Here is a 54,763-nt window from a genome sequence, read left to right as displayed (position 1 = left end):
GACCCTTCACGCGAAGGCGCAGGGCTGCCGCGGCGTGCTGCTGCTGCCGCCCTTCTACTACAAGGCGCCGTCGGATGACGGGCTCTTCGCCTATTTCTCGGAGGTCATCCAGCGGGTCGGCGGCGGCATCGCCCTGTACCTGTACAACTTCCCGCAGCAATCGGCGGTCCCGTTCAGCATCGACCTGATCGGCCGGCTGCTGAAGGCCTATCCTGGCGTGGTGAAGGGCTCGAAGGACAGCAGCGGCGACTACGCCAACATGAAGGCGATGGTCGACCACTTCGCCAAGGACGGGTTCGAGGTCTATTCGGGCTCCGACGAATACCTTCAGAAGATCCTGGCGGAGGGCGGCGCCGGCTGCATCACCGCGGCCTCCAACGGCAACAGCCATTGGGGCGGCATAGTTTATGCCAAGCGCACGGGCGCCGAGGCCGACGCGGCGCAGGCCATGCTGAGCGCCACCCGGAAGGCGGCGACCTCCGTCCCGCTGATCCCCGGCCTGCGCGAGATCATCGCCCGGTCCACCGGTGACGACAACTGGCGCACCATCCGCCCGCCGCACATGAAGCTGACCGCGGCGCAGGCCGAGGCGATCTGGGCCGCCTGGGGCGCCGCCGGCGCCCTGCCCCTGCCCGGCTTCGCCGCGGCGAAGGCGGCGGAATGAGCGAGCCACCCTTCGCCGAGCCGCTGCGCTGCCGCAAGCCCGCCACCGGCACCGTCCAGCTGGACAACGAGCATGTCCGCGTCACCCGCTGGGACTTCAATCCCGGCGCGGAGACCGGCTGGCACCGGCATGGCTGGTTGTACGTGGTGGTCCCGGTGACCGACGGCACCCTGCTGCTGGAACTGCCGGGCGGCCAGACCATGACCGCCAGCCTGGCCGCGGGGGTGGCCTATTCCCGGGATGCCGGGGTGGAGCACAACGTGGTCAACGCCGGGACGGCGCCGCTCAGCTTCGTCGAGACCGAGCTGAAGGCGCTGCCGGGCTAAGCGTGGGGTTGCCGGCCCGGCCCGCGACGTTCGCGAAAATGCGCACTTCGCGGGCAAATGGCGCCCGGCCGATCTTTTCCGGCCGCCGCTCCCGCCGCGGTTGCCCGGCTGTTCCGCAACGAGGCGTGTCAAGCCGTTGAACCCGACCCCTCCGCCGCCGCATGGTGGGGGTATGGACCAGACCGAAGCGGAGACCGTCGCGCTGGACGGTTGCCAACCAGCCGGAACGCCACCGGAGACTATGGCCTGCCCGGTGCGCTGGCGCCGGTCTGCCCGCGCCCGCCGGGTCAGCCTGCGGATTGATGCCCGGGCCGGGGCGGTGGTGGTGACCCTGCCACCGAGGGCCAACCGCCGAGCCGGGATGGCGCTGCTAAACACCCATGCCGCCTGGGTGCGGGAGAAGCTGGCGGCGCTCGCCCCGCACATCGCCTTTGAACCTGGGTCCAGATTGCGGCTCGGCGGCCTGCCGCATGTCATCCGGCACGACCCCGCAGCCAAGCCGGGCGTGCAGTTGGCGGCCGGCGCGATGATCGCCGGCGGCCCGGCCGCGGCGCTGCCGCGCCAGATCGCCGCCTTCCTGAAGGCCGAGGCGCAGCGCCGCATCCGAGTGCTGGCGACCGGCCATGCCACGCTGCTGGGCGTAACGCCGAAGGCGATCCGGCTGAAGGACACCCGCAGCCGCTGGGGCTCCTGCGCACCGGACGCGACGCTCGCCTTCTCCTGGCGGCTGGTAATGGCGCCCGACTGGGTGCTGGACTACGTCGTGGCGCATGAGGTCGCTCATCTGAAGGAGCTCAACCACTCCCCCGCTTCTGGGCGCAGGTGGAACGGCTGACGCCGCACCGCGACGCCGCGGTCGAATGGCTGCGGGTGAACGGGCCGGCGCTGCTGCGGGTGGGGTAGCGGCTCGCGGCAAAGCGAGTTCACCGTCGGGACTGAACAGGGACAGTTGCTCCTACTGCTGGTGCCGGGGCGTGGCCCCGCCGCCCTGCGCCGGAGGACGCCCTGCCCGTCGCGCCGCGCCGCCTCCCCGCCCTCGCCCTACTGTTCGCTCTGCCGGGCACCGCCTCGGCCGATCCGGCTTCCGGCACCGCCTGCGCGGCAAAGCTGCCGCCCGGTGCGGCGATGGTCTATCGCGCTACCGCGCCGGAGATCCGCCGCGACACTGTGATCCGCGACCTGCTGACCACCCGGGTCCGCACCATGGTCATGCACGGCAAGATCGACCGCGCCGCAACCCGGCCGACGGCGGAGGCGGCCGGGGCTTGCCTGCAGGCGCTGCGCTGATGGAGATCTTCCGCGAGCCAGGCGGAGTCCTGGCCCTTCTGCCGGCGCTGGTCCTGACGATCATCGCCGAGGCGATCCTCTGTCGACAGCGCCATGCCGGCTTCCCCTGGCGAGACGGGGCGGTGTCGCTGGCCATCGCCGCCGGGCACCTGTTGTCCGCTGTCATCACCGCCACCGTCATCACCGGCGGGCTGGCGGTGGTGGTGTGGCACTGGCGGCTAACCTCGATCGACATGAGCGATGGGAGGAACCTCCTGCTGCTCTTCCTCCTGATCGACTTCGCCTATTACTGGTACCACTGCATGGCGCATGAGGTGCGGCTGCTCTGGGGCTCGCACAGCGTGCACCACTCGCCCGAGGGGCTGACCCTGACGGCGGCCTTCCGGCTGAACTGGACGCCGATCCTGTCGCGCAGCTGGCTGTTCTTCCTGCCGCTGGTCTGAATCGGCTTTCCGCCTGCCTGGCCCTTCGGCATGGTCAGCGCCAGCCTGCTCCGCCAATTCTGGCTGCACACCACGATGGTCCCCCGCCTCGGCTGGGTCGAGGGCATTCTCAACACCCCCTCCGCACACCGGGTCCACCATGCCAGCAATGGGCCCGACCTCGACCGCAACTACGCCGGGGTGCTGATGCTCTGGGACCGGATCTTCGGCACCTACATGCCGGAGGACGCCGCGGTGCCGCTGCGCTGTGGCCTGGTCCACCCGCCGCCCTTGCACAATCCCTTCGTCATCGTCTTCCACGAATGCCGCGGGACGTGCTCGGCGCGCACGACTGGCGCGACCGGGTGGGCTATCTGTTCCGGCGGCCGGGCTGACCGCCGCCGCCTGGGCCGGGTTGGGACCTTTCCAGGACTGCCGGAACGCAACGACGCCTCATCGGTTGGAACGGCCTGCCGCCGCCACCGAAGGACGCCGCCTTGAGCACCGGCCTGATTGCCCTGTTGGACGACGTGGCCGCCCTGGCCAAGGTCGCCGCCGCCTCGCTCGACGACGTCGCTGCCCAGGCCGGACGGGCCGGGGTGAAGGCCGCGGGCGTGGTGATCGACGATGCCGCGGTCACGCCGCGCTACGTCGTGGGCTTCGCCGCCAGCCGCGAACTGCCCATCGTCTGGCGCATCGCCCTCGGCTCGCTGAGGAACAAGCTGGTCTTCCTGCTACCGGCGGCGCTTGCCCTGAGCCTTTTCGCGCCCTGGGCCATCACCCCGTTGCTGATGCTGGGTGGCGCCTTCCTCTGCTACGAGGGTGCGGAGAAGATCTACGAGGCGCTCTGGCCGCATGCCGCCCATGCGCATGAGGCGAAGACCGGCGCAGCGCGCCAGGACCCGGCCGCCTTCGAGCGGGCGCGCATCGCCTCGGCGATCCAGACCGACTTCATTCTCTCGGCCGAGATCATGGCGTTGATCCTCTCGACCGTGCCCGACGCATCCTTCTGGACCCAGGCCGCCGTGCTGGCGCTGGTCGGCACCGGGATCACCATCGGGGTCTATGGGGTAGTGGCGCTGCTGGTGAAGGCGGACGATGCCGGGGTGGCGCTGGCCGCCGGCGGCGGGCCGGCCCCGATCCGGGCGCTCGGCCGTGGGTTGGTGGTGGGGATGCCGGTGCTGCTCAGGCTGCTGGGCCTGGTCGGGACCGCGGCCATGCTCTGGGTCGGCGGCGGCATCCTGCTGCATGGGCTGGAGGAATACGGCATCACCGCGCCCGGGCATCTGCTGCACGAGGCAGCCGCGGCGGCGGGCCGGGCGGTGCCGGCGCTCGACCTGGCGGTGGCTTGGCTGGTCGGCGCCCTGGGATCGGCCGCGATGGGGCTGGTGGTCGGCGCGGCGCTGATCCCGGCGGTGGAACACCTGATCGCGCCGCTGGCGCGGCGGCTGCGGCCCGCAACGATGCAGCCGGCTTGAGGCCAGGCCGCGGGCAGTGCCCGTTCCGCAGGCCCGGCAGGTCGCCGCCGGCGCAGGTCAGGGAGTGTCGTTCAGGATAGACCCTGCTGCCGCCTTACCGTGGCGGCGATCGCCCCCGCCGTGATGCCGGAATGCCGCCAGAGATCATCCTCGGCGCCGAAGGCCCTGAAGCCCGACATGCCGATGCAGGCGCCCTCCGGCCCGATCCAGCGATCACAGCCGAGCCGCGCCGCGGCCTCTACCCCGATGCGCGACGCCGTGCCGAGCACCGCGTTGTGCGAGGCGCGGTCCTGCTGCTCGAACAGCGCCCAGCAGGGCATGGAGACGACGGCAACGGCGATCCTCTCGGCCGCAAGCATCGCACGCGCCTGCATCGCCAGCGCGACCTCGGTGCCGGTGGCCAGGATGGTGGCGGCGCGGGGCCCGCCCTCGGCCTCGGCGAGCACATAGGCGCCGCGGGCGCTGCGGTTCTCAGGCGCCTCCTGCCGCACCGCCGCCTGCGGCTGCCGCGCGAAGATCAGGCAGGAGGGACCCGTGCGGTGCGCAATCGCCAGTTCCCAGCACTCTGCCGCCTCCACCGCATCGGCCGGGCGGAAGACCAACTGGTTGGGGATGTCGCGCAGGGCCGCCAGGTACTCGACCGGCTAGTGGGTCGGCCGGTTGCGGCCGATGCCGATGCTGTCATGGGTGAAAGCGAACAGCACCGGCAAACCCATCATCGCCGCCATGCCGTTCAGCATCGAGCCCATGGCGTGTTCCCGCACGCCGTAATGCAGGTAGGGCCCGCCGCGCTGAAGGCCGGCAGGCGGCGTTTGTGCTGGGTCGCCGCCTCCGGGTCCGGGGCGCCGGCCAGCATCTCCGGGATCGCGGCCGCCGCAAGCTTGACGATCTCGCCGCAGGTCTTCCAGCCGTGCTGGGTCAGGCGCTGCTCGGCGCCCGCGCGCGCATAGGCGCGGAGGCCCTCCTGCCAGCCCTCGGGCAGGCGGCCCTCGCGCAGCCGGTCCACCCGGCGCCACTGCTCCGGCGGCAGGGCGGCGACCCGCGCCTGCCAAGCCCGGTATTTCAGCAGGCTGCAGCGCCCGGTCACGCGCCAGGCCGCGGCGAACTCCTTCGGCACCGTGAAAGCCGGGTGCGGGCAGTCGAGCGCCTCGCACGTCGCATCAGTCAGCGCGCGGGTCAGCCTGCCGCTATGCGCGGCGCGGGCGTCCTCGATCCCCGGGATACCCCGCCCGATCAAGGTGCGGCAGGCGATGAAGCTCGGCCGCGGGTCGTGCCGGGTCAGCGCCAGCGCGGCATCCACCACCTCGATATCATGGCGTCCTCCTTCAGCACCTGCCAGTTGGCGGCACGGAAGCGGGCCGGTGCTCACCTCGATCCCGTGCGACGGGCAGTATCCGGATGGCCCTCGCAAGCCGCGCCGAGCGCGCGGAAGCGCTGCAGCGCCTCGATCGACATCCCGGCATAGCCGGTGAGATTCAGCAAGGCGTAGAGCAGCATCGAGCCATGCCCGGCCTAGAGTACGAAGCGGTCGCGGTCGAACCAGGTCGGGTCGGCGGGATTGTGCTTCAGGTGCCGGGTAACAAGCGCAATGGCGCCTGCCGGTGAAGATCTGCTGCGCCCTGCCGGGCCTGACCACGGGCTATGGCCCGAGCCACCAAGCGACCGAGGACATCGCGATCTTCCGCGGCATGCCGGACCTAGTCATCGTCGATCTCTGCGACGCGCTCGACATCGATCAGGCGGTGCCGGCGATCGCCGCGCATGACGGCCCGGTCTACATGCGGCTCCTGCGCGGCAACGTGCCGATGGTGCTGGACGAGTACGACTACAGCTTCGACCTGGGCAAGGCGAAGCTGCTGCGCGACGGCGCAGATGCCCTGGTCATCTCCTCCGGCTTCATGACTATGCGGGCGCTGGAGACGGCGAAGCTGCTGCAGGCCGATAAGGTCGAGGTCGCCATCCTGCACGTCCCGACCATCAAGCCGCTGGACCGGGAGGCCATCCTGCGGGAGGCCGGCCGCACCGGCCGAATGGTCGTGGTGGCGGAGAACCACACCGAGATCGGAGGCCTGGGCGAGGCGGTGGCGACGCTGCTGCTGCGCGAGGGCGTGATCCCGCCCGCTTCCGCCAGATTGCGCTGCCGGACGCCTTCCTGAATGCCGGCGCGCTGCCGACGCTGCACGACCGCTACGGCATCTCGGCCGAGGCCATGGTCCGAAGCATCAAGGGTTGGCTGTAGCCGGCCCGGCACCGGTCGGGGAGGAGACAAACGAATGGTGACGATCGGCTTCGTCGGGCTCGGCGCCATGGGCCTGCCCATGGCCCGGAACCTCGTGGCGCGCGCACACCGGGTGCGCGGCTTCGACATGCGCCCGGCAGCAGGGCAAGCTCTCGCCGCCGCGGAGGCGGCGCAGGGCGCCAAGGTCCTGGTGCTGATGGTGGTGAACGCTGGCGGCGATGATCGGGCTGGACCCGCTGCAACTCGGCCCGATCACGGTGATTAATCCGGACATCGGACTCGACACCCCACCGGTCGGGACCACGCTGTTCATCTCCTCCACCATTGCCGGCAGCAGCATGGCCGAGACCACGAAGGCGCCCTGGCCATTCTTCTTCATCGCGCTCGCGCTTCGCGCCGCCGTCAGCTACGTCCCGGCACTCACCATCAGGTTCTGACCGCAGCGCGCAGCAGGGGAGCAGACGCAAGGTCAGGCGGTGGCAGGATGCGACAAGCCGCCACCACCGGGTTGGCCCGCCTCCCTCAGCCGATACTGTCTGCCGCAGCTATGTCGCGGAGAACTCTGGCTCCTCGAACACCTCCCTTGCGACACGGAAGGCTTCCCCGGCGGCAGGCACGCCGCAATAGACGCAGGCCTGCAGGAAGATCTCCTGGATCTCGTCCCTGGTCACGCCGTTGGTCAGCGCGCCCCGGACATGGATCTTGAGCTCATTCGGCTTGCCGAGCGCGATGAGCATGCCGAGGTTCACCATGCTGCGTGCCTTGCGGCTCAGGCCGGGACGCCCCCAGACCTCGCCCCAGCAATACCGCAGCGCCAGTTCCTGGAACGGCAGGTCGAACCCGGTGGCGCCGGCCATCGCCGCGTCGTGCCGCGCCTGGCCGATCACCTCCGCCCTGATCTGCTTGCCCTTGTCCAGGAGGTCTTCGCTCATGGTGGTGGTTCCGTGTCGTGGATTCGGTTGCGCGTCAGGGATCATGTCCAAGCGCCTGGTCAGCCGGGTCCGCGGTCGGGCCGGAACACAGCGGCTGCGGATCTTGCCGCAGGTCGATCCGCCGCCGAGGCACGCGGCGCTGGGTCGGTCGGCATCCCGGCCTCGGTGGCCAGCGGACAATGCCCTGGCCGGGCGCGCCTTCCGCGCATCGGCGATGGCAGGCTATGCCGTGCACCTCAGGTGGTTCGGTCCGTGCGGTGATCGGCCATCCGGGTGAAATCGTCGGTGTCGGCAATGCGGTCGCGCGTCGCCTGCCAGATGCGGGCGACCTCGGCGGAAAGCGGCAGGCGCGTTCCCGTCTCCTGCGCCAGGTCGGCGGCGAGACCCACGTCCTTTCGCATCAAGCCGGCGGAGAAGCCGCTGTCGAAGCTCCCAGGCAGGACCCAGCGAGGGTACATGGCCTCGCTGATCGCACTGCGGCCGGTGGCGGCATTGACCACCTTCAGGACGGCCTCGGCCGGCAGCCCCGCCGCCTCCGAGAGGCGCATAGCCTCGCCCGTGGTGATCAGATGCGCGGCGACCAGCATGTTGTTGACGAGCTTGGCGATGTTCCCGGCGCCCGACGGGCCGACATGGATTGCCGTACCCGAGAGTGCCGCGACCACCGGCTGCGCGAGGGCGAGGTCGGCCTCGCTGCCGCCGATCATCATCGTCAGGGTGCCGGCCGCCGCACCCGAGGGGCCGCCGCTGACCGGAGCATCGAGCAGCCCGTGCCCGGCTTCGCCGAGCCGGGCGGCCAGGCGGCGCGAGGTACCGGGGTCGGAGGTCGAGGTATCGATCACGATCACTTTGCGGTCGCGCCGGTCCAGCAGGCCGCCAGGCGCGGTCGCGGCCGCTTCCACGTCGCGTGCATAGGGCAGCGAGAAGACGAGCGCGTCGGCGCCGTGCAGGACCCCGGCCAGGCTGTCCATGAATCGCACGCCCGCCGCCGCGGCCGGCGCGCGCCGCGCTTCGTCCAGGTCCGTGCCGATGACCCCGAAGCCGGCCCGCACCAGGCTGGCCGCCATGCCGAGGCCCATATTGCCGAGCCCGACCACGCCGACCGTCCGGATATCCATGCCGCGCCCTTCTTGCGAAAGCGCCAGCATCGGGTCTGGATGTCATCGCCACAAGCCCGGGAGGCCCACTTTCCGGGCAAGGCTCCGTCGCCTGCCGACCGGTCGTCACGGACGGCATCCAACGCGACCGCGGCGCCGCGGCGGGAAGCCGCGTCACCTCTGGCCAGCGCCATCGAGCGGCGCGATCAGGTCGGCCAGCAGCGGATTCGGGAAGCGCCGGTCCAAGGTGACCGCAAGGAACATTTCACGGATTCCAGCGAGGGCATGCGCCTCGATCAGCCGGCCGCTCGCCAGCTCGTCCTGCACGACAATCGGCGGGATCACCGCCAGCCCCACATCCTCGCGCGCCAGCAAGCGAGATCATCGCCATGTCGTCCACCTCGGCGGCGATGGTGACCGTCAGGCCAAGCCGCGCGACAAGGCCGTCGAAGGCCGCGCGGATCGCGGTCTCGGCGGTCGGCAGGATCAACGGCTCCCGCGCCAGCAGCGTTGCGAGCGGCGCGCCCGCGCCGATCCGCGCGGCCGTCCCGATCAGGCCGACGGGCTGCTCGTCGAGATGCTGGACCAGGTAGCGCCGCCCGGCATCCTGCGCCGGCTGGAAATTGGTCAGCACCACGTCGAGGTCCAGTGTCTCGAGTCCGCGCAGCAGCTCGCCCTGCGGGCCGGAACGAAGCACCACCTCCACATCGGCCCGGCCGAGCAGCGGGCGGAGGAAGCGCATCTGGAAATTGCGCGACAACGTCGCCAGCGCGCCGACCCTGAGCGCGCGGCGTGGCCGCCCGGTCTCCCGCAGCGTCGCGGTGAGGTCGGCGGCGGCGCGGAAGATCGCATCGGCATGGTCGAGCGCGAGCCGCCCTGCTTCGGTCACCACCAGGCGCCGGCCGCGGCGCTCGAACAGATCCTGGCCGAGCGACTGCTCCAGCGTGCGGAGCTGCGCCGAGAGGGCGGAGGGCGAGAGGTTCAGCTGCCGCGCCGCCCCGGTGAGGCTGCCCTGATGCGCGACCGCATGGAACAGCCGTAGGTGGTGCAGGTTCAGCGAGGACATTGTTCCATTTTATCGAACATTATATCCGAAACAATGTGATTTTTGGAAGAAGGGTAAGCGGTAACCGGAGCGCGGCCATGCCGGTCCGGAGCCGCCCGATGACCCTGCCCCTGCCCGCCCTGTCGCCACCCCTGTTCCTGCTGCTGGCCCTGGTCGCCCTGGCCCGGCCGGGCCGGCGGCCCGGCGCGCTGCCGCGCTTGGCAGAACTCGCGGTGCTGGCCGGCCTCGCCCTAGCCCCTCGGCGGTGCGGCGCAGGTGACGGCCGACGCGCCGGTCACGCTCGCGCTCGGCGGCGGGCCCTTCGCGCTCGTGCTGCGGCTCGACGTGATCGGCGCGGTGATGAGCCTCCTGATCAGCTTCATCGGCTGGGTAGTGGTGCGCTATGCGCGCAGCTACCTGGATGGCGAGGCGCGCGAAGGCGCCTTCCACGGGATGCTGCTGGCGACGCTCGCGGCGGTGCAAATCCTGGTGCTGGCGGGCAGCCTGGCCATCCTGCTGCTCGCCTTCGCGGCCATCGGACTCGGCCTCCGCCGGTTGCTGATGTTCTACGCGGCGCGGCCCGAGGCCCGGCGTGCCGCAACCGAGCTCTCGCTCGTCTGGGGGGCGGGCGACGTGGCGCTGCTGCTCGCCGCGATCCTGCTGTGGCAAGCCTTCGGCACCGCCGACCTTGCCGCTATCAACGCCGCGGCCGCGGCCGGGTCGCCCCCTCGGCGCGCGGTTCGCCGCCGGGCTCCTCGTGCTCGCGGCGCTGCTCAAGACCGGCGGGCTGCCGCTGCATGGCTGGCTGACCGAGGTGATGGAGGCGCCGACCCCGGTCTCGGCGCTGCTGCATGCGGGCATCATCAATGCCGGCGGGCTGCTGCTGCTCCGCCTCGCCGAGCCGATGCAGGCGAGCCCGGGGGCCATGGCGGCGCTGGTCACGCTCGGCGGCGTCACCGCGCTGTTCGCCGGCCTCGTCATGCTGACGCAGGCGGCGGTGAAGACGGCGCTCGCCTGGTCCACCATCGCGCAGATGGGCTTCATGCTGCTGCAATGCGGCCTCGGCCTCTGGGCGCTCGCGCTGCTGCACATCGTCGCGCATGGGCTGTACAAGGCGCATGCCTTCCTGGCCTCGGGCAATGCCGTGCAGGCGGTGCTGGCGGCGCGGCGCGCGGGGCCGGTGGCGGTGCCGGGACTTGCCGCAGTCGGCCGCGCCTTCGCGGTGGCGCTCGCGATCTATGCGCTGGTCGCCGGCGGCTTCTGGGTCGCATTCGGGCCGAAGCCGGGCCAAGCGCTGGCGCTCGGGGCGATCCTGATCTTCGGCGTCGCCTATCTCGTGGCACAGGGGCTCGCGGATGCCGCGCCGCAGGCGCTGACCCGGCGCACCACCTTCGCCTCGGTGGCCGTCGCGGTCGCCTATTTCGCCTTCCACTGGCTGAGTGAGGCGCTGGTCGCCGGCGCGCTGCCGACGCCGCCGGCACTCGGGCCGCTCGAGACGGCGCTGCTCGTGCTGACGGTGCTTTCCTTCGGCGGCACCTCCCTGGCGCAGGCGCTGTTCCCGCACTGGGCGCATCACCCGGCCGCGGCGGGGCTGCGCGTGCACCTGACCAACGGCCTTTACCTCAACGCAGTGCTCGACCGGCTCATCGGCGGCTTCCGCAGCGTGAAACCCCTCTGACCGGACGGAGCACGACCATGCCGAACCAAAAGGAGATCGACATGCCGGCGGCATCGGCCATGCTGCACCGCGCAACCGAGGCCGCGATCCGCGCCGTGCCGCCCGCCTTTCCGCTGGCGGCAACGGTGGCGACGAACCCATTCCTCGGCCAAGCCGGGGAGGAACTGGCGATGGCCGCCGCGCGGCTGGCGCGGGTCGCGGGGCTGCGGCTGACGCCGACGCGGGCGGATTTCGCGGCGCGGATCGCGGCCGGGGAGATCGAGGTGGAGGACCTCGCGGCGGCGCTCGCGGCCTGCGACGCTCCCGGCCGGCCGGCGACCTTCGCCGCGCTGCAGGCCGCGCTGGCCGCCGAGCCACCGGCGCCGCAGGCGCTGCCGACGGTGGCAGACCTTGCCGCGCGGGCCACCGGCACGGACTGGCCGGGGGTGATCGGGCGCAGCATCGGCCTCTGGGCGGCGGGGCATTTCGACCGTGGCCAGGCGCTCTGGACACCAGCGCCCGGCCAGGACGCCTATGCCGCCTGGCGCGAATGGGCGACGCATGACCTGACGCCGGAACTCGCCGGGCTTGCCGGCTTCTGCACGCATGTCGCCACCGCCCCCGATGCCGCGGAGCGCGCGATCCTGCGCGCCGTGGGTCGGCTCCGCCTGACCGAGGCTGCGGCGGCGACCGCGTTCCACCGGCTGCTCGTCGAGCTCGGCGGCTGGGCGCAGCATGCCCGCTGGCTGCTCTGGCAGGCCGAGCAGGCCGGCGCGACGGATGCGACGCTGCTGCACCTGCTGGCGATCCGCCTGGTGTGGGAGGAAGCCCTGCTTGCGGCCCATCACGACGCAATCGGTGCGGCGTGGCGCGAGACTGTCGCGGCCCATGCCGCCGCTGGCGCCGACGCCTGACCAAGTGACGGATGCGGTCCTGCAGGATGCGGCGGAGCGCGCGTATCAGCGCCGGCTCGCCGCGACGCTCGCCGGCGCCGCGGTCCCGTGCGCTCCGGCGCGGCCCTGGCTCCAAGCCGCCTTCTGCATCGACGTGCGGTCCGAGGTGTTCCGCCGCAGGCTGGAAGGCCTCGACCGGGGAATCGAGACGCTCGGCTTCGCCGGATTCTTTGGCCCGCCGGTGGCGCACCGGCCGCTCGGCTCGACATTGGTGGACGCGCATCTGCCGGTGCTGCTCAACCCCACGCTCGCCTCGCATAGCGCCGCATCCAAGGCGGCGGAGGCGGCGGCGCAGGTCGGCGCCAGGGCGAAGCGCGCCTGGGGCCGTTTCCGCCAGGCGGCCGTCTCGTCCTTCGCCTTTGTCGAGGCGGCCGGGCCGCTCTATCTCGGCAAGCCGGTCTGCGACGCGATGGGCCTGGCCGGGGAGCCCGCCGCGCCCGGACCGCCGCCGGTGCCTGCCGTGCCGCTCGATGCCGCGGCCAAGGCGGCGAAGGCCGCGGCGATCCTGCACGCGATGTCGCTCACCACCCAGCATGCGCGGCTGGTGCTGCTCCTCGGCCACGGGGCACGGGTGGTGAACAACCCGCATGCCAGCGCCTATCACTGCGGCGCCTGCGGCGGCCATACGGGCGAGGTCTCGGCGCGGCTGCTCGCGGCGCTGCTGAACGACCCGGAGACGCGGGCGGCCTGCCGGCGCTGGGCATCACATTGCCTGCGGACACCCTTTTCCTCGCCGGGCTGCACGAGACGACGACCGACGCCGTGACGCTCTACGAGGACAGCCACGACCCGGACCATGCGGCGGACATTGCCGCGGCGCGGCAGTGGCTCGCCGAGGCGGCCGCGCTGACCCGGGCCGAACGGGCGCTGCGCCTGCCGGGCGGCTCGGCGGCCGGGCTGCCGGCCCGGGCACGCAGTTGGGCGGAGCCGCGACCGGAATGGGGCCTCGCCGGGTGTGCCGCCTTCATCGCGCGCGCCGCGCGCGCGCGACGCGACATGCGGATCTCGGCGGGCGCGTCTTCCTCCACTCCTACGACTGGCGCGAGGACAAGGCCTTCGCCACGCTCGAGCTGATCCTGACAGCGCCCGTCGTGGTGGCGAGCTGGATCAGCCTGCAATACTACGCTTCGGCCGTGGCGCCGGCGCTGTTCGGCGGCGGCAACAAGCTGATCCACAACGTGGTCGGCGGCATCGGCGTGCTGGAGGGCAATGGCGGCATGCTGCGGGCCGGGTTGCCCTGGCAGGCTGTGCATGACGGTGAGCGGCTGGCCCATGAGCCCTTGCGCCTGTCCGTGCTGGTCGAGGCGCCGCGCGAGGCGATCACCGCGATCCTCGAGCGTCACGCCGCGGTGCGCTCGCTGTTCGACCATGACTGGCTGCACCTGCTTGTGCTGGAGCGGGGCCGGATCGCCGCGCGCTACCGCCGGGGTGGCGGCTGGGAACCGACCCACGAACTGTCCGCCGCGGCCTGACGCGCGGTTGCGGGGTGAGCGGGCGCGGGCGGCCGGCACGAATCGGACGGCGCGGCACGCCTTCCGGCGCATCGCCGGAACCGCCCGACCCATAGGGCATCGGACCTGCTGGCGGCTGCCCGGACGCGGGCGAGCCACTGCGGTGTCCTGCGCCGCGGTGGATGCCATGCCGAGGTAATCGCGCCAGAACGCGCGCGAGCCGAAGCGGGGCTGGACGCCGCGCCAAGCGGCCTGGTGGCCGTCGTGCTCGCGCTGCCGCTGCTCATCCCGGTGCCGGGGCTCTCGCCGAGGCAGTATGGCGTGCTCGCCGGCCCGACGGTCTATGCCGTGCCGCAGGTCCTGGCTGCCACGGTAGCGTTGGACAGCCCGAACATGCAGACGGGAACACTGGTCAAGCTGCTGCGTGTGCTGATGCTGGGGTCGCTCGTCCTGCTGCTCTCGCTTGCGATGCGCCAGCGGCGACCCGGCGACGCCGGGACGGCCGCGGCTCGGGACGGTGCCTGCCGTGGTTCATCACCGGCCTCATGCCGCTGGTTGCGCTGAACTCGCTCGGGCTCCTGCCCGTCGGCGCGCTGGGCCCCTTGCGCCGGATCGCGACATGGCTGGCCGCGATCGCCATGGCGGCGTTCGGGCTCCGGGTCGAAATGCGGGCGCCTCGGGCGGGTGGGACCAAGGGCCAGCCTGGCGGTGGGCATCTCGCTGCTGATCCTGCTCGGCATCAGCCTCGGCCTGCTTTCCCTGCTCGGGGTATCATGAGGAAGCTGGCCATCAGGCCGCCGGAACCCTTGGCGGAAAACGCACCCGGAGCGCGACAGATCGGCGGCGGGATGGACCTCACCGCCGATCACTGCCGACGGCAAGGCCTGCCGGCCGCTCAGGCCCTTACCATCAGGTAGCCAGCCAGCAGCAGCAGGGCATAGACCGGCACAGCGGCGGCCATCACTGCGGCCGGCGGCCACAGCAGCCGTTGGTTGCTGGTGCCGCGGTAGGTGTCCCCCGTGCTGGAATAGGCCCAGACCTCCCAGGGATTGTTCGAGTAGCACCAGGCCTGCAGCTGCCGTGCCCGGTCCCACGCCGCTCGCCAGGCCGGCGATCACGCCAGGAAGCAGCCAGACCAGCATCCATCCGACGTAGGACAGGGTGAAGAACGGCCCGAAGATCCGATTCTCGCCAGGACATGCCAGCGCTCATGCGTGAACAGGTCGCTGCCGGGCACATCCGCCGGTTCGGTGTTGCTCATGACGCAGCCCTGGGTGAAGCGGAACCCGGGCTTGATGCCGAAGCCGCCGAGGTAGCGATGCGCCTCGTGCCGTGGCTCGTGTAGGCATGGCGGTCGGCGATCACCTGATTGACCAGATGCAGCAGAAGCCCGTTGACGTTGCCCGCCAGGCCCCAGGTCACATCCAGCGGGAACCCGATCCATCCGCCGCCCTTCCAGTCGGGATGCGCCACAGCCCGTTCATCATGCTGGTGAGGCGCGCCGACCAGCGTCGCCGCGAAGAGCAATCCGGGCATCGTCACCAGCCAATGCCCGGTGATGATGCGGGCAATCAGGTCGACCGGTCCGGCCCAGAGCAGGAAGGCCCAGGCCAGCGCGTGGGTGGCGCCCTCGGTGGCGCCCATCAGCCAGTGGAACAACAACACCACGAGCGGCGCCAGCACCCCACCAAGCAGGGCGAGGGCGGCCGCCTCGGCAGCGCAGGTCAGTGCCGGTGGCCGGTCCCCTTCGACCATGCGATGACGAGGGACACCAGGAACGCGACGACAGCCAGCCCTCGCGAGCAGCATGAGCCGGACAGGGTCGAGAAAGGCCGCGGCGAAGCTGAACGGCACTGCATGGGGAACCGGGTCATGGTCGGCCTCCTTGGGGTCGCTCCCATCCGGATCGTGGCCGGGTCGCGAGGCTGCCGGCGCCCCGCTGCCCCGGCAACTCCGGACCGTCGAATTCACGCTCAGAACCGGGCTCCCAGATTGACCGAGAAGCCCTGCACGCCGCGCCACCGGTCAGGTAGGTGACGCCGAAGCGGATGGGGTTGGGCGTTCCCAGGATGAAGAAAGCGCCGAACTCCTGGAAATTCTCGATGTAGATCGCATCGCCGGTGAAACGCGTGTCGATCGCGAAGAGCGCGCCGCGGACCGGGTAGTTCGCGACGCGAAAGCCCAGATCCCGCGATGCCACCAGCCCGTTGCGGAAGACGACATTGGAGATGTCGTAGTTGAGCGAGTATCGGCCGACGGAAACGGGAATCGTCGACACGTAGCTGATGCCATTGGCGACAGTCAGTTGCCAGGTTCCCGGCAGGTCGAGGTTGAGCATCGAGTTCAAGGCCGCGGACCAGACCCCGGCGCCCGAGCCCAGGTTGACCGAACCGACGCCGCCGATGCGCAGGCTGGGCTGCAATGTCCATCGCGGCGTGACCCGGCGCCGCCAGAGGAGGCCGATATTGGCGCCGTAGCTCTGCGCGCCATCGAGATCGGTGAAGCTGATCGGCACGTCGATCTGCAGGACATCCCGCTCCGACACCTGCCAGGCCTGATTGATTGGCAACGTGAAGGCATTCGACCGGTATCCGCCCGCCGCGAAGCTGCCGAAGCGCGCGTCGAGACCGAAGCCGCCGGTGGTCAGGCGACGGCGTCGGCCAGCGCCAGGTTGAAATCCGAGGTCGCCAGCTGCGTCATCGCCCGAATTCGGGTTGCCGGCGACGGGATCGGTGCTGGTCTCCTTCGCGCCGGCGCGCACGACGGCATCGGCATTCCGTTCCAGCCACTTGCGGAACAGCCGGCCGCTCTCGTTGCGGGTGGCGCCGGCGAAGACCTCGTTCACCCCGGCGGCGGGGATCACCACGCGCAGCACCGGCGAGCCCGCGTCGAAGCTGCCCGTCGCGGCGAGCCCGCGCAGATTGAGATCAAGCCGCGCCCCGGCGACCTCGGTGTAGCCCGGTATCAAGGTCTGCAGACTGGTGGTGCTGGAGATCAGGTTGACCGCGTTGGCGAGGTCGGTGAACCCCTTCGAGCTGGACTGACCATCCACGTCGAGCGTCACGTTGAATGGATCGGCCGCCCGGACCAGCTGCCCCCCCATGCCGAGCATGACAAACGCGGCGGTCCCGAGAATCCGAGCGATGGACACCATGGATGCTGCCCCCTGCTGAAATGCCTGGATGCATGCCCGTCCCAGCAACACCGATGGCCGGGCGCTCTTGGTCCTGTGTGGCGAGCGAAAATTCGCTCCTGAATGGCCGACCGGAAATCCCCGCCGGCTGCTTACCCAAGCTGCTGCAATGCGGTTTGCTGTGTCTGCCCTGTGCACAGCCCATGTTTCGTCAAGCAGTGTGTCGGTATGGCAGTCGGAGATACAATAAACTGCATGTTAAAGCATGGTGTCGCGTCGGCATGTGCCGCAGCGCACGAACAGGCAGCCATGGTCGACCGCCTTGGACCGCGCACGGTTGCGTCTCAGGGCGGCATGCACCGGGCGGTGCGCGCAAGCTTCCTCCCCCGATAGCACGGCCGGCCGGCAGCAGAACCGCCCAGCGGGCCTGGCCGTCCCGCGTGGCACCGGCCTTCCGCTTCTGCAGGCCCATCCTCCGGCTCGCCAGGCACGCGCATCTCTTCCGGCTGCGCCGATCGCCGATCGCGCTGCGCAACGCGCCGCTGTGGGCGCAAGCCTGCGCAACCGACCACATCAGCCGGAGACGCCTTCCCTCAGGAGAAGAATCCGAAGACTGCCGACGAAACCTCGCCGCTGCGAACCGCGTCCCGGACCGCAATGGCGAAGGGCCACGCCATGCCATCGCCCTGCTGCTGGCGCAGCCGTTCCAGGACCTGCGCCAGCGACCCCGGCGAGAACAAGGCGACGACGTGACCTGCGCCGGACGGTGCGCGCACCATGACAGCCTGCTGCCATTCCGCGGCCTGCAGCCGGGCGCCCTCCCTGCCGCCGGCCGCAGCAGGGTGACCTCGCCGAGCGCGTCCAGGCTGGCCACGATCAACTCGCCAAGCAAGGGGCTCCGGACGACCAGCGTCAGCCGCTCACCCACGGGGTGCTTCACGTCGAGACTGTTCGCAGCCCCTCGCGCAGCACCGCACCGGGACGCACCAGCCCGATCTCCAACCCGCCGGAGGGAAGGCCGCGCAGCGCGGCAATCGCCGCGGACTTCGCCACCGCGGCACGCAGGCGCTGCGGCGTCCGGAGCTCGGCCGCGAGCAGGTCGCCGGCGGCGGAGACAAGGTGGCCGGCCGCCGGGTCGAACAGCAGCTCGGCCTGCGCCGCGTCGCCGGCAGGCCGTATCAGGTCGAGCCCAAGAAGGCTCGATGCCACGTCGAACGGCGCGGGCTGCGATCCGGCCAGGGTGACGACCCGCAACGGAGCAACCGGTGCAAGTGACAGAGGCTGGGGGACTGGAGCGGCGCTCCCGAATGCCGGCGAGTTCTCGGGCACGCTGAGCGCCGCTGCAGGATGGTGGCGTCCATCGGCGAATTCTGCGCGTGCTGGTGACCACGGCACGGACGAAGGCGCCGGTGCTGTCCGTTCGCGCGGCGGCCAGCGTCCGGCGCAGCACCGTTGCGAAGGAATATGAGAGCGCGCCGTGCATCCTCTCCCCCAGCAGCAGCTCGGGCACCGGCTCATGCCGCTGCCCGGCGGCGATGAAGACCAGGTTCGGCTGTCCGCCGAGCTGCGCCTCGGGCAGCGGAGCCCCGGACAGGATGTCGTCCTGGATGTCGTAGGACGGCAGATACCGGTAGACCGGCCTGACCGCGCGCGGATCCACGTCGCGGGTCAGGCCGGCGGAGTAGCAGCAATCGGCGATGAACCAGGTGACGATGCCGCGCCGTCCTGTCGCTTCCAGCCGCGCCCCGATCTCCTGGCCGAACACGCGCTGCCCGTTCTCTGGTGCCCGCTCGCGGAAGCGGCAGAACACCGCCGTCTCGTCCTGGCCGTCCGGCTTGCTGCCCGGCACCCTTTCCGGCTCCCGCCTGCCATGGCCGGAGAAGGTGACCAGCAGACGGTCGCCGGGACCCGCGGCTCGCGCCAGCCTGTCCCAGGCGGCCAGGAAACGCTCCCGCGACGCGTCGGTATCGAGCAGCAGGATCAGCTCGGTAGCAAGGGGACGCACCGCCTCGGCGATCAGGCGGGCATCGTTGACGCAGCCCTGCAGCCTGTTGACGAAGGGATAGGCATCGATGCCGATGGACAGGACGAAGAGGCGTGGCGCCAGAGGCTGGCCCCGCACCATGGCCGCCGGCAGCAGGCCGAGCAGCGGGGCGCCGAGCAGCGGGCGTCGCCCCGTCATGGCCGGATCTCGACCTCGACACGACGGTCCAGCTGCCAACGCTGCGGCTGGGTGAAGGTGACACCGGCGATCGGCGTGAGCGGATAGGGCTCGCGGCTGCCGCGCCCTTCCGCGGTGGCGCGGCCGGGCGGGTAGCCATTGCGCTCGAGGTAGCGCACCAGTGCCTGGGCGCGGGCGCGCGAGAGGCGCTCATTTGCCGCAGCCGAGCCCCTGGCGTCGGCATGGCCGATCACCCGCACCCCAGGCATGTCGCGGCTGCGCAGCATCGCCAGGATCTCGGCCGCTGCCTGGCTGCCCATCTCGGTGAACTCGGGCGTGCCTTCGCGGAAATAGACCGGTCGTGCCAGGCGGGAGATCGCGGTGAGGTTTCGCGCGGCCTTAGAGTCGACGACTTCCAGGCCGGCCGCGCCCGGGACAACCTGCTCGGAGAGCAGCCCGGCCTGCTCCATCTTGCGGGCGACGCGATCGATCTCGTCGGTCCGCGGCGGGGTCTGTCCAGCCGGCCCATCTGTCATCGTGCGGAGCGCGGCCCGGTAGGCGGCGAAGGCCGCGGCGAAGTCGGCGGGCTCCGGCGCGGCTGCCGCCGCCTGGGTCAGGTCGCCTTCCAGCTCTGCACGCTGCCATGCGGTCGCGTCCAATGCGAGGCCACGGCGCACGATATCGAGCTTGGCCGCCGGCGCCGTGCCGGAGGCATCCGCTGTGGCGATCAACGGCAAATAGCGGAGCGCGAGGGCGCGTGCCACCTCCCCCTGCTCGGGCCCCAGGCAATCCGCGAAAACGCGCGCCTTGTAGACCGCAATAGCGGCGTCCAACCCCTGCTCGGCCAGCGCCGTCCGCACCATCGCCACGGATTCGGCGCAGGCCGATGCAGGCTGCCCCAGGCCAGGCCCGGTGGCGAGTGCCGCCAGGATGCCGAACAGGGCCGGCAGGCGCGCCGCAGTCGCCGCGCTACTGCGTGATGGTGACCTTGCGTTCGGCCATGGCGATCGGCTGCTCACCCTGCTCACCTTTTCCTGCACCTGGAAGTTCCGCTCGGTCAGGCGCGCGTCGCGCAGCCGGCTGCTCAACTCGGCGAAGAAGGCCGTGGCGTTGGTGATCTCCTGGAGGTCGACATACTTGCCGATCAGATCCGTCAGGTTGGCTTTCGGCGGCGCCACGATGGCGATGATGGTGACCTCCCCGGCGGGGGCGCCGCCGTGATCGTGAACCTGTCCGCCGGTCCGGGGATGACGGCCGTCACATCTGCCTTGATCGACCGCCCCGCAGTGAAGGCGGAAGGATTGTCCGCCACGAACTTGTTGGGGAAGAGCTGCACCATCTTGCCGTCCGCATCCTTGCTGTAGAGCAGCAGGGTGCCGGCATCCGTGCTGCGGACACTGAGCGTGACGGAGGTGCCGAGCTTGACCGGGCCGGTCGGCGTCACGTCGACGCTGACCTGGCGCACGAGGCCGGGCGATGGCAGCGCCGCGGGCTGCGCCGCGGCGACCGAGGTCAGCGGCCCGGGCTGGCTGGGCGTCGCATCGGTCGCGAAGGAAGCGTCGGACACGTACTGGCGGATGAAGGCTTCGAAGGCGGCCACCGCAGTGTAGACGCCGTACTTGCCTTCGCGCCTGCACCCGATGCCCCAGCTGACGATGCCCACCTGCACCGGGCCGCTGACTGGGAGCGTCGCAAAGAGCGGCCCGCCGCTGTCGCCCTGGCAGGAGTCGCTGCCCTTGGCTTCGCCGCCCGCGCAGATGTTGCTGTCGAGGATCTCGTAGGGATCGCGGTAGACTTCGCGGCAGCGCTCCAGCGCGACCACCGGAAGGCTTGCCTGCAGCAAGGTGCTGGAGGTGGCCCTGGCGTTCATCTCGCCCCAGCCGACGACGGTTGCATTGATGCCCGGGGCGACGAGCGCGGGCGCAACCGCCGCCGAGGCAAGCAGCTGCCGTGGACGGGTGCTGGGTTGCGCCAGCTGCAGCAGGGCGATGTCGTTCCTCATCTTCCCCGAATCGTATTGGGGATGGGGAATGACCCGCTGCACGGCGATGCGGCGCCCGGCGCCCAGCGCCTCGCTTCCCTCCAGCACGCTCAGCGTCGCCGCGGCGACCACGGCCTGGCCGCCGCCGCGGACGGACGCAATGCGCGGCGGTCAGCACCCACGACTTGCCGATGATGCTCGAGCCGCATAGCAGGGTGCCGTTCTCGAGCAGCGCGGCCGTGCTGAGAAAGGCGCCTTGGCGGGCCGGTGTGCCATTGACGATACGCGTCGTCTCGCCCGGGACGTGCTGTGCCGCGGCCGGGACTGGGTTGGCCAGCAGGCCGAAGGCTGCGGATAACGCGACAAGGATTGCGGCCTTTGCGCCGATGACGGCGAGGGACATGCACGCTCCCATCGTCAAATCGTTCACTTGCGTCGAAGGGGTTTCCGCACCGCGGAACCCTTGTAGCCAAAGGTGCTGCAGAAGCAGCTTCGGGAAGTCGGCAGTCCGGGCATGCCGAGCATCCCCGGCATCGGCCCCCAGCGAAAAACAAAAAGGATCAAATCTGTCGTCCACGACCGCTGAAAGATCCCAGCAGTGCGGCAATCGGCTACCCAAGGTTTGCACGCGGAGGCCCGGCGGGGCAATTGCGAAGTCAGCTTGGGTTTCCGATAGGCGTCATCACAGTTCGCTGATTGATGTCCGGCAGCCGCGAGCCAAGGTCGATCGCTTCGGCTGTGCGTTTGAATTCTTGTTTCGCGATGGCGGCGACCGTTAAGCTTCCTCTCCGGAAGCGAAACGCCATGCAAACATGGACAACGCCGCATGCCGACTGCGATCTGCCGGTTTGCTCCTTCCTGGTCTAAGCGCGCGACGGGCGCCTGCGTGGTGCTGCGGCATCGACGACTGGCGCATCCAGCATGGTTTGCGCAGCGAGGCCGATGTCCCGGCGAGCCCGATGCCCTTCACCCGTCGCTTGGCGGCGCGGCGCCGCCTGTGCCGTCAGGGGAGGCATGAATGCGCCGCAGCCTCGCCATGCTGGCTGCCATCCTCGCATCGCCTTTCGCGACCTGCGCCGCGACTCCGCCCGTGGAGTCGGTCGCCGAGGCCCTGACGCCCGGCATATTCCTCGACAATGCCGAGGAGCGGGCCTCGCTGTCCAGGCTGCCGCCGCGCCGGGCGACGGAAAAGGGCGTAGCCCTGGTCAAGGGTTTCGAGGGGTTCCGTGCACGTCTCTACAATGACGCGGCCGGCTACTGCTCGATCGGCTACGGGCATCTGATCAAAAAGAGCGCGTGCGACGGGACAGAGCCGGCCGAGTTCCGCGACGGCGTCAATGAGCAGGCGGCAATCGCGCTGCTGCGCCAGGATCTCGGCGCCGCTGAGGCGGCGGCCACGACCCTGGTCACCGCAAGGCTGAACGACGGGCAGCACGACGCCATCGTCAGCTTCGTCTTCAACGTGGGCACCGGCAACTTCCGTCGCTCGACATTGCTGCGCGTGGTCAATGGCGGGCCGGAATCCTACAACGAGGTGCGGCTTCAGCTGCGCCGCTGGGTCAAGGCGGGCGACCGGACCTGGCCGGGGCTGCAGAAGCGCCGGGAGCGCGAGGCCGATATGTTCTTCGACGAGGTGGGCGAGCCACGAGCCCCGGCGATCGACCTGATGCCGATCGACATCAGGCTGGGCGAAGCCCGGTGACCGGCCGGACGCCGGCTCGCCGCGCGGCCGGGCAGCGGCGGTCCAGGGAGGTGGCACTGAGCACGGCAGCCGTGGCGGAAAATCTCCGGACGCGGCCTCTTTCAATCCTGGGCATTGCAGAATGGGGAGATAAGGGAATGCGATACATTCATGGTCCTGTCGTGTGCTGCATCGGCTTGCTCGCCGCCTCCTGCGCTGGACAGTCCGGCCCGGGCGGGACGACGACCCTGGTGCAGCAGGTGCAGTCGGCGGCGGCAGCGGCCTGTGGCTTCATGCCCCAGGCGCAATCGCTCGGCACCCTGATCCAGGCCAGTCCGACGGAAATGCAGCAGGCGACGACACTGGCGAACGCGGTCTGCAATGCGCTGACGAACACCCCGCTGCCGCGCGCCGCAGGCCCCGGCACGCCGGTCACGCTGCGGGTCAACAATCTCCCACTCGAAGGGACGCTGGTCCGCTAGCTGCCCGCCGCCCCGCATCCGCCGCCAGGGACCGCCTGTGCGGCGGGTGATGCGGCGCAGGGCGCGACGGCGGCTTCGCCTGGGTGCGGCGGTGCCCGGCGCCGAGACCTGGCCAGGCGAGGATCGGGGCCGCACCGACGGGAACAGTTCACCCGACAAGCGGCTGCCCGAGGGTCGGCGGCGCGGGCACTGCCGGCACGCACCCGCCGCAGTCCGGGCAACGCTTCGGCTTGCAGGACGACGCCGCACGCAATGCGCGTCCTGCGCGCGAAGGCGGCGACGACGCGCAGCGCATCTTCGCGGCAGTCCTTTCCTGCACTGGACTTTTCTCCACACAGCAATGTGCGCCCGCGCGCGTCGCCGCGATTGCCGATAATATTTGGCAGCGCAAATCCCGGCCACCTAGCATCACGTGGAAGCAAGAGGGTCGGCACCGTGCTCTCCAGCGCTGCAAAGCCTTCCTGTCGCCTTTTCGCTCGGGCCTCATGAGCAGCGCGGCGCAGACCCGCGTGGAGGAGATCGTCCAGCCGGGCGTGGACGGCATCACGCGCCGGCTCACCGCATGGGCCGAGGACGTCGTGCGCAGGACGCAGACGGGCACGTCCCCTCCCGCCGTCAAGCTGACGCTTGTCCAGATCCATCCCCGCGCCGCGCCGGCCGGGGCGCATGCCGCCTTCGAGCTTGCGCTCGACTACCGCTGCACCGCCATCCACGAGCAGCCGCTCGATGTCCAGCGCGCGCTGGGGGAGATTGCCTTCGCGGCGATGGAGAGCGGCATCTGCACGGTCGCCGCCGCCACGCCTGACAGGCTCGGCCTCATCCTCACCGCCCGCCTCGCGCGAAGCCGGACCGTGCCCCGCGGCCCGCGCGTGCAGGTGCCCCTCCGGGTGCGAGCCGAACCCGCGGCCATCCTGGCCGGCCGCGTGCTCGGTCCAGGCCTGGTGCCGCTGGCGGGCGTCACCGTGTCGGCGGGCAGCGGCGACCGCCTCACCGCCACCGGCCCCGACGGGCGCTTCCAGTTCCTCGGCACTGTCGGCCTGGACCCGTCCAGCCTCGTCATCGAGATCGATGGCCTGCGCCAGGGCGCGAGCGTCGAGACGACGGGCGCCGAGATCACCTTCCACGTCGCGATGGAGCGGTAGGTGCCCGAATACCTGACCCCTGGCGTCTACATCGAGGAACTCGACACCGGCCCGAGGCCGATCGAGCAGGTCGGCATGGCGGTGCCGGGCTTCGTGGGCATCGCGCCGAAGCCGAGCGCGCGGCCCAATGAGGCGGTGCGGATCACCAGCTTCCGGCGACTTCTCCCGCATCTTCATCGACGACGCGAAGACGGCGACGCCCCTGGCCTATGCGGTGCAGGGCTTCTTTCTCAACGGCGGCAGCGCCTGCTACGTCGTCAACCTCGGCAAGGACATGCCGATCTCCGGGAACGGAAGCGGTCTCGACCGCCTCGAGATCCATCGATGAGATCGCCATGTATGCGGCGCCGGGCTATACCGACCCCGACAGCTACGATCGCCTGCTCACCGCCGCCGAGCGGTATGGCCGCGCCTTCGCGCTGCTCGATGGACCGGAGCGGATCGACGAGATCGAGCCGCTCACCCGCGTGGCGACCACGGACCCGCCGGCACCGAAGGCCGATCAGCCGCCCGGCCTGCGCCCGCGCGTCTCGCCGCGCGGCCATGGCGCGGTCTACGTGCCCTGGCTGCGCGTGCCCGAGATGTTTCCGCCCTCCCCCGAGGCCCGGCCGCGGATGGTGAGCGTTCCGCCCTCCGGCCATGTCGCCGGGCTGTACGCCCGGAACGACTTCCAGCGCGGCGTGCACAAGGCACCGGCGAACATGAATGTCCGCGGCGTGACGGGGCTCAGCCGCAGCATCGACAAGGCCGACCAGGCCGTGCTCAACCCGGCCGGCGTCAACTGCTTCCGCTGGTTCTCGACCGAGGGCGCCCTGCTGTGGGGGGCGCGCACGCTCGCGTCCGACCCGCAATGGCGCTACGTCAACGTGCGGCGGTTGTTCATCATGATCGAGCGCTCGATCGAGGCGAATACGGGCTACATCGTGTTCCAGCCGAACGACCAGCGCCTTTGGCGGACCATCCGGCGCGACATCAGCGCCTTCCTGACCCTGTTGTGGCGGCAGAAGTACCTGATGGGCGCGACGCCGGAGCAGGCCTTCTTCGTCAAATGCGACGAGGAAACCAATCCGCCCGAGGTGACCGATGCCGGCCGGGTGGAGACGCTGATCGGCGTCGCACCGGTCAAGCCGGCCGAGTTCGTGATCTTCCGCATCGGCCAGAGCCAGGCCGGCGCCACCAGTTTCGAGATGGCTTGAGGCGAGGGAAGCCGCGCATGTCTGAAACAGCTCAGGCGGGCGGGATGACCGATCCGCTGCGCAACTACACCTTCGCCATCTCGGTGTTCGATCCCGCGGGCGATGCGCATTTCACCGAGTGCTTCGGGCTCGGCCTGAAGGTTCACACGATCCGCTACCGCGAAGCCGGCGCGGCCCAGATCGTCCGCACCCTGCCTGGCGCGGTCGAGAGTATTCCGACGTGACCCTGCGCTACGGGCTCACGGCGACCGGCTCCAACGCGCTGTGGCAGTGGCTCATGGATGCCGCGAGCGGCAACCTGGCCCGGGTGCGCAGGACGGTGTCGATCATCGTGCTCGACGCGGCCAACGTGCAGGAAGTCCTGCGCTGGAACCTGCGGCAAGGCCTTCCCGTCCGAGTGGTGCAGCCCGGCCTTCGACGCGATGGGGCGGCATGCCGCGATCGAGTACCTGAAGCTGTCCTACGACGACATCGAACGCCTGCCGGGTGGCCGGGCCGCGTGATGCCGAACCGGACGCCGCTGGCTTTGCTGGTGCCGCAGGCGCTGCGGCGCGGCCTTGCATCCTGGCTGCGCGCGGTGTCGGAGCGGTTCGCCGGGGCCGACCCGCTTGCGGGCCGCATGGCGGGATGCGGGCCCGGTTCCCCGATGCGCCGCGCCCGTGGCTCAGATTCGTCGCCCGCAACACGGCCGCGGGAAAGCCGATGCATGTCGTCCTCCCGCCGCCCGCCGACCTCGCGGCGGCAGCGCTCCCATCCGACGGGACGCTGCCCGGGCGGGGTTCGGGCAGCAGCTCGGTCATGCCGCCGGGGGCCAGTCCCGCGCTGTCCAGCCCGATGCCAGCCACTGCCCGCATGACGGCGCCGCAGATTCCGTACCGCGCGGCGATGCCCCCGCCGGACATGGCTGCCGCGCGGCCCGGCGCGCCCCGCCTCGGCGCGAAGCATCGGCGGCCCGAGTTCATCGCGGTCCCCGATGCAGCGCCTTGGGCGGCGCCGCCATGGGACCAGCCGCGGGCGATGCCGCGCGCCGTGTCCTTCCGCGGCGTCTCCGGCGGGGCGGGGGTGATTCCGGCCAAGGCGCCCCGGCCGCCTCGGCGCGGACAGCCGCGGCCGGCCTGGATCGGCCCCCGCTCGTGCCGCTTCGCTTCGTGGCGCCGGCGCCAGCGGCCCCGCCAAGTCCGGCATTCGTTGGCCAGCAGGATATCCCGAGGCAAGCCGAGCCAGCGTTCGACCCGCCTTCGGCCGATCGGGGCCGCGTGACCGCGCAATCGGGGGGCCCGCGGCGCTTCGCCCGGCCGGCCAGCCTGCCACCGTCAGGTGGCCCGGAGTCAGCCACGAGCTGGCCGGCACGGCCGCGCGACCGGCGCGTCTCGAGGCGGCGCGGACCGCCCGCCCGGGCAACCTGGGGCGCTTCACGGGCCCTGCGTCGGCCCACCTCCGGGCGGCCACCATGGCTGGCCCGCGCTGCCGGCCGACCGCCGGGATGGTCGCCAGGCACGCGCCAAGGATGCTGGCCGCCTGTCCGCCCTGTCCGCTGCGCAGGAGGTGCTCTGAATGGAGCGGGTGCTCCTGGTGGTCGAGGGCTCCGGCGAGAGGATCTCCTGCCTGCTCAACCCGGAAACGCTGGTGTTCCGCCGCCGCGCCGGGTTGCGGACCCGAGGGGACGCCGCCGGGGGGATCACCGGCTTCGCCCTGTCCGACGATCCGGTCCTGGCGACGGGCGGCGGCCGGACCGAGGTGGTGCTGGACCTCCTGTTCGACGTCGCGCTGGCACAGGAGCTCAGCCCCGTGCCGGAAGCCGGCCCCGCACTCGCCGACGTGCGGGAGCTTACCCGGCCGCTGTGGGACCTGGCCGAGAACGCGGCGCCGGTGGGGGGCCCCGGAGGCCCGGCGGGAGTCAGGTTCATCTGGGGGCGATCCTGGAATGTCCTCGCCGTGGTGACCGCCGTCGCCGAGCGGCTGGAACGGTTCACGCCGGACGGCATGCCACAGCGCTCCTGGCTGAGGCTCCGGCTGCGCCGGCTGAGCAGATCCGCGCAGACCGCCGCGCCCGCCGCCCCGGTCACCCCGCAGTTCGAGACGGCGGCGCGCCTGTCCGGGGATGCCGAGGCCGAACCGTCCGCCGTCGAGGTGCCGGTCGATGCGGACGGCATGCCGCTGCTGGATCTCCCGCAGATCGCCTCGTCCACGCTCGGCGATCCCGCCAAGTGGCGGGTGCTGGCCGACTACAACCAGATCGAGAATCCCTTCCAGCTCGAGGAAGGCACCGTGCTGCGCGTGCCGCCACCGGGCGAGCGAGCCGCGCCATGAGCCAGACGCTCGGCCGACCCAGCCTCACCGTCGCCATGGCCGGCATGCCGCTGCCGCCCGCCGTCGCCGCGAAGGTGACCTATGTCGTGGTGCAGCAACTTCTCGGCCTGCCGGCCGCGGCGGAGATCGACCTTGCCGTTGCCGAGGCGGACCTCCTCGACATCGTGGCGAAGGGCCGGACGATAACGCTACGGGTGGGCGACGAGACCCTGTTCGACGGCCGGATCGAGGCCGTGACCTACAGCCAAGACGTTGCCCGCGGCCAGGTCCTGCAGCTGCGCGCCCATGATGCGCTATCTTCGGCGCGACGCCGGTGCGCGATGGTGGCGCGCGAGAACGCCTCCTCGGCCACGCTGGGCGCCGAGATTGCCGGCCGCCTCGGCCTCGATTTCCGCTGTGACGCCGACCCGGCGATCCGCCCCCTGCTGTTCCAGACCGGGCAGAGCGAGCTGGATCTGCTGGTCCGCGTGGCCGCCGAGGATGGTCTCTACCCCGTGGTCACCGCCGGGACACTCAGGCTGACGAGCCTGGAGGGATGGGGTACGCCGCTGACCTTGCGGCTGGGCCGGGGTTGCACCGATTGCGCATCGGCAGCTCGGACGAGACGGCCGTGAGCCGGGTGGACATGCTGGGCTGGCGCAGCGACTCGCTGGAGGCGCTGCGCGGCATCGCCGGGGATCGCGCGCTGCCCCTGGGCGAGGACGCGGTCCGCTTCCTGCCGGACCGCATGCTCGGGGGCGGGCCGCAGGGCCAGGCGCTGGCCCAGGCGACGATGGATCGCGCGCAGGCGGCCGGGACGACCGCCGAAGGGCTGGCAGACGGGAATCCGGCGCTCGCGCCGGGATGCCGCATCCTCATCAAGGCTCCCATGGCCGATCGGGACGGCCCATTCGTGGTGACGCGGGCGGTCCACCGCTTCACCACCACCGAGGGCTACACGACCGAGTTCGGCACCGCGCCGCCGCCGGCGCGCGACCGCGAGCGGCGCCCCGTGGTCACCATCGGCCGGGTCAGCAGCATCAGCGATCCGGACGAGGCCGGCCGTTGCCGGGCCCGCCTGCCCGGCTTCGCGGACCTGGAATCCGGCTGGCTGCAGCTGGTGGTGCCGGGGGCTGGCAAAGGCCGCGGTCTCGCCTGCCTGCCGGAGGTGGAGGATGCCGTGCTCATCCTCCTGCCGGATGGCGACCCTGCCCAGGGCTTCGTGCTGGGCGGGCTGTGGGGCCGCGACCGCCTGCCACGCGGCGTCAACCTGAAGCAGAAGCGGCCCTTCGTGCTGCGCACCGCCGGCGGGCAAGGCCTCGAGCTGGGCCATGATGCGGCGCTTGCCCGCCTGTCCACCGCCTCGGGCAGCGTCGTGGAACTGGCCCCGAACCGGCTCCGCATCGCCGCGGCGACCGACCTGCTGATCGAGGCGCCCGGCAAGTCGGTGACCATCCGCGCCAATGCCATCGATTTCGAACAGGCCTGACCATGCGCTTCTTGACCGAGGACGCGCTGCTGAAATGCGACCATGGCGGCACCGTGGGTTTGGCGCCGCGGCAGGATTGGGTCCGCGTCGCCGGCCGCCGCGTGCTGGTCGAGGATGACCTGCTGGGCCGCCCGGTGCGCGCCTGCCCGATGGTCACCCCGACGACGCCCGCCTGTGCCCGCACGGTTTCGATCTCGGAGACGCCGAGCCTGTCCGCCCTGGTCCGGGTGCAGACGCAAGGCGACCGGCCGCGGCGCGTCTACCTCGACACCGCGACCGGCCATACCGATTGGGCGCGGCTGTCCACGGTGTCGTTCGCCGTTGCCGAGCCTGGCCAGTCGCTGGTCGGGACCGGGTCCTGACATGGCCGCGCCGCGCGTCGCCGCCTGGCGCTTCGATGGCCTGTCCGAGGCCGGGGCGGGCCGCGCGACCGGCCCCGTCGCCGCCCTGACCGGCGGCATCGCCACGGTGACGGGCGATGCGGCGATCCGCCAGTCCATCCTGATCCTGCTGTCGACCATCCCGGGCGAGCGGGTGATGCGGCCGGATTACGGCTGCCCGCTGCACCGCGTCGTGCTGTCGCCCAACGACGCGACGACGGCGGGCCTCGCCATCCATTACGTGCGCCAGGCCCTGCTCCGCTTCGAGCCGCGGATCGAGATCCTGCACCTCGACGCCGGGCCTGCGCCGGAGGACGCGGAGGCCGCCGAGGCGGATGGCGACAGCGGAACGCGGCTGGTGATCTGGCTGCGCTATCGCGTCCGGCTGACCCGGCAGACCGACACGATCGGGCTGGCGGTCGATCTCCTGCCCGGCGGAGCGTGACGTGCCCCTGCCGCTGCCACGCCTGGACGACCGCAGCTTCGCCGACCTGATGCGGGAAGCCGAGACGGTGATCCGGCGGCATTCCGCGCAATGGACCGACCTGTCGCCCGGCGATCCCGGGACGACGCTGCTGGAAGCCTTCGCCTACCTCACCGACGTCATGCTGTACCGCCTGAACCGGATCCCGGAGCGGGTGCATGTCGCGCTGCTCAACCTGCTCGGGGTCAGCCCGAGGCCACCCGCCGCGGCCGAGGTGACGCTGCGGTTCACCCGCTCCGGCAACCTCGACGACGAATTGCGGCTGCCGGCAGGCCAGGCCGTGTCCGATGGCAGCGGCAGCGTCGCCTTCACGCTCATGGCGCCCTGCGTGATTCCCCCGGGCGCCGAGACTGTCGAGGCGCGGGCGATCCATGCCGAGCGGATCGAGGCGGAGTTGGCCGGCCTCGGGACCGGAGAGGGCGCGCAGAGCCTGCGGCTGCGCCGGGCCCCTGTCCTGCGGGACATGCCGGGCCTCCAGGCGCTGCGGATCGCCGTCGAAGCCCCGCCCGAGGATCTGCGCGGCGGCGCGGCGGATGCCGACGGATTGCGGCTCGGCAGCAAGGACTTCTTGGTCTGGACGGAGGTGACGAGCTTCGTGCCGCTCGCATCCGGCACGCGCGGCTTCATCGCCGACCGCGCCTCGGGCCTGGTGACGTTCGCGCCGCTGCACGGGCTCGGCGCGCCCGGCGCGGCGCCCCCGCTCGTCCCCGCCAAGGGGCGGGAGATCCGCGCCTGGTACTGGACCGGCGGGGGACGCGCCGGCAACGTGGCGCCGGGCACGCTCACCGCCCTGCGGCCATCCATCCCGAACCTCACCGTGACCAATCCCGCGCGCGCCGCCGGCGGCGAGGATGGGGAGACCCTGGACGCCACGGTCAGCCGCGCGCAGGTGGCCGCCGGCCAGTTGCAGACCGCAGTGACGGCGCGCGACTTCGAACGCGTCGCGCTCGAGGCCGGCGGCGTCGCCCGTGCGCATGCCTTCGCCCAGCGCGAGCGCTGGAGCTTCGCCGAGCCGGGCGTGGTGGAAGTGCAGGTGGTGCCCGCGATCGCCGACGCTGCCGGACCGGGCGAGGCCGTGACGCTCGAGGTCCTGCAGGCGCATCAGGTTCCCGACCTGCTGGACCGGCTACGCGCCGCCCTGGCCGCGCGCAGCCCGATCGGCGTCCGCACCGTCGTGGGCTGGACACGCTGCCGTCCCGTCGGCGTCACTGCCCGGGTCGTGGTCTCGACCGCGGAAGACACGGCCACGGTCGCCGCGCGCATCGCCGCCCGCATCAACGCGCTGCTGCGGCCGACCGGCGCCTGGCGGTTCGGCCGCGTCCTGCGGGCCTCCGACATCTACGAGGTCATCCTTGCCGAGCCCGGCGTCCGCTTCGCCGAGGGCATCCGGTTCCAGATCGAGAGCGGCCCCGAGACCGCGGTGCGCGACATCGCGCGGGACCCGGCCAATCCGCAGGTCGTGCTGGCGGCGACGGAGGGCGGCCTGTTCCGCTCGCTCGACTTCGGGCAGAAGCTGGTCGTCGCAGAATGACGGGTTGCCAAGCCTGCAGGGCAGCCTGGTCAGCTTCAGCGCCGACACGCCGGGGCTGGTCGCGGCGGTGCTGGAGGACCTCGACGCCTCGGTCTGGACGATCTGCGTTTCGCGCGATCTCGGCGAACGATGGGAAGTGCGCGACCGCCTGCAGGGCGAGAAGGTCAACAGCGCGACATGGTTGTCGCGCGACGGGCGGCCGCAGCTCATCCTGGGCACGCAGCAGGCGCTGCGGCGACTGCACCGCGACGGCACCGAAGGCTCCGTCATCGTCGACCGGCTGATGCAGGGCCCGGATGCCAAGGAAAAGGCCGGCGTGATCGCCCTCGCCTCCATGCGGCACCCCTCCGGCGCATCATTCCTAGCGGTCCGCGCGGACGGGCCAGGGCGGCGTGCTGATCTCCGCCGCCGGCAGCCAGCCCGGCAGCTTCCAGCTCCTGCCGGGCACGGTGGACAAGGACATCCGCGTGCTGGCCTTCCAGCGCGACGGTGACCGCACCTATCTCTGGGCCGGCTTCGCCGCGGTCGGCGGTGCTGCCGGCGACGGCCTGATGCGGATCGAGGCGCGGGTCGACGGCATTGATGCCGGCGGCTGGAAGCCCTTCGGCAAGGGCTGGCAGGGCGGCAGCTGCAAGGGGATCGACTTCGCCGAAGGCACCGTCGTGGCGGGTACCAACAGCATGGGCGTGCTGACCCTCGATCTGGGCCTCGCGGAGGCGGAGCAGGCCTGGCGTGCGCCGCCCCTCACCTGCGGGCTGCCCATCAACGCCGAACGCAAGGCGCTCAGCCCCATCACCCGCGTCGCAGCCCAGGCAGGCCGGGATGGCGGGGTCGGTATCCTGGCCGGCAGCGCCCAGGGCGTCTTCTACAGCCAGGATGCGCAAGCCTATGTCCCGACCGGCATGACGACCTACGCCGAGCAGGTGCCGCTCCCGGCGCACTGGCTTTATTGCGTCGGCACGCATGCGATCACCGTCGCGCGCGAACAACAGGATCCGGAGCCCTAACGTGCAGGCGGACCGCATCGCCCGCCTGCTGCCCGAGATCTACCGCGGCGCCGCGCAGCAAGGCAGCATCCTTGATGCCATCCTGCATGTCATGGAGGCGCTCCATGCGCCGGCCGAGGCACGGCTGGCCACGCTCGACGCCGTGTTCGACCCGCGCCGGGCCGAGGATGCCTTCGTCGCCATGCTGGCGGCGTGGCTGGCCCTGGATCCGATGCTGCAGTCGCAGGCCCAGGCAGACCCGGAGTGGCGCGGCCGGCTTGCCATCACGCCCGGCAACCTACGCGAACTTGTCGCCGAGGCCTGGGGACTTGCGCAGGCCCGCGGCACGCCCCGCAGCCTCGCGCGCTTCCTGGAACTGGCGACAGGCTTGCCGGGGTTCGAGGTCACCAGCCCACCACCAGGTGCCGACGGCACGGTTCCACCCTTCGCGGCACGGCTGCTTGCACCGCAGGCGGCCCGCGCGATGGCGCCGCTTGTCGAGCGCATCGTGGCCTTCGAGAAACCGGCCTTCACCGAGGTGCAGATCATGTTTCGCGACGCCTGAGACGCGCTCTGTTCAACCGGATCACAACACTCTCGACAGGAGGGGTCAGTGTCCACCTTCGCCTTCGCCTCGGTCCCGACCTCGCTCGAACTCAAGGAGACGCCGCGCGAAGCGCCAGCCTCCACCGCGGCGGGCGGACCGCCGTCCTTGCCGCCGCTCGGCGGGTCGATGCAGTTTTCCGTCCAGAACACCAACACGCGCTTCGCACGCGTCGGCCGGTTCGGCGTTGCGCCCGGCGCCGGGGCGCAGGCCTCGTGGCTGTCCTTCAAGAGGCCCCGCCCACCAGCCCGGGGCAGTTCGAGCTTGAATCTGAGAAGGGCGCGACCCGCACCGTGACCTTGCAGGTCACCGTGCCGCCCGAGGCCCCGCCTGGAAATTACCACTTCAACGTCCAGGTCGTCTCGACCGAGGACACGGACAACGACGTCGCGCAAAGCCCGGCGGTGAGCTTCACCGTGCCGCAGCGCGCGGTCCCGGTCGTGCCGCCGAAGACAGCCTTCCCCTGGTGGGCCGTCGCTGCGGGGGTGGCATTCCTCCTCGTCGCCGGCGGGGGGCCTGGTGGGCCTTCTCGGGCGACGATAAGGTCGAGGTGCCCGCGGTCATCGGCAAGGAGTTCACCGCGGCGGTGATATTGCTGAGCGAGGCGGGTCTGACGCCGGTCAATGGCGGGTTCAAGCCATCCTCCCAGGCGCCGGGCGTCGTGACCGCCAGCAACCCGGCAGCCGGCGCAAAGGTGGCGAAGAACGAGAAGATCAAGCTGACGCTGGCCTTGCCGCCCAATACGCCCGACCCCTGCATCCGGCGCGATCTCGTGACCAGTCTCATGATACTATGCAACAGGACGCCAATCGCGCCGAGTGCTGTTCGCAACCCGGCCTTCAACGCGACGCTGCTGGACGCCATCAAGCCGCGTACGCCGTAGCGCCATGCGCCGCGTGGTCATCCTGCTCGTGGTCGTCGGCATCGCTTATGCGGCGGTGCTCGGCCTTGGTGCGTCCCGGCAGAGGCCGGTCGGCCCCCGCAGGGGCAAGGCGAGGACAAGACACGCCAGTCCGGGTTCGTGCAGATAATGGGCCGGCTCACGGCACCCTTCGCGCCTCGCCTCGATTTCCAGCCGAAGACGCTGAGCGTGCCGCCGAACGCGCCGTTCCGCTGGGTGATCCCGCCATCCGACGCGCCGGTGCGGGTCACCCGCTTCACCCTGGAGGCAGGGCCATTGGCCGCGTTCACGGTCTGCCCGCGGACCAGCATCACGCCGTGCAAGGGACCGGCGGTCTGCGCCGTGCCGCAGGGCCAGACCTTCCCCGCAGGCGGCGATTGCAACGCGGACGATCCGCCGGGACCGTCGGTCAGGGTCTCGGTCCGCAACGACGACGACATCTTGTGGATCACCGCCCCGAACGGGCCTGTAAGCCTCAAGGCGGAGTGATGCCACCCGCCTGACCGCCACTCAGGATGCGCTCGGCAACAGGCTGCGCAGCGCCCGTATCATCGCCGGGATCGCGCCGACCAGGAAGACCACCAGCCACACCGCCGCCAGGATGGCGATGACGATCGCACCGATCGCATCAGTGATGCTGACCAGCAGGACAGGCGGCCAGGACACCAGGATCGACAGCAGGAAGGTGCAGCCCAGCGTGGTCGCGATCATCAGGACGAAGCCAAGGTTCTTCAGCAGCAGCGGCCGGCCGAACAGCAGCAGCCCCACCCCCACCAGCTTGAACAGCATCGCCATCGCCAGCACCTTCTGCGCCGCGCCGGCCTTGAAATGCCCCCACACCGCCAGGTAGGCGACCGGGCCGAACGGCAATGCGAGCAGCAGCGTGACCATCAGCACGATCAGGTTCAGGGCCAGGAAGATCATGACGACGACCGCGAGCAGGCCGAGCAGCGACAGCAGGAAGGTGGCCACGCCCTGCACCCGTGCGATCAAGGCGCGCAGCGGTCCCAGCAGGTCGAGCGACAGCAGCAGCAACGTATAGAGCAGGAGAAGGTCGAGCACCGCCAGATACGGTATGCCGATGCCGGAGCGCGGCGCATTGCCGTCCCCGACCGGCCCGAGCTGCCCGGCTGAGCCGAATTCGAGGAGGATGGCCAGCAGCATGGCCAGCCCCCCGAGCAGAAAGAGAATGCGCCGCGCCGCTTCCATGCTTTCCCCCTGGCCGGGCTGCCCCCGGCTGCTTGGCGGCCGAAGGCCCGGTTAACGGCCCCCCGGCGTCACGGCGCCGGCTGGGGCGATGGCGGGCAGCTCCGCGAAATCGCCTCGTACGCGGCGGCGAACCCGGCGAGCGGGAAGCTGTAGGTGACCTGCTCGCCATTGCCGGGCCCCGCGCCGGCCGCCCGGAGTTCCGGCCCGTTGCGCATGCTTGCCACCACGGCGGCACCCTGCTGGGCTGCCGCGGTCTTGCCGACAGTGTCGAACGGTACCTGCGTGGCGCCGATGGTGACCAGCACCTTCGCGCCGGCCGGAAACGGGTAGCCTGCGGAGATGAGGACCGTGTCCCGCGCGCTGGGCCGATGCGACACCATCAGCATGACCGGGTTCTGCTTCGGCTCGAAATTGCCGGCGGCGTCGGTGAAGGCGTAGCAGGTCTTCTGGCCCCTCGTGACGTAGGCGGCAGCGGTCCAGGCCTTGAAGCGCCCTATCTCGGTGGCACCGGGCTGCTCATCCGGATCATGCGGCGGCACGATGGGCGGTCTGGGAGGGGCGGCCATCTCCAGCTCCCGCCGCGTGCAGATATCCTGGTTGAGCAGGACACTCTCCCGCCCATCGGCCAGCACGACGCGCAGGTCGAACCGGCAGCCGGCGCCGTCGGCGGGCGACACGCCGTAGCTGGCATCCGGGCGTACCGGCCGGTTGGACGCCAGCAGGCTCCGGCCCCACTCCTGCTGCGCCCCGAGCGGCGAGCGGACCGCATGCAGCGCGGTGAGGTTCATGCCCGTCCGGTTGACGACGTTGAAGCTTCGTCCCTCCGGGCTGGGCTGGAGGACGCGGAGGCGGATGCGGGCAAGGTCGGCATAGAGCCCCTGCGGGAAGCGCCGCAGGTAGGCCTCGAAGTCGTCGGCCCGGTTGCTGTCGCGCACCGCAGCCCACAGTGCCGTGTCATCGGCCCGCGGATCATCCACCCGCCCGGGCGGGCCCGGCTGGACGGGGCCAGCCAGAATGACGGGGCCGTTCAGGTTGTCCACGATCTCCGGCCTCTGCCGCTGCCCCGTCGCCTGCAGCACATCGGCCCGCACCCGCCGCAGCATCAGCCCGACATCCTCGCCGGGCGCGCGCAGGCGCTTCGCCAGCGCTTCCGCATAGGGGCTGTTGCGCCCGGCGCCGTCATCCGCGGTCGCCCCGGCCGAGGTGGCGTAGGATACAAGCATGCCCATCGACAGCTTGGACTGGTCGAGCGGGACGAGGCCGCTGCGCGCCACCCCCTGGTCCCCTGCCCCGGCATCCGGTCGGCCACGGGGTTGTTGCGGCAGGCATCGAGCAGGATGACGACCGCACCCTGGCTGCGCCCCGCTGTTTCGGCCAGAAGTTCACGCAAGGCCAGCGCCTGGCGGGGCACGTCGCGTGCATCCTCGAGCAGCACATCCACCGGCAGCAGGTAGCTCTCCGGCGGCTCAGTCGGAAAGGGGGCGAGTTGCAGCCCGTGGCCGCTGAAATAGACCACCGCCAGCTCGGCGCCGCGTGCGCGCTCGCCGAAGGTGCGCACGGCCTTCAGCAATCCGGCGGTGTCGAGGTCGAACAATGGCTCGACCTTGCCGCCTTCGAAGCCGAGCTCGCTGAGCGCGGCCGCAACCGCGCGGGCGTCGGCCCTGGATTGACCAGCGGCGGCAGGTTCCGATAGGCCGCGTTGCCCACCACCAGCGCCACGCGACCCTGCGCCGCCGCCGGGCCGAGACAGCAGAGCAGCAGCAGGCCGGCGAGCACGGCGAGACGAGCGCCGCGCGCCCAGCCAGGCCGCGCCGCCTTCCTCCCTGGCCGCCGCGACGTCGGCCTGCGGTCCCCGGCTGGCCCAGCCGAGAGATCCAAGGCGAAGGACCGGACCATTCTGGCTCTCCGCTCCGAGCAGAGCATCCGGCATGCTGCGTATTCCTGACCGCATCCGACAAATAGCGCCCGCGTGAGCGTCGCGTCCTGCGCCACGCTGGCGTGTCGAAACGCACTCCGCACCGCTGCCAGGCGCTGCGGCCCGCCATGCGCGCAGATCGCGCGACGGAGCAAGGGATTGATCGTTTCAGCATTGCGGCATGAGACTTCAGGCGGTCGGGTCAGGCTCGCGGCATGGAGGCTTCGAGGTCGGATGGCAGCGGTCGGAGGCGCATCGCCGGAGCGGCGTCCCCGGGGGGGCGGTGACACCGGAAGGCATCGCGGCACTGCCGTTCCGCCGCTGGGGCCACGGCAGCTCGGCGGTGCTGACGGTGATGGTGCTGGTCTTCGCCGTGGTCGCCGGTTGCACCGGGACCTCGAACCTGCCGGAGGACATCCGCGTGCTGCAGACCAGCAGCGAAGGGCTCAGCCCCGCGGCCGCGGCCTTGCTGGAGGAAGCGAAGCGGCATGCCAGGACGCGGCTGACCGGCGCCGCGCTCGGCGGGGCGGCCGGCGTCCTGGCAGGCATCTACCCGGCCCGCACCACCGGCAGTGGCGGCGGGGCCAGTGCCGTCTATGCCGGCGCCGGCGGCCCTCGGCTCCGCCCTGGGCTACGCCTATGGCGAATACGTCGCCGCGCGCAACGCGCGGGCCGTGATGGACGAGGAGAAGGTCCGCCTTCTCACCGCCGCGGCGCAGAAGGACGTGGCAGCCTATCAGCAGACCCTGAGCCTCGCGCGAAGTGCCGTGGACGAAAGCGAGTCCGCCGTCCTGCGGCAGCGACGAGGCGCCGACCGCGGCGCCGGAGCACCGCGTCGTCTACCGCCGCCAGGCGCGCAACCTGAATGCGACCGCGGCGGCCCTGAACCAGGCGCTGAAGGAGATCGAAGGCAACCTCGAGCTCATGCAGATCGACTCCAAGGAGGTCAGCGACGTCGAGGCGATGAACCGGCTCCGCCTCGACGCGGACGAGCTCCGGCGGCAGGCCCTGGTGCTGCGGGAGACCCAGCTCGGCATGGCGGAGCAGGTCCGCAGGGCCGAGCAGCTGGCGCAGGCGATCCCGGCCGCCGACAGTGCGGAGCCTCCCTTCTGACCGCTCGGCGGGCCGCGACGGAATGCCGATGGTGGACCGGGTCACCTCGGGTCCCGGCGGCTGCGCCCGTGCGGGCTTAAAGCGGCACCATCATGGCCCGACCACCACGAAGGGCGCCCAGATGGCCGGATCGCGCAGCTCGGGATCCGCCCCGTCGAGGAAGGACAGGATCGTCGTGCGCAGTGCATTGGCCTTGTCCTGGGCCGGGTCACGCTGCAGCGTCGTCATGAACCGGGTCATGAGCCGCGCCGTCGCGACGCTGTTCACGGCCCAGTGGCTGACCAGAAGCGAGCGTGCCCCGGCATGGAGGAAGGCGCGCAAGCCCCGAGAGACCCTCCGCATAGGGCCCGCCATCCGGCGCGGCCGTGTTGCAGGCCGACAGCAGGACCAGGTCCGCATCCAGCGACATCGCCGCGATATCCGAGGCCGTGAGCAGCCCCGCGGCCGGGTCGTCGCGGCTCGGCGTCAGGATCACGGCCGGCTCGGCGACGCCGGGCAGGTTGCCGGCCATGACGGCATGGGTGGCGAAGGCGAGGACGCGGAACCGGGCCGGGCCGCTGCGGGCGATCGCCGTCTTGGTCGCGCTTGCGCCGAGCAGCAGGGGCCGTGTCCGGGGCGGGAAACAGGCGGGCGATCGCGGTCAGCTCGGCCTCGGTTTCCGGCAAGGGCTCCAGCGCGGCCAGGCGCTGCCACAGCAGGGAGGTTTCAGCGTTGCCCCGGCGGCCGTTGGCGGAAAAATCCGGATTGCCGATGCCGAGGAATGCCCTGGCAGCCTGCGACGCCGGCGCGGCGGATGCGGCCGCGAGCGACGCCATGGACGGCATCACCGTCACCGCGAAGTGCCGCGCCACGAGGCCGCCCGCCTCACCTCCCATCAACAGCGTCGGCGGGATGGATTGCAGGGCGCCGTCCGGCACGAAGACCAGGCGCCGCCTGCCGGCCAGCAGGGCTTCGACCTGCCCGAGCACCGCATCGTAGAGCAGGCGCGCGGCCTGGTCGTCCGCCGCCACGTCCCCCGGTGCCGGCACCAGGCCGGACCGCGTGTGCCAGGCCGCGACCACGCGCTCGCCGGGCGAGAGCGCGTCCTCCGTGCCGCCACCGCGGGACGCGACCGCGAGCCGGCGGAGGCGCGGGTCGACCGAGCTGCGCAGCTGCCCCACGAGCCTGGCGATCCGCGTGTCCGGCATGGCCGAGGCCGCGGCGCGCACCGCCTCGCGCGTGATGCCCCAGACCAGCAGCCCATCATCGGTCGCCAGCGTCGCGACCACGACCGCATCCGGCGCTGTCGCCTCCTGCACCGACCGGATGCTGACCGGTTGCGGCGTCGCATAGGCGGCAAGGCCCGGCACCGCGGCCTGCAGCCGGGCATCCAGTGCGCGCAGAGCCTCCCGTTGCGTGGCCTGCTCCCGCCGCAACCGCTCCCCGTCCTGGGCCGCCTGCAGCCCGCTGCGCTGCGCCGCCGCCCGTTCGAGGAAGGCAAGCTGCGCCAGCAGGTCGGCCGCCTCGGTCCGCTGGCGCAGCAGGGCGGCATGTTGCCCATTGCCCATGGCCTGCCGCAGGGTCGCCTGGCGCAGCGCCTCCCCGGCCCTGGACGCCAGCGCATCCTGCGTCGCGGCGAAGGCCTCCTCGATCAGGCCGGGCTCCGGCTGGGCATCGTTCAGCGCGACCAGCAGCCGCGCATGGTCCGCGAGCACCTCGCGTGCGCCGCGGCGGAAGGCGCCGTCCTCGCCGCCGAAGCCGGCGCCCAGCCGCTCGCGCAGCATGGCATAGGCGCGGCGGCTGGTATCCAGCGCACCCCGGCGGTCGCCCTGGCGCAGCCGCAGCTCCGCCCGCGCCGCCAGCGCATCCGCCAGCCGCGTCGTCTCTCCGCGGAGCCGAGGCCTGGATAGAGGTCGATCGCCTCGTCGAGCGGCGCCGCCGCGTCACCCAGTTGGCCCATCCGCGTCAGCAGCCGCCCGAGGCGCACCAGCGAGAAGCCGCGATCCGCCTTGCCCGCCTCGCCCGCACGGCCGATCAGCGCCTGGGCCTCGCGGTAACGCTGCACCGCCAGGGCAGCGCGTCCGCTCTCCTCGGCGACCAGCCCGGCCATTACCCGCGACAAGCCGGTCAGGCGTGGGTTCGTGCCCTCCAGCGCATCGAGCACGGGTGCCGCGACGGCGGCCCGCCGCTCGGCCGCCTCCCGCTTGCCTTCCTGCAGCTCGATCCAGGCCCATTCGAGCTGCGTCGCCTGGGCCTGCGGCGAGTCCGGGCCGAAGGCCGCGGCCTCGATGTCGACCGCCCGGGCGAAGAAGCCCTTCGCCGTCTCCCGGTCGCGCAGCTCGCCGTAGGCATTGCCCAGCAGGTGGTAGGTGCGCGCCAGTGCCGGGTGCCAATCGCCCAGGCTCTCCTGGTAGGCGGCCACGGCGGCAAGCGCGGTGCGCGCCGCTTCCGGCATCTGGCCGCGGTCGAACCGTGCCCGGGCCAGCAGCATCAGCGCATGGCCGCGCAGGTCCGGGACCGGCGCATCGCGTGCGCCCGCCTGTTCCAGCAGCGCTTCTGCTTCCCGCAGGCGAGCCTGGTTCAACAGCAGCTGCGCCTGCACCAGCTGCGCCGCGGCACGCGCCGCGGCGTTGCCGTCGGCCTGGGCCTCGGCGCGCGCCAGCGTGGCCGCCGCTTCGGCGCGCTGCCCGGCCTGCAGCTGCGCATCCGCCAGGTTGACGAGGAGCTGCACGCGCACCTCCCGCCGCAGCCCGGGCAGCTCGAGCGCGCGCCGGAAGACGAGGACGGCGTCATCGGGACGCTGCAGCTCCAGCCGGACCATGCCGAGCGCATTGCCCGCCTGCGCCCTGGTCGCCGCGTCCGCGGCGGCCAGGGCGGGCACGGCCGCGGCCAGCAGCGGCTCCGCCTGCCGCAGGTCGCCGAGGGCCTGATGGAGCAGCCCCATCCGCAGCTTCACATAGGGCAGCTGCCCCGGCGTCCGGGCGAGCTCCGGCAGCAACGCGTCCAGCCGGGACAGGTGTTGCCGGGCCCGGGCACGGTCGCGCGCCGCGACGGCCTGGCCCGCGGCCTCGAGATGCAGCGCCGCCGCGTCCGGCACGGCGATGCCGGGCTGCGCCAGGCGGTTCTCCAGCAGGTCGAGCGCCGCGGGCCGGTCACCCCGTTCCGCCAGGCGGCGCGCGTCCAGCAGCACGGCATCGGCGGCGGGCGCCGCGGCCGCCGGACCGCCGAACAGCAGCGACGCCGCCAGGAGCGCCGCGACGATCCTCACCGCCGCGTACCCACCATGATTCCGTTCGCCCCGTAGAGGCCGAGCGAGCTGCGCACGCCGAACTGGCCGCCCGTCGCCTGCGGCAGATTGCCGTTCGCCAGCGGCCCGCCCGTCGCCGGGTTGTGGTAGAAGCCGCCCTGGACGGACAGGGTGAGGTCGCCCCGCCCCGCCGAGGGAACCGCGCCCGCCGTGCCGGCGAAGCTCGCGCTGGCGCCCGGCATGGTGGTGACGACGCCGGTCCAGCTGGCGCCGTCGAAGGCCGCGTTCAGGCTGCCGGTGCGCCGGGCGAAATCCCATTGGTGCGCAGATCGCCCGACCACGGTGCGCACCGAGCGAGCATCCGCCGCGGTCCCGATCAGGCCGCCGCTGTAGGTCGCGGTGCCGGTCAGTGTCCGCAGCCCGTCCAGCGTGACCGGCCGCCCGGCGACCCAGAAGCCGAGCCCGACATGATCCCGGTCGCTGCCGCCATTCGCCTGGGCCGCCACGTCGCCGAGGAAGTATCCCCAGGCCAGATGCGGGCTGCTCGGCGGCAGGTCGGCCGGCAGGGCCGCGCCGGTCGTCGGATGCGCGATGGCGTTGCCGTCCACGCCGGCGATGCCGGCGCGCAGCTCGGCATTGACGCTGGCCATCGCGCGACCGTTGCCCAGCGCCGCGAAGGTCGTGGGCGACGGCGCGGCCGAGCCCGGCGTATCGCCCGCCGTGCCGCCGAAGCCCACGGTCCGCGCGCCGCCCGCCGAGCCCGGCGCGGGCGCCGCCGCCGAGATCGAAGGACAGTCGCCGACCGCCGTCGGGGCAAGCCGGAAGCTGGCGGCAATCTCCGCCGGCGATGCGGCCCCGGCATTGGTGATGACGGCGTCGCCGTGCTGGACGCTGCTGACGGCATAGAGCGACACCTGGCCGCCGCGGGCGGATTGCACCACGCCGGTCGCGAAGCCCTGCAGGTCGATGTTCCCGACCTGGTCACCGGTCCGCGCCGACATTGGTGGCGAGCCGGGTATAGCCGAAGGGGCTGGACGCCGCCTGCCCCACGCCCTGCAGCGCGCCGGGCTGCACGCCGGCCGCCGTGCCCGGCGCGCCCAGCCGCGTATCGGCCTGGCTGACGGCGAAGTACCCGGCCTGGCCGGGGGCACGATCGCTTTCGCCCAGCAGATGCGCGCCCGTCCCGCTCGCATCCGTGCCGAGGGATCCCAGGTTCGACTGGATCGACACGGACGCACGCTGCGTATCGAGCTGCGTCGAGCCGACCGTTTGCCCGGACAGGGCAAGCGCCGCGACCGTCCGCCCCTGCTGACCCGCCGGCAGGACGACGATGCCGCCGGCGGAGACGGCAGCCGAGCTGCGGCCATCCGCCGCGACCTGCAGGTCGGCCCGCATCGCCGGGTTGCGCGGCGACCCGGACGGGCGCGATTGCGGATCGGCGGTGACCAGGAGGTGCGTGTCGCCGCGGGCCGCGCCTGGGACGAAGGTCTCCTCGGGCCGGAACGCGTTGAACTGGTTGAACGCCAGCGGCTGCGCCGCATTGCCGGGCGCCAGGAACTGGCTCTCGATCGTCTGTCCGGCCACGAAGCCGCGTGGCTGGCCGGCGCGCGCCGGATCGAGCCCGTCCGAGACCGCGTAGCGCGTGGTGCTGCCGGGCGCGAGGCCCGACAGGCCCTGCGCGGTGGGCGCGGCCGGCGTCCCTCCGATGACGAAGTAGCGTTCGCCCGGCTGGATGTCGCGCAGGCTGGTGATCTGGTCCGAGGCCTGGGTGATCTTGTCGACGATGAAGACGCCCGTGGCGACCGGGGTGCGGTTGGGTGCGCCAGTGGCCACGGAGCTGCCCTCGGTCAGGGTGAAGTTCAAGCCATCCGAGGTCGAGCTGGGAAGCAGGTTCGCCGTGTCACCGGCAGCCGGGAAGGTACGGCAGGCATTGGTCGCGGCGCAGCCGCCCGGGTTGTTCAGGTTCCGCAGGTCGGCAGCCGGAAGAGCCTGAGCCGACCGGAACACGATCAACCCGTTGTTCCCTTGCAGGGCCGCCACGGCGCCATCCGAGGGCGTCGCCGGGCCCAGTGCGTTCTCGAGGATCGCAGCGCCAGTATAGTCGCGCAGGATTGCCGGCTGGTTGCTCGGATCCCGACCCGCGGTGAGTCTGAGTGTCGGTGTTGCCACATCGGAAACCGCCAGCACGGGAATAGTCCCAGGCTGGTGAAGCCGAGACCCCCGCTGAACTCCGAGGTCTCCTGAAGGACGACGAGCGTGACGACGCCGACATTGGCGACGGCGTCGTAGAAGGTGCCTGAACCACTCGCATTGAGACCCGCGTTGGCGACATTCTGGAAGAAGCCGCCGACCGGGGCGGCTGTGCCGCCGACGCTGACCACGCCAGTGTCGTTCCGGGCCGCGGAGCTCCCCGACGAACCCGGGGTGAACCGCCGCACCCGGCCCGTTCCGAACTGCGTCAGGCCATTGCTGGTGTCTCCGGCCGCTTGTCCGAGGTCGGTGATGAGCGCATTCGGCGCTGCGACGACGGCGCCGCTGTTCGATCCGAAGCTTTGGGCAACTGAGTTCAGGCTGGACGTTCCCGGATTCGTCGCCGGCGCGTTGAACCCGGACCCGGCCGTGCTGCCGCCCAGCGGTCCGGCCAGCGCCAGCGCCAAGGCGCCGCCGGTGCGCGGCTGCGTGACGGTCGTAGGTGGCGGCGGAGGGGGTGGCGGCGCGGCGACCAGCGTGCCTTCGTTCGCCAGCAGCCTCGCCCGCTCGCGGGTGGAACGCTGGGTGGGCGAGGGCTGCGGCGCTTCCGCGACCTCGACGACGCCCGCCGCGCCGCCGCCCATCGCCACCGGCGCGAAGGGATCGATCAGCGCGGCCAGCTCGACCCGGGACCGGCGCTGGATGCCGTCGTCGAACAGCAGGGAGAAGCCGGGCCGGCGGATCACGTCCTCCTGCCCATTGCGCGCCACCACCACGCGCCCGCCATCCAGCAGCGTCACCGAACCGCCGCGCCCCGCGGCCAGCACCGCCGACCCGCCAATCACCCGCACCATGGCGCCCGCGGTGCAGACCGCGACCCCGACGCGGTCGGAGGTGGAGATGCGCAGCCGCCCGCGCCCGGCGCAGCCACGCACCATCAACCGCCCGCCCGCCGGCTCGCGCCCGATCCCCTGCAGCGTGAAGTCCGCTCCGGACTCAAGCACGATGGAGCTGCCGTCCGAGAAGGCCAGCTCGGTCCAGGAGCCGGCCGGGCTTTCCACCCGCATGCCGGGCTGCAGCACGGCGGGCGCGGCGCCCGCGCTGCCGGCCCGCGACGATGCACCCCGCAGGATCACCGCCGTCAGCCGCTCCTGCGCCAGCGCAGGCCCGGCCATCGCCGCGACGAGCATGATCGACGTGAACCTGAGCACCGGCTTCGCCATCGTCGCTCTCCTGCTCAAAAGGCGAGTCGCAAGCCTGCCGTCACGGAATGGTCGGTGAAGCTGTAGACCGCGTAGTCGGAGCGGTTGCGCAGATAGTTGTACTGCACGATGGCGCTGACATCCCGCGACAAGGGCAGCGTGACCACGGCGCCGGCATTGAAGAAGGTATCGCTGCGCGTCCGGGTCGGGTCGATGAAGGGATCGGGTGCGTTGTAGCTGAGGTGGCGCAGCCCGCCGCGCAGCGTCGCGCCGAAGCGGTAGTCGCCTACCCGCAGGTCCTTCGACACCGCCAGCAAGGCACCAGGCCCGGAGCGCGCGTAGTAATCCGCCCGGGCGTCCGCCCCGTAGTAGTAGACGCTGCCTTCGACCAGCAGCCCAGGCCAGGGGACGTAGCGCGCGGCGAGCGACGCGGTCCATTCGGCGCCGCTGTAGTCGGCCACCAGCGGCCGGAACCCGCTGTTCTGGTAGTCGCCGTAGCGCCCGACGGCCAGCAGCTCGACCTCCAGCTGCGGCTGCAGCTTGAAGAGAGCCGACATCCCGCCGCCATAGATCCAGGCAAGGGTCCGGCTGCCACTAGGCAAGGTAGGTCGCCGAGAACAAGGGCCGCAGCGACACGGCGCCGCCGGCGAGGTCGGCAACGCCGATCCGCGGCCCGGTGTCGAGCTGCACGACGGCGAGGTCGTAGTTGTGGTTGATATGCGCGGAATTCTGGTAGTCGCCGAGCAGGTTGGTTTCCCAGGCGCCTTCGCGCTGCAGGCCAAGATCGTAGCGGTGGCTGAGCTGCCCGCCCAGCACGAGGCTGCCATCCGAGCGCGCCGATTGCGGCGCCGGCACCGCGACGAAGCCGAGCGCGGGGCTGAAGGCCTGCACGGAGGCGAGCGACGTCGCCTGCGTCGCATTCGAGTTGTAGCCTCCGCCGATGAACAGTCGCCCCTCCAGGACCGAGCGCGACGACCCTTTCTCGGCCAGCGCCATCAGGCGCTTCGCCTCGTCGGCGACCGGCGGCGGCATCGCGGGCGAGGCCAGGGCTTCACGCGCATAGACGGCGGCGACCTCCGGCGATCCGGCCGCCAGATGCAGCGAGGCGAAGCTCCAGCCGGATGTTGTCGAGCCGTGGATTGATCCGCAGCAGCCGTTCGAGCGCGGCGATCGCGGCGCGGGTCTGCCCGCGAGCGGCCGCTTCACGCGCATAGGCAAGGGTGGCATCGGCGTCGCCCGGCTGCCGCATCATCGCGGCGAAGGCGGCATCGAGCGGATCCGCTGTCTGCGCCGAGGCCGATCCGTCAGCCATCAGGGATGCGAGCATGAGCGCGACAGCCAACATCGGAAGCTGGCGCACGGCCCGGGAACAAGCAGAACGGCAGGCGGCTACCGGCATGCCCTGTTGCCCACCTTCGCTGTGGTGGTGAGCAATCTGGCCGCACCACGCTTTCAGTACCAAGGGTGGAAGGATTGAAGCACCAAGTCGCAGAGCTGCGCGCACAGTCGCGCAAACTCTATAGGTCCCTGCCTGCGTGATGCTGCCCCGGCGGGCGGCTGCCGCCTGGCGCATCGGAACGGCAGGCGCGTGTCCCGCTTGCGCGTCGGACATCGGCGGCCGGAGCCTGACGCTTGAGCACGCTGGCGTCACGCGCGCCCCGTGGCCGAGACCACAGCGCCTCGGGCGCCGGTTGGCGGCTTTCCGCGGATCCAGACGCTGTCGTGGAATCCGCCCCTCGCATGTCGCCTTGCCTGCCAACGCCGCGCAGGCGCTCCTCCATCAAGGCGTCGGTCGTCCGCAGCCGCGCCTCAGGCAGCGCGGCGGAAATCGCCCGCGCCGTCCAAGTGGCGGGCTGCGTGATCCTGGCTTAGCGCGATCTGGGCGGCTACGGGCCCTCCCGGCGCAAGGCCGATGCCGAGCGCCGCGACCGCGGCGCCGGCCAGGAGCGACCGGCCGAGGCCGGTCTGTCCCGTCTTCCCCGATGAGGTCGCCGGCTCAGTGCAGGTGGCCGGCGTGGTCATGGTCGCCGCGCGGCGCCTCGGCCTGCCGCGCGGTGACGGGACGCGCCGCTCCCGGCCAGCGGGGCGAGGGGCTGCGGGCGTGGCACGGCGGCGCCGGCCGGCGGCATCGGCATGGCGCCATGGCCGCCGCCCTGCCGCATGCCTTCCATACCGTGGATCAAGGAGGCATCCACCGGCACGCTGTCAGGTTCGCCGGGATAGGCGGCGATCACCCGCCGCATCAAGGCGATCTCCTGGCTCTGGTCGGTGATGATGTCGACGTTCATCAGTCCGAGAAATCCGTTCCGGGCCGCCGGATCGGCGTGGTAGGCGCGGGCCATCGCCAGCGCCGCCTGGTGGTGGATCGTCATCCCCTTGGCGAACTGCACGTCGCGCGCGGTCACCGCCACGCCGGTGGCGGCCAGGCGCCGCCGCGGGGCCCGGGATGGGCGAGCGCTGGAAAGCCCGAAGCTGGCCCAGCCCCTCCGTCGCCGAGGGCTGCAGCGCGATGCGCGCGACGCCGAGATCCACCACCACCGGCGGCCGGTCGAGGTTGCGAGACACTTCGTCGAGCAGGCCGATCTCGAAGCTCTGGTTGCGGATGATGGCCACCGCCAGCGCCTTCAGCACCGGGCTGCGGGCCTGCGGGTCGGCCAGGTAGTCCCGGGCCATGGTGAGCGCGCCGGCGTGGTGCGGCCGCATCCCGGCGACGTAGTCGCGGTCGGCCTTGAGCGCGGCCGGGCTGGCGCGCTCGTACCAGGTGCTCGGCACCGGCGCGACCGGTCGGGTCGTAGCCCTCCTCGATGGCGGCGCGGGCCGGGGCGGCGGCCAGGGTCGCCAGTCCGGCGGCCGCGGCGAGCAGGGAGGCGCGGAAGGTCATGGTGTCGGTCCTTCTCGGCGTGGACGGCCGCGTCTCTGGGCGCGGCCGCGCCAGGTCGCCGGATGTCGGTGAAGGAGTGCATGCCCTGGGCGGCCGCCATCGCCTCGGCGCCGCCGTCCAGGGGAAGGGAGGTTCGCGCGCCGGGCGGACCCGGCGGCGGCAGGGCCGAAGCCTGGCCCCTCAGGCCAGGGCGCGGGGCGGCTGGGTGGGCGGGGCGACCCCGATCCCGTCCGGCGCGGGCGGCGGGGCAAGCCCGGCGACGCGCGTGATGGACGGCGCCAGGGGCTGCGCCGGCGCCATGGGCGGCACGGCCAGGGTGGCCGGGCACTGCGCCGAGCCGCAGCAGCCCGGCATCTGCCGGTCTTCCAGCTGTCGGTCGGCCTGCCCGCCAGCCGCGTGGAGGCGGCCGAGCGCCTGGTCCGGCGCGACCTCGCCGCCATGCCCCATGCAGTCGTGGAGGGGCCCTTGGCCCGTGGGCTGCGCATGGGGCAGCGCGGCCGAGGCCTGCCGCATGGGGGCGCTGGGCAGCACGAGCAGCGCGAGCGCGAGCAGCGCCGCGATCACCTGCCTCAACCTGCCAATGCCTCTCGGCATCCCGGTGAACTCCGTCAGGATCGCGTCGACCGGCGTCAACGCTGCCATCCTGCAGATGGGGCTTGCCACCATGGGAAGGTCAAGCAGGGCATGACGGAGTCATCGCTGCGCCATGTGGCGCCGGAGGGAACCGCTCCGGCCGCCCAGGACCTTCGCGTGCAGCTTCGACAGTGACGATGCGCCTGCAGGGGCCGCCGCGGTCAGCGCCGGGCTTTCGGCCAGGTCAGCCGCTTGGCCCACTCCGGCACGGCCGCGCCGCTCGCCAGTGCCAGCCCCGCGCCGCCGGCCGCAAGAGCGCCGCCGCCGGCGGCCAGCCCGGAGCAGTCGGCGAAGGAGCCAGACCCCCGTCGGCCCGCATCGGGCGGGCCATCCCGCCGCCCCGCGACGTCTCCGCAGGGCCGGCGACTCCGGCTCCCCGTCTGGCGCTCAGCGCGGCAGGAAGCCCACCACCCGCTCGGCCTCGGTGACGATCGGCTCGGCGATCGCCGCCGCCCGCTGTGCGCCGAGCCGCAGCGCCGCATCCAGCGCCGCAGGGTCGCCGAGCAGCCGCTGCATCTCCGCCTGGATCGGGCTCAAGTGGTCGACCAGCGCCTCGACCAGGACCTCCTTGAAGGCGCCGAAGCCCTTGCCGCCATGCTCGCGCAGCACGTTCTCCGGCAGGCTGCCGGTCACGGCGGCAAGGATGCCGACCAGGTTGCGCGCCTCCGGCCTTCCCTCGAGGCCCGAGACATGGTCGGGCAGCGGCTCCGGGTCGGTCTTCGCCCGGCAGATCTTGAGGGCGATGGTGTCGCGGTCGTCGGTCAGGTTGATGCGCGACTGGTCGGAGGCGTCCGACTTCGACATCTTCTTGCTGCCGTCGCGCAGCGCACATCACCCGCGCCGCGACGCCCTGGATCAGCGGGTCGATATGCGGGAAGAAATCCGGCACGCCGTAGTCGTGGTTGAACTTCTCGGCGATGTCATTGGCCAGCTCGAGGTGCTGCTTCTGGTCGTCGCCGACCGGCACCAAGGTCGCCTTGTAGGCCAGGATGTCGGCCGCCATCAGGTTCGGATAGACGTAGAGGCCGCTGGAGGCCGCCTCGCGGTCCTTGCCGGCCTTGTCCTTGAACTGCGTCATCCGGTTCAGCCAGCCGAGGCGGGCGACGCAGTTGAAGATCCAGGCCAGCCGTGCATGGGCGTGGACATGCGACTGCACGAAGAGGATGCAGCGCTTCGGGTCGAGCCCGCATGCGATCAGCGCCGCCGCCATCTCCCGCGTCTGGGTCTGCAGCTCCCTGGGGTCCTGCCAGACCGTGATGGCGTGCAGGTCCACCACGCAATAGATCGCGTCGTGCGTGTCCTGCAGCGGCACCCAATGCGGATGGCGCCGAGGTAATTGCCGAGGGTCGGGATGCCGGAGGGCTGGATGCCCGAGAAGACGCGCTGCATGGGGGTGGAGACCATCTGCGGTGTGAAGGGCTGCGGTGATTGCCCCTCGGCGCGGTCAGGTCGAAGCGGCGACCTTCCGCCGCCGCCGCAGCATCCCCCGCACCTCCCGCAGGTCGATCGCACCCAGCGCCTGGGCCACGCCGAAATAGACCGCGCCGCCGGCCGCCACCAGGGCCGCCAGCGCGACGAAGCGCAGCGGCCCCTCGACCGGGAAGAGCACCGTGCGCAGCGCCAGGATCGCCGCCGCCATCAGGCCCGCGGCCAGCAGCAGGCGCGGGATGCGCCGACGCAGGCGGCGATCCAGGATCATCTGCCCGCGCCGGTTCAGCAGCCAGCCCAGCATGGCGGCATTGAACCAGGCCGAGGTCGCCGTCGCCAGCGCCACGCCGACATGGCTCAGCCACTGGATCAGCACCAGGTTGAGCACGATGTTCAGCCCGACAGCGGCGGATCCCACCTTCACCGGCGTCGCGGTGTCGCCGCGGGCGAAGGAAGCCCGGCGCGTAGATCTTCACCAGCACATAGGCGGGCAGCCCCAGCGCATAGGCCGAGAGCGCCGCGGCGGGTCAGCGCCGCTTCCTCCCGCCCCGAAGGCGCCGCGCTGGAACAGCACGGAGACGATCGGCCAGGCCGCCGCCGCCTGCCCCGCCGCCGCCGGCAGGCAGAGCAGCAGGGACAGTTCCATCGCCCGGTTCATGGTGCGGTGGGCCGAGAGCGTCTCCCCCGAGCGCACCTGGCGCGACAGCAGCGGCAGCATCGCGGTGCCGACCGCGGCGCCGATGACGCCGAGCGGCAGCTGCCCGACCCGGTCGGCATAGTACAAATAGGACACCGCGCCGGCCGGCAGGAAGCTGGCGATGATGACGTCGACCGCGAGGTTGAGCTGGGTGACGCCGGCGCCGATGATCCCCGGGCCCATCCGCCGCAGCACCTGCCGCACCTCCGGCGCCAGCGACGGCAGCTTCAGGAAATGCAGCGGCATCCCGGCCCGGGCGCAGGCCCAGAGCACGAGGCCGAGCTGCACCGCGCCCGACAGCGTCACGCCCCAGGCCAGCGCATGCGCCGGCGTCGCCACATAGGGCGTGAGCACCAGCAGCGCCGCCATGGACAGCAGGTTGAAGAAGATCGGCGCGGCGGCCGCGGCGGCGAAGCGGTCGAGCCCGTTGAGCACGCCGGAAACGAGGGCCGTGAGGCAGATCAGCAGCAAATAGGGGAAGGTGATCCGCGTCAGCTCGATCGCCATCTGGAACTTGGCGGGGTCGTCCACGAAGCCCGGCGCCAGCACCGACATCAGCTGCGGCATGGCGAGGATGCCCAGCACCACCAGCAGCGAGAGCCAGAGGGTCATCAAGGCCGCCATGCGCTCGGCAAGCTGGCCGCGCCACGGCCGGCCCCTGCACCGCCAGTGTCCCGGCGAAGGCGGGGACGAAGGCGGCGTTGAAGGCGCCCTCGCCGAACAGCCGGCGAAACAGGTTGGGCAGCTTGAGCGCGACGAAGAAGGCGTCCGCCATGGGCCCGGCGCCGAGCCGCGAGGCGATCAGCATGTCGCGCGCGAAGCCGAGGACGCGGCTGGCCATGGTCCAGCCGCCGACGGTGAGGACGCCTTTGAGCATGGGGCGGGGGTCTAGCCCGGAACGGCGGCGCGGGCCAATGGGCCGGCGCGGCTCAGTTCCTGGCGCGATGAAGCGGCCCTTCGAGCCGTTCAGGCCGCGCAGGTGGGTTCGGGAGACAGGAAGCGTGCTATGCGGCACTCCGTGGCCTGCGTTGCGACCGCACTCGCCGAGGAGGCCGGCTTGTAGAGACGAAGGGTCACGCTGCCATCGCGGCCGATTTCCACCGAGCCGCCCGCAAAGGCGCTCAAGGTTGCGAAGACCGCAAAGACCTCGACCGCACGCCAAATCGTTTTGAGCATGTCAGGCTCTCCATACCTAGACCCAGAAGCCGCAGCTTGACTGCGCGGGCTCACCGCTCGATGGCGATACTAGGATATGAAAAACATGCACCCATGGTGGCATTATTCACGCCCAGGCGCAACCGAAATCCATTGTTCCGGACGCGGCTGTGGCAGGCCTGCCGATCGGTCCCGCCACGGGCTGCACTCCGTGACACAGGCGGGGCGGGGCACCTGGCACCCCGCCCCGCCTGTCTCAGCGCGCCAGCGGATCCGGCCGCATCTGCACCTTGAAGACCCGCGGCCGCTCGCCCTTGCCCGTCTCGTTGTGGAAGGGCGCCCGCGTTCCGGTCGTTGTCCAGACACCGCGGCCTTTCCAGCCCGTGTTCGGGTCGTCGATCCGCCCGTCGACGTTCTTGGTGAAGAACCCCGCCGGGTAGGGCACGTGCAACTGGTGCAGCTTGCCGTCCACCAGCACCGTCAGGCTCTCGGAGCCATTGGTCGAGGCGATCGGCACGTCGTTGCCGAGGCCGAGCGTGTTGAAGCGGTCGACCCAGACGTAATAGGCGTGGTCGGCGCTGCCCGAGGATCGACGCCGGCAGATCGCGGGCCGGGGAAGCGGTACAACGTCCAGCCTTCGTAGCATTGCTCGCCGGTGGCCGCGGCCGGCCCGCTGATCGGCGCCTTGCACTTGCTGCGGTCGAAGCTCGCCAGGTGGCCGCTGCCGAGCGTGGTCCAGACCACGCCCTTGCTGTCCACGTCGACCCCGCGCGGGCTCCAGCTGCCGGGCGGCGGCAGGAAGATCTCGGTCAGGCCGGTATTGGTCGGGTCCGCCCCGGGGACGAAGCGGATCAGGTAGCCCGGCATGTCCATGCGGGAGAAGCCGCGGTCCATCGACTGGCCCCAGATCGAGCCATCGGTCGGGCTCGGCTGCACGCCGTACATGCCGGCGATGATCCGCTTCTGCTTGGTGGGGTCGAGCGGCTTGTCCGCCTCGACATACTCGCCGCGCCTGCCCCAGCCGGGCACGTCGACGACCATCGGCGCCCAGCCCTGAGAGGCCTTGGCGTCGCGCGTCTCCAGGTATTTCCGGGTGTTCAGCCAGCCCACCACATTGCCCGCCGGCCCGCCCCAGCTAGTCCAGAGCGTCTGGTCGGCATCGTAGCCGAAATACAGGTGGTGGGTGCCGAAGCAGGTGTCGATCAGGTCGAGATTTCTGCGTCTTCGGGTCGTAGACCGAGAAGTGCCGGCCGGCATTGATCGGCACCACCTTGGCCGAGGGATGGTCGCTGCCGGCCTTGCACCATTCCGGCTGGTCGGCGGCGGCGCGGATGCGGGCGGCGAACCAGACCAGGCCGCGGTCGTCGACGATCAGGTTGTGGTTGCTGGTATGGCCGTCCCAGATCGCCTCCTCGCCCCAGAAGGGCGAGGGCCCGCGCGGCTCGTCCAGCAGGCTCGGCGTGCCCGGCCGGAAGGGGTGCCGCACCGTCCAGGTCTTGTGGTTGACCGGGTCCAGCACCGGCACCTCGTCGGTCGATTCCTCCGGCGAGCCGTAGATCAGCCCGTTGGGGAAGAGCGTCGGCTTCCGCTTGTCGGTCGAGATGGCGTCGTGCAGGTAGCTGGTCGGCGCCGCCCAGTCCACAGCGTGACCACCATGTTGCGCTCGAGGCCCTCGGGCCTGCGGGGCTTGTCGCTCGGCAGCTTGCCGCGGGCGATCCGGTCGGTCCAGTCGGCATAGAGCGAGAGGCCCTTCTCCGGCCCGAGCCGGGCGATCGAGATCGCCATGTTGGACATGGCCTGGCCGGACTGGATGCGCCGCGCCCACAGCTCGGTCGAGTTGGCGAACTCGCCCAGCTCCTTCTTCGGGTGGCGGATGTTCTGGCTGCCGAGCGCGTGGCAGGACTGGCAGGACTGCTTGACGGTATCGACCCAGGCATACTGGGATTTCATGGATCCGGGGATGCCGTTGCCGCCCTTCCCGTCCCCGGTGCCGGGGAATTGGTCGGCGCCCGGGATCCTCAGCATCGAATACCAATACATGCCGGGATAGGCCTCGGCCGCCGCGGCCGCGCTCGGCGCCGGCGTGGCGGTGAGGTTCAGCGGCTTGCCCAAGGCGCCATCGACGCGCGGGCTGTCGACCAGCCCGTAGCCGCGCACCCAGACCTTGTAGCTCGCCGTCGGCAGGTCCGGGATGACGTAGCGCCCGGCATCGTCGGTGGCGACGATCTTGGCGATCGGTGGGCAGGTCGGTGGTCTCGGCGATTACCCAGACGCCGGCCTCGGGTCCGGCCGGGCCGGTCACCACGCCGCCGATATCGGTGGCGCCGATGCTGGGGGCAGTCTGGGCAACGGCATCCGACGCGGCGAGCGCCGCCAGCAGGGCGGCCGCCGGCAGCGGGGCGCGGCGCTTCAGCTTGGACATGTTTCCCTCCAGGGCCGCCGTTTTGGTCGGGCGACCGCATTTCCGGCGCATAGCAGGCGCGCCGCGCGGGGCCTGTCAATCCGGAAGCGGACGGGGCGCGGTGCCGCCCGCGGCGGCCGCGGTGATCCAGCCGAGGAAGGCGGCGAAGGCCGGCTCCGCCACGCGCTGCGGCCGGTGCACGAGGTACCAGCCCATGCCCTTCGAGACCGTCAGCCCGAAGGGCGCCACCAGCCGCCCGGCCGCGATGTCGTCGTCGATATAGGGCCGGATGCCCATCGCCACGCCGAGCCCGTCGGCCGCCGCCTGCAGCGCCTGGCCGTAATGGTCGAAGAGCGGGCCGCGCGCCTGGAGGCCCGCCAGCCCGGCCGCGGCCAGCCAGCGCGGCCAGTCCTCGGCGGCATGGCCGACGCGCAGCAGGCTCGCCCGCGCGAGGTCGGCCGGGGTGCGCAGCCGCCCTGCCTGCCCCGGGGCGCAGACCGGCGTCAGGTCGGCGGCGAAGAGCGGGACGGAGACGAGGCCGGGCCAGTTCCCCTCCCCCAGCCGGATGCCGCAGGTCCAGTCCGGCGCGAAGGGCACCGCGGCGCCGCCGGTGGTGATCCGCACCTCCACCCCGGCTGGCGCTGCTGCCAATCCACCAAGCGCGGGATCAGCCAGCGGATGGCGAAGGTCGGGCCGACGCCGAGGGTGAGCACCTGCCGCCC

Annotated in this window: 58 protein-coding genes and 14 pseudogenes (2 of these 72 running past the window's edge); 35 read left to right on the top strand and 37 right to left on the bottom strand. The window is 71.7% G+C overall.

All coding sequences use genetic code 11. From position 1 onward, the window contains the following. From ACQ86J_RS23170 to ACQ86J_RS23145, 6 genes and pseudogenes are all read left to right on the top strand, one after another. A protein-coding gene (locus ACQ86J_RS23170) for a dihydrodipicolinate synthase family protein (RefSeq protein ID WP_431267378.1) crosses the window boundary here: on the top strand, positions 1-664 show its 3' portion. It extends 275 nt beyond the left edge of the window; 664 of the gene's 939 nt are visible here — the last part of the coding sequence; the start codon falls outside the window, past its left edge; it ends in the stop codon at positions 662-664. After that, positions 661-990 (top strand): cupin domain-containing protein, encoded by a 330-nt coding sequence (locus ACQ86J_RS23165; RefSeq protein WP_431267377.1) that lies wholly within the window; start codon positions 661-663, stop codon positions 988-990. Before ACQ86J_RS23170 ends, ACQ86J_RS23165 begins: the two co-directional genes overlap by 4 nt. Positions 991-1,162: 172 nt before the next feature. Further along, entirely contained in the window at positions 1,163-1,825 is a 663-nt protein-coding gene (locus ACQ86J_RS23160) for a M48 family metallopeptidase (protein ID WP_431267376.1), read from the top strand. A 290-nt stretch (positions 1,826-2,115) separates the two neighbouring features. Then, positions 2,116-2,277, top strand: coding sequence for a hypothetical protein (locus tag ACQ86J_RS23155; protein ID WP_431267375.1), 162 nt, complete (start codon positions 2,116-2,118; stop codon positions 2,275-2,277). Beyond that, positions 2,277-3,200: pseudogene (locus ACQ86J_RS23150) on the top strand (sterol desaturase family protein). Before ACQ86J_RS23155 ends, ACQ86J_RS23150 begins: the two are co-directional and overlap by 1 nt. Continuing rightward, the gene (locus ACQ86J_RS23145; protein WP_431267374.1) at positions 3,197-4,177 is read left to right on the top strand and encodes a DUF808 domain-containing protein; all 981 of its coding nucleotides are present in this window, start codon (positions 3,197-3,199) and stop codon (positions 4,175-4,177) included. Before ACQ86J_RS23150 ends, ACQ86J_RS23145 begins: the two are co-directional and overlap by 4 nt. 71 nt (positions 4,178-4,248) lie before the next feature. On the opposite strand, the gene ACQ86J_RS23140 is transcribed toward ACQ86J_RS23145, so the two are convergent. From ACQ86J_RS23140 to ACQ86J_RS23130, 3 genes and pseudogenes are all read right to left on the bottom strand, one after another. Further along, positions 4,249-4,779, bottom strand: coding sequence for a transketolase-like TK C-terminal-containing protein (locus tag ACQ86J_RS23140; RefSeq protein WP_431267373.1), 531 nt, complete (start codon positions 4,777-4,779; stop codon positions 4,249-4,251). 131 nt (positions 4,780-4,910) lie between these two features. Then, positions 4,911-5,546: a hypothetical protein gene (locus ACQ86J_RS23135; RefSeq protein WP_431267372.1), complete on the bottom strand. Its 636-nt coding sequence runs from the start codon at positions 5,544-5,546 to the stop codon at positions 4,911-4,913. After that, a pseudogene (locus ACQ86J_RS23130) lies at positions 5,543-5,746 on the bottom strand (hypothetical protein). The gene ACQ86J_RS23135 and the pseudogene ACQ86J_RS23130 overlap by 4 nt, the downstream one beginning before the upstream one ends. 32 nt (positions 5,747-5,778) lie before the next feature. Here ACQ86J_RS23130 and ACQ86J_RS23125 point away from each other — a divergent pair. From ACQ86J_RS23125 to ACQ86J_RS23115, 3 genes are all read left to right on the top strand, one after another. Then, positions 5,779-6,333: a transketolase family protein gene (locus tag ACQ86J_RS23125; RefSeq protein ID WP_431267371.1), complete on the top strand. Its 555-nt coding sequence runs from the start codon at positions 5,779-5,781 to the stop codon at positions 6,331-6,333. A 117-nt stretch (positions 6,334-6,450) separates the two neighbouring features. After that, positions 6,451-6,681, top strand: coding sequence for an NAD(P)-binding domain-containing protein (locus ACQ86J_RS23120; RefSeq protein ID WP_431267370.1), 231 nt, complete (start codon positions 6,451-6,453; stop codon positions 6,679-6,681). Next, entirely contained in the window at positions 6,635-6,853 is a 219-nt protein-coding gene (locus ACQ86J_RS23115) for a TRAP transporter large permease subunit (protein ID WP_431267369.1), read from the top strand. The genes ACQ86J_RS23120 and ACQ86J_RS23115 overlap by 47 nt, the downstream gene beginning before the upstream one ends. Positions 6,854-6,961: 108 nt before the next feature. Here ACQ86J_RS23115 and ACQ86J_RS23110 read toward each other — a convergent pair whose 3' ends face one another. From ACQ86J_RS23110 to ACQ86J_RS23100, 3 genes are all read right to left on the bottom strand, one after another. After that, complete coding sequence (locus ACQ86J_RS23110; protein ID WP_431267368.1) at positions 6,962-7,348, bottom strand: carboxymuconolactone decarboxylase family protein; 387 nt, start codon at positions 7,346-7,348, stop codon at positions 6,962-6,964. Positions 7,349-7,584: 236 nt separating this feature from the next. Further along, positions 7,585-8,415 carry an NAD(P)-dependent oxidoreductase gene (locus ACQ86J_RS23105; protein WP_431267367.1) on the bottom strand — a complete coding sequence of 277 codons (831 nt, stop codon included), beginning with the start codon at positions 8,413-8,415 and terminating at the stop codon, positions 7,585-7,587. Positions 8,416-8,710: 295 nt separating this feature from the next. Further along, entirely contained in the window at positions 8,711-9,511 is an 801-nt protein-coding gene (locus ACQ86J_RS23100) for a LysR family transcriptional regulator (RefSeq protein WP_431267366.1), read from the bottom strand. A gap of 339 nt (positions 9,512-9,850) precedes the next feature. Here ACQ86J_RS23100 and ACQ86J_RS23095 point away from each other — a divergent pair. From ACQ86J_RS23095 to ACQ86J_RS23075, 5 genes and pseudogenes are all read left to right on the top strand, one after another. Beyond that, positions 9,851-10,138: pseudogene (locus ACQ86J_RS23095) on the top strand (oxidoreductase); the annotation flags it as partial. Between the two features lie 109 nt (positions 10,139-10,247). After that, on the top strand, positions 10,248-11,168 hold the full coding sequence (locus ACQ86J_RS23090; protein WP_431267365.1) for a proton-conducting transporter membrane subunit: 921 nt from the start codon (positions 10,248-10,250) through the stop codon (positions 11,166-11,168). A gap of 41 nt (positions 11,169-11,209) precedes the next feature. After that, positions 11,210-13,572, top strand: a pseudogene (locus tag ACQ86J_RS23085) (YbcC family protein). A 234-nt stretch (positions 13,573-13,806) separates the two neighbouring features. After that, positions 13,807-14,115: a putative sulfate exporter family transporter gene (locus tag ACQ86J_RS23080; RefSeq protein ID WP_431267364.1), complete on the top strand. Its 309-nt coding sequence runs from the start codon at positions 13,807-13,809 to the stop codon at positions 14,113-14,115. Continuing rightward, a pseudogene (locus ACQ86J_RS23075) lies at positions 14,097-14,171 on the top strand (hypothetical protein); the annotation flags it as partial. The gene ACQ86J_RS23080 and the pseudogene ACQ86J_RS23075, both read left to right, overlap by 19 nt. A 637-nt stretch (positions 14,172-14,808) precedes the next feature. Here the strand turns inward: ACQ86J_RS23075 and ACQ86J_RS23070 are convergent. The 8 genes and pseudogenes from ACQ86J_RS23070 to ACQ86J_RS23035 form a co-directional block, all read right to left on the bottom strand. Continuing rightward, positions 14,809-15,306 carry a hypothetical protein gene (locus ACQ86J_RS23070; protein ID WP_431267363.1) on the bottom strand — a complete coding sequence of 166 codons (498 nt, stop codon included), beginning with the start codon at positions 15,304-15,306 and terminating at the stop codon, positions 14,809-14,811. Positions 15,307-15,421: 115 nt separating this feature from the next. Beyond that, complete coding sequence (locus ACQ86J_RS23065) at positions 15,422-16,705, bottom strand: hypothetical protein (protein WP_431267362.1); 1,284 nt, start codon at positions 16,703-16,705, stop codon at positions 15,422-15,424. Between the two features lie 572 nt (positions 16,706-17,277). Continuing rightward, positions 17,278-17,463, bottom strand: coding sequence for a hypothetical protein (locus tag ACQ86J_RS23060; RefSeq protein ID WP_431272737.1), 186 nt, complete (start codon positions 17,461-17,463; stop codon positions 17,278-17,280). A 157-nt stretch (positions 17,464-17,620) separates the two neighbouring features. Next, on the bottom strand, positions 17,621-17,938 hold the full coding sequence (locus ACQ86J_RS23055; RefSeq protein ID WP_431272736.1) for a hypothetical protein: 318 nt from the start codon (positions 17,936-17,938) through the stop codon (positions 17,621-17,623). 472 nt (positions 17,939-18,410) lie between these two features. Then, positions 18,411-18,809 (bottom strand): annotated as a pseudogene (locus ACQ86J_RS23050) (caspase family protein); the annotation flags it as partial. Between the two features lie 53 nt (positions 18,810-18,862). Next, positions 18,863-20,023 (bottom strand): OmpA family protein, encoded by a 1,161-nt coding sequence (locus tag ACQ86J_RS23045; protein ID WP_431272505.1) that lies wholly within the window; start codon positions 20,021-20,023, stop codon positions 18,863-18,865. Continuing rightward, positions 19,999-20,958 carry a trypsin-like serine protease gene (locus tag ACQ86J_RS23040; protein WP_431267361.1) on the bottom strand — a complete coding sequence of 320 codons (960 nt, stop codon included), beginning with the start codon at positions 20,956-20,958 and terminating at the stop codon, positions 19,999-20,001. The genes ACQ86J_RS23045 and ACQ86J_RS23040 overlap by 25 nt, the downstream gene beginning before the upstream one ends. A 76-nt stretch (positions 20,959-21,034) precedes the next feature. Beyond that, positions 21,035-21,229: pseudogene (locus ACQ86J_RS23035) on the bottom strand (hypothetical protein); the annotation flags it as partial. A 615-nt stretch (positions 21,230-21,844) separates the two neighbouring features. Here ACQ86J_RS23035 and ACQ86J_RS23030 point away from each other — a divergent pair. The 20 genes from ACQ86J_RS23030 to ACQ86J_RS22935 all read left to right on the top strand — a co-directional run bounded on the left by ACQ86J_RS23030 (position 21,845) and on the right by ACQ86J_RS22935 (position 34,480). Beyond that, positions 21,845-22,528 (top strand): lysozyme, encoded by a 684-nt coding sequence (locus ACQ86J_RS23030; protein WP_431267360.1) that lies wholly within the window; start codon positions 21,845-21,847, stop codon positions 22,526-22,528. A 230-nt stretch (positions 22,529-22,758) separates the two neighbouring features. Continuing rightward, positions 22,759-22,989 carry a hypothetical protein gene (locus ACQ86J_RS23025; RefSeq protein ID WP_431267359.1) on the top strand — a complete coding sequence of 77 codons (231 nt, stop codon included), beginning with the start codon at positions 22,759-22,761 and terminating at the stop codon, positions 22,987-22,989. 230 nt (positions 22,990-23,219) lie between these two features. Beyond that, complete coding sequence (locus ACQ86J_RS23020; RefSeq protein ID WP_431267358.1) at positions 23,220-24,131, top strand: hypothetical protein; 912 nt, start codon at positions 23,220-23,222, stop codon at positions 24,129-24,131. 127 nt (positions 24,132-24,258) lie between these two features. After that, positions 24,259-24,459 (top strand): hypothetical protein, encoded by a 201-nt coding sequence (locus ACQ86J_RS23015; RefSeq protein ID WP_431267357.1) that lies wholly within the window; start codon positions 24,259-24,261, stop codon positions 24,457-24,459. Between the two features lie 7 nt (positions 24,460-24,466). Further along, entirely contained in the window at positions 24,467-25,327 is an 861-nt protein-coding gene (locus ACQ86J_RS23010; RefSeq protein WP_431267356.1) for a phage tail sheath family protein, read from the top strand. A gap of 44 nt (positions 25,328-25,371) precedes the next feature. Continuing rightward, positions 25,372-25,551, top strand: coding sequence for a hypothetical protein (locus ACQ86J_RS23005; protein ID WP_431267355.1), 180 nt, complete (start codon positions 25,372-25,374; stop codon positions 25,549-25,551). After that, a complete protein-coding gene (locus tag ACQ86J_RS23000; protein ID WP_431267354.1) occupies positions 25,548-26,183 on the top strand; it encodes a phage tail protein in 636 nt (211 codons plus the stop codon). Before ACQ86J_RS23005 ends, ACQ86J_RS23000 begins: the two co-directional genes overlap by 4 nt. Before the next feature lie 698 nt (positions 26,184-26,881). Continuing rightward, positions 26,882-27,637: a hypothetical protein gene (locus ACQ86J_RS22995; protein ID WP_431267353.1), complete on the top strand. Its 756-nt coding sequence runs from the start codon at positions 26,882-26,884 to the stop codon at positions 27,635-27,637. Continuing rightward, positions 27,634-28,251 (top strand): hypothetical protein, encoded by a 618-nt coding sequence (locus tag ACQ86J_RS22990; protein ID WP_431267352.1) that lies wholly within the window; start codon positions 27,634-27,636, stop codon positions 28,249-28,251. Before ACQ86J_RS22995 ends, ACQ86J_RS22990 begins: the two co-directional genes overlap by 4 nt. Next, positions 28,248-29,105, top strand: coding sequence for a phage baseplate assembly protein V (locus ACQ86J_RS22985; RefSeq protein ID WP_431267351.1), 858 nt, complete (start codon positions 28,248-28,250; stop codon positions 29,103-29,105). The genes ACQ86J_RS22990 and ACQ86J_RS22985 overlap by 4 nt, the downstream gene beginning before the upstream one ends. Before the next feature lie 2 nt (positions 29,106-29,107). After that, a complete protein-coding gene (locus tag ACQ86J_RS22980) occupies positions 29,108-29,467 on the top strand; it encodes a hypothetical protein (RefSeq protein WP_431267350.1) in 360 nt (119 codons plus the stop codon). Between the two features lies 1 nt (position 29,468). Then, the gene (locus tag ACQ86J_RS22975) at positions 29,469-29,930 is read left to right on the top strand and encodes a GPW/gp25 family protein (RefSeq protein WP_431267349.1); all 462 of its coding nucleotides are present in this window, start codon (positions 29,469-29,471) and stop codon (positions 29,928-29,930) included. Between the two features lies 1 nt (position 29,931). Next, on the top strand, positions 29,932-31,500 hold the full coding sequence (locus ACQ86J_RS22970; protein ID WP_431267348.1) for a baseplate J/gp47 family protein: 1,569 nt from the start codon (positions 29,932-29,934) through the stop codon (positions 31,498-31,500). 4 nt (positions 31,501-31,504) lie between these two features. Continuing rightward, positions 31,505-31,993, top strand: a complete 489-nt coding sequence (locus tag ACQ86J_RS22965; protein ID WP_431267347.1) for a hypothetical protein — start codon at positions 31,505-31,507, stop codon at positions 31,991-31,993. Beyond that, positions 31,950-32,507 (top strand): hypothetical protein, encoded by a 558-nt coding sequence (locus ACQ86J_RS22960; protein ID WP_431267346.1) that lies wholly within the window; start codon positions 31,950-31,952, stop codon positions 32,505-32,507. Before ACQ86J_RS22965 ends, ACQ86J_RS22960 begins: the two co-directional genes overlap by 44 nt. Position 32,508: 1 nt before the next feature. After that, the gene (locus tag ACQ86J_RS22955; protein WP_431267345.1) at positions 32,509-33,051 is read left to right on the top strand and encodes a phage tail protein; all 543 of its coding nucleotides are present in this window, start codon (positions 32,509-32,511) and stop codon (positions 33,049-33,051) included. A 48-nt stretch (positions 33,052-33,099) separates the two neighbouring features. Beyond that, a complete protein-coding gene (locus ACQ86J_RS22950; RefSeq protein ID WP_431267344.1) occupies positions 33,100-33,387 on the top strand; it encodes a hypothetical protein in 288 nt (95 codons plus the stop codon). After that, positions 33,384-33,680: a hypothetical protein gene (locus tag ACQ86J_RS22945; protein WP_431267343.1), complete on the top strand. Its 297-nt coding sequence runs from the start codon at positions 33,384-33,386 to the stop codon at positions 33,678-33,680. Before ACQ86J_RS22950 ends, ACQ86J_RS22945 begins: the two co-directional genes overlap by 4 nt. Next, complete coding sequence (locus ACQ86J_RS22940; RefSeq protein WP_431267342.1) at positions 33,641-33,973, top strand: PASTA domain-containing protein; 333 nt, start codon at positions 33,641-33,643, stop codon at positions 33,971-33,973. Before ACQ86J_RS22945 ends, ACQ86J_RS22940 begins: the two co-directional genes overlap by 40 nt. Before the next feature lie 147 nt (positions 33,974-34,120). After that, positions 34,121-34,480, top strand: coding sequence for a hypothetical protein (locus ACQ86J_RS22935; protein ID WP_431267341.1), 360 nt, complete (start codon positions 34,121-34,123; stop codon positions 34,478-34,480). A gap of 21 nt (positions 34,481-34,501) precedes the next feature. On the opposite strand, the gene ACQ86J_RS22930 is transcribed toward ACQ86J_RS22935, so the two are convergent. The 3 genes and pseudogenes from ACQ86J_RS22930 to ACQ86J_RS22920 form a co-directional block, all read right to left on the bottom strand. Then, positions 34,502-35,155, bottom strand: a complete 654-nt coding sequence (locus ACQ86J_RS22930) for a hypothetical protein (RefSeq protein ID WP_431267340.1) — start codon at positions 35,153-35,155, stop codon at positions 34,502-34,504. A 113-nt stretch (positions 35,156-35,268) separates the two neighbouring features. Then, positions 35,269-36,474: a caspase family protein gene (locus tag ACQ86J_RS22925; RefSeq protein ID WP_431267339.1), complete on the bottom strand. Its 1,206-nt coding sequence runs from the start codon at positions 36,472-36,474 to the stop codon at positions 35,269-35,271. 80 nt (positions 36,475-36,554) lie between these two features. Further along, positions 36,555-37,130: pseudogene (locus ACQ86J_RS22920) on the bottom strand (caspase family protein); the annotation flags it as partial. Positions 37,131-37,877: 747 nt separating this feature from the next. Between ACQ86J_RS22920 and ACQ86J_RS22915 the strand changes: the two are divergent. Further along, a complete protein-coding gene (locus ACQ86J_RS22915) occupies positions 37,878-38,228 on the top strand; it encodes a hypothetical protein (RefSeq protein ID WP_431267338.1) in 351 nt (116 codons plus the stop codon). A gap of 90 nt (positions 38,229-38,318) precedes the next feature. Here the strand turns inward: ACQ86J_RS22915 and ACQ86J_RS22910 are convergent. From ACQ86J_RS22910 to ACQ86J_RS22815, 20 genes and pseudogenes are all read right to left on the bottom strand, one after another. Beyond that, positions 38,319-38,796: pseudogene (locus ACQ86J_RS22910) on the bottom strand (CHAT domain-containing protein). A gap of 97 nt (positions 38,797-38,893) precedes the next feature. Beyond that, positions 38,894-39,415: pseudogene (locus ACQ86J_RS22905) on the bottom strand (CHAT domain-containing protein); the annotation flags it as partial. 470 nt (positions 39,416-39,885) lie between these two features. Further along, entirely contained in the window at positions 39,886-41,475 is a 1,590-nt protein-coding gene (locus tag ACQ86J_RS22900; protein ID WP_431267337.1) for a tetratricopeptide repeat protein, read from the bottom strand. Further along, positions 41,472-42,455: a hypothetical protein gene (locus ACQ86J_RS22895; RefSeq protein WP_431267336.1), complete on the bottom strand. Its 984-nt coding sequence runs from the start codon at positions 42,453-42,455 to the stop codon at positions 41,472-41,474. Before ACQ86J_RS22895 ends, ACQ86J_RS22900 begins: the two co-directional genes overlap by 4 nt. Before the next feature lie 1,008 nt (positions 42,456-43,463). Next, complete coding sequence (locus ACQ86J_RS22890; protein ID WP_431267335.1) at positions 43,464-44,867, bottom strand: hypothetical protein; 1,404 nt, start codon at positions 44,865-44,867, stop codon at positions 43,464-43,466. 14 nt (positions 44,868-44,881) lie between these two features. Next, the gene (locus ACQ86J_RS22885) at positions 44,882-45,403 is read right to left on the bottom strand and encodes a hypothetical protein (RefSeq protein ID WP_431267334.1); all 522 of its coding nucleotides are present in this window, start codon (positions 45,401-45,403) and stop codon (positions 44,882-44,884) included. Positions 45,404-45,440: 37 nt separating this feature from the next. Beyond that, positions 45,441-45,878, bottom strand: a complete 438-nt coding sequence (locus ACQ86J_RS22880; protein WP_431267333.1) for a hypothetical protein — start codon at positions 45,876-45,878, stop codon at positions 45,441-45,443. Positions 45,879-45,897: 19 nt separating this feature from the next. Then, a complete protein-coding gene (locus ACQ86J_RS22875; RefSeq protein WP_431267332.1) occupies positions 45,898-46,245 on the bottom strand; it encodes a hypothetical protein in 348 nt (115 codons plus the stop codon). A 619-nt stretch (positions 46,246-46,864) separates the two neighbouring features. Further along, a complete protein-coding gene (locus tag ACQ86J_RS22870) occupies positions 46,865-47,089 on the bottom strand; it encodes a hypothetical protein (RefSeq protein ID WP_431272735.1) in 225 nt (74 codons plus the stop codon). 45 nt (positions 47,090-47,134) lie between these two features. After that, positions 47,135-47,188, bottom strand: a pseudogene (locus ACQ86J_RS22865) (hypothetical protein); the annotation flags it as partial. A gap of 283 nt (positions 47,189-47,471) precedes the next feature. Then, a pseudogene (locus ACQ86J_RS22860) lies at positions 47,472-47,519 on the bottom strand (hypothetical protein); the annotation flags it as partial. 388 nt (positions 47,520-47,907) lie between these two features. Further along, a complete protein-coding gene (locus tag ACQ86J_RS22855) occupies positions 47,908-48,360 on the bottom strand; it encodes a hypothetical protein (protein WP_431267331.1) in 453 nt (150 codons plus the stop codon). A 387-nt stretch (positions 48,361-48,747) separates the two neighbouring features. Further along, a pseudogene (trpS, locus tag ACQ86J_RS22850) lies at positions 48,748-49,749 on the bottom strand (tryptophan--tRNA ligase). Between the two features lie 55 nt (positions 49,750-49,804). Beyond that, positions 49,805-51,097: pseudogene (murJ, locus tag ACQ86J_RS22845) on the bottom strand (murein biosynthesis integral membrane protein MurJ). A 354-nt stretch (positions 51,098-51,451) separates the two neighbouring features. Beyond that, positions 51,452-51,661, bottom strand: coding sequence for a hypothetical protein (locus tag ACQ86J_RS22840; RefSeq protein WP_431267330.1), 210 nt, complete (start codon positions 51,659-51,661; stop codon positions 51,452-51,454). A gap of 235 nt (positions 51,662-51,896) precedes the next feature. Continuing rightward, positions 51,897-52,157 (bottom strand): hypothetical protein, encoded by a 261-nt coding sequence (locus ACQ86J_RS22835; protein WP_431267329.1) that lies wholly within the window; start codon positions 52,155-52,157, stop codon positions 51,897-51,899. Then, positions 52,121-52,897, bottom strand: coding sequence for a hypothetical protein (locus tag ACQ86J_RS22830; RefSeq protein WP_431267328.1), 777 nt, complete (start codon positions 52,895-52,897; stop codon positions 52,121-52,123). The genes ACQ86J_RS22835 and ACQ86J_RS22830 overlap by 37 nt, the downstream gene beginning before the upstream one ends. Before the next feature lie 300 nt (positions 52,898-53,197). Continuing rightward, on the bottom strand, positions 53,198-53,797 hold the full coding sequence (locus tag ACQ86J_RS22825; protein ID WP_431267327.1) for a hypothetical protein: 600 nt from the start codon (positions 53,795-53,797) through the stop codon (positions 53,198-53,200). Positions 53,798-54,137: 340 nt separating this feature from the next. Continuing rightward, positions 54,138-54,659, bottom strand: coding sequence for a LysR substrate-binding domain-containing protein (locus ACQ86J_RS22820; protein WP_431272504.1), 522 nt, complete (start codon positions 54,657-54,659; stop codon positions 54,138-54,140). Further along, a protein-coding gene (locus tag ACQ86J_RS22815; RefSeq protein ID WP_431272503.1) for a LysR family transcriptional regulator crosses the window boundary here: on the bottom strand, positions 54,545-54,763 show its 3' portion. Its footprint extends 243 nt past the window's final position; only the last 219 of its 462 coding nucleotides appear in the window; its start codon lies beyond the right edge, outside the window — the gene reads right to left on this strand; it ends in the stop codon at positions 54,545-54,547. The genes ACQ86J_RS22820 and ACQ86J_RS22815 overlap by 115 nt, the downstream gene beginning before the upstream one ends.

Source organism: Dankookia sp. P2 (assembly GCF_050632255.1).
Lineage (GTDB): Bacteria > Pseudomonadota > Alphaproteobacteria > Acetobacterales > Acetobacteraceae > Paracraurococcus.
Note: the sequence above shows the minus strand (reverse complement) of the source record. Positions and strands in the feature narration are given on the sequence as shown.

What these genes read in the sequence shown, in the direction of transcription:
- ACQ86J_RS23165 (WP_431267377.1), top strand. Translation starts at nt 661, where the DNA reads ATGAGCGAGCCACCCTTCGCCGAGCCGCTGCGCTGCCGCAAGCCCGCC.
- ACQ86J_RS23160 (WP_431267376.1), top strand. Translation starts at nt 1,163, where the DNA reads ATGGACCAGACCGAAGCGGAGACCGTCGCGCTGGACGGTTGCCAACCA.
- ACQ86J_RS23155 (WP_431267375.1), top strand. Translation starts at nt 2,116, where the DNA reads ATGGTCTATCGCGCTACCGCGCCGGAGATCCGCCGCGACACTGTGATC.
- ACQ86J_RS23120 (WP_431267370.1), top strand. Translation starts at nt 6,451, where the DNA reads ATGGTGACGATCGGCTTCGTCGGGCTCGGCGCCATGGGCCTGCCCATG.
- ACQ86J_RS23115 (WP_431267369.1), top strand. Translation starts at nt 6,635, where the DNA reads ATGATCGGGCTGGACCCGCTGCAACTCGGCCCGATCACGGTGATTAAT.
- ACQ86J_RS23110 (WP_431267368.1), bottom strand. Translation starts at nt 7,348, where the DNA reads ATGAGCGAAGACCTCCTGGACAAGGGCAAGCAGATCAGGGCGGAGGTG.
- ACQ86J_RS23105 (WP_431267367.1), bottom strand. Translation starts at nt 8,415, where the DNA reads ATGGCGGCCAGCCTGGTGCGGGCCGGCTTCGGGGTCATCGGCACGGAC.
- ACQ86J_RS23100 (WP_431267366.1), bottom strand. Translation starts at nt 9,511, where the DNA reads ATGTCCTCGCTGAACCTGCACCACCTACGGCTGTTCCATGCGGTCGCG.
- ACQ86J_RS23070 (WP_431267363.1), bottom strand. Translation starts at nt 15,306, where the DNA reads ATGGTCGAAGGGGACCGGCCACCGGCACTGACCTGCGCTGCCGAGGCG.
- ACQ86J_RS23065 (WP_431267362.1), bottom strand. Translation starts at nt 16,705, where the DNA reads ATGGTGTCCATCGCTCGGATTCTCGGGACCGCCGCGTTTGTCATGCTC.
- ACQ86J_RS23060 (WP_431272737.1), bottom strand. Translation starts at nt 17,463, where the DNA reads ATGGTGCGCGCACCGTCCGGCGCAGGTCACGTCGTCGCCTTGTTCTCG.
- ACQ86J_RS23030 (WP_431267360.1), top strand. Translation starts at nt 21,845, where the DNA reads ATGCGCCGCAGCCTCGCCATGCTGGCTGCCATCCTCGCATCGCCTTTC.
- ACQ86J_RS23015 (WP_431267357.1), top strand. Translation starts at nt 24,259, where the DNA reads ATGAGGCGGTGCGGATCACCAGCTTCCGGCGACTTCTCCCGCATCTTC.
- ACQ86J_RS23010 (WP_431267356.1), top strand. Translation starts at nt 24,467, where the DNA reads ATGTATGCGGCGCCGGGCTATACCGACCCCGACAGCTACGATCGCCTG.
- ACQ86J_RS23005 (WP_431267355.1), top strand. Translation starts at nt 25,372, where the DNA reads ATGACCGATCCGCTGCGCAACTACACCTTCGCCATCTCGGTGTTCGAT.
- ACQ86J_RS22995 (WP_431267353.1), top strand. Translation starts at nt 26,882, where the DNA reads ATGGAGCGGGTGCTCCTGGTGGTCGAGGGCTCCGGCGAGAGGATCTCC.
- ACQ86J_RS22990 (WP_431267352.1), top strand. Translation starts at nt 27,634, where the DNA reads ATGAGCCAGACGCTCGGCCGACCCAGCCTCACCGTCGCCATGGCCGGC.
- ACQ86J_RS22980 (WP_431267350.1), top strand. Translation starts at nt 29,108, where the DNA reads ATGCGCTTCTTGACCGAGGACGCGCTGCTGAAATGCGACCATGGCGGC.
- ACQ86J_RS22975 (WP_431267349.1), top strand. Translation starts at nt 29,469, where the DNA reads ATGGCCGCGCCGCGCGTCGCCGCCTGGCGCTTCGATGGCCTGTCCGAG.
- ACQ86J_RS22935 (WP_431267341.1), top strand. Translation starts at nt 34,121, where the DNA reads ATGGGCCGGCTCACGGCACCCTTCGCGCCTCGCCTCGATTTCCAGCCG.
- ACQ86J_RS22930 (WP_431267340.1), bottom strand. Translation starts at nt 35,155, where the DNA reads ATGCTGCTGGCCATCCTCCTCGAATTCGGCTCAGCCGGGCAGCTCGGG.
- ACQ86J_RS22895 (WP_431267336.1), bottom strand. Translation starts at nt 42,455, where the DNA reads ATGTCGGCGCGGACCGGTGACCAGGTCGGGAACATCGACCTGCAGGGC.
- ACQ86J_RS22890 (WP_431267335.1), bottom strand. Translation starts at nt 44,867, where the DNA reads ATGGCGAAGCCGGTGCTCAGGTTCACGTCGATCATGCTCGTCGCGGCG.
- ACQ86J_RS22885 (WP_431267334.1), bottom strand. Translation starts at nt 45,403, where the DNA reads ATGTCGGCTCTCTTCAAGCTGCAGCCGCAGCTGGAGGTCGAGCTGCTG.
- ACQ86J_RS22880 (WP_431267333.1), bottom strand. Translation starts at nt 45,878, where the DNA reads ATGCCGCCGCCGGTCGCCGACGAGGCGAAGCGCCTGATGGCGCTGGCC.
- ACQ86J_RS22875 (WP_431267332.1), bottom strand. Translation starts at nt 46,245, where the DNA reads ATGCCGGTAGCCGCCTGCCGTTCTGCTTGTTCCCGGGCCGTGCGCCAG.
- ACQ86J_RS22870 (WP_431272735.1), bottom strand. Translation starts at nt 47,089, where the DNA reads ATGCGGCGGGTGATCGCCGCCTATCCCGGCGAACCTGACAGCGTGCCG.
- ACQ86J_RS22840 (WP_431267330.1), bottom strand. Translation starts at nt 51,661, where the DNA reads ATGCTCAAAACGATTTGGCGTGCGGTCGAGGTCTTTGCGGTCTTCGCA.
- ACQ86J_RS22830 (WP_431267328.1), bottom strand. Translation starts at nt 52,897, where the DNA reads ATGCCGGCCGGCACTTCTCGGTCTACGACCCGAAGACGCAGAAATCTC.